Below are 57,671 nucleotides of genomic sequence, written 5' to 3' on the forward strand. Positions count from 1 at the left end.
AATCAGTTGATTAAAGCGCCGCATTTAGTAATTGAAAAACTGGATTTAGAATATATTAATGACCATCAGCTTACAATTGTTCGCTGTCGTGAAGGTGAAAATTTCGTTTACAAAAAGAACGGAAGAAATGTAAAAAGCAAAAATGAAATCAAACGGATAAACAGCTTAGTGTTGCCTCCGGCGTGGGAGAATGTAAGAATCTCAGATGTTACAAACGGACACTTACAAGCAGTTGGAACTGATCTTAAAAACAGAAAACAATACCGTTATCATCCAAAATGGAATCTGATTCGGAACCAAACCAAATTTTACAAAATTGCCGAATTTGGAGCGAAACTTCCAGCGATTAGAAAACAAGTTGATATTGATTTGGAAAAGAAAGAATGGTCAAAAGAAAAAGTAACCGCTTTAGTAATTCGGTTGATGGAAGAAACTCATATTAGAATTGGAAACGAGAAATATGCAAAAGACAATAAATCATACGGACTTTCAACTTTAAGAAAACGACATATCAATATCAATAAAAATTCGCTTCGATTTGAATTTATTGGTAAAAAAGGAAAACAACATACCATAACAACCCGAAACAAACAATTGATCAAATTGGTAAGCCGTTGTGAAGAAATTCCAGGCTGGGAAGTTTTTAAATATTATGATAAAAATGGCGAAAGAAAAGTGCTCGACAGCCATATGGTAAATGAATATCTGCACAATATTTCGGGCGAATATTTTAGCGCAAAAGATTTCAGGACATGGGCGGCATCAATTATTTTTTTTGAAAGTTTAATGGAAATGGGAATTACATCTAATGAAAAAGAAATCAAACAAAACATCCTGACCGCCTTTGATTTAACCGCCGAAGCACTCGGAAATACCAGAAAAGTGTGCAAAGATTATTACGTTCATCCACTTTTGATTTCGACTTATGAAGATGGTTCTATTGAGACCTATTTTGATAAAGTGAAGAAAAGCCGAAGCACAAAAAAATATTTTACAAAAACAGAAACCGCGTTCTCAGAATTGATTCAGAATTATCAAATCGATTTAAAAGCACCGTGTCAATAATATAGAGTTAGGGCATCTCTTAAAAAGCTTATAGTTTGAATTGCAAACAAAATCATTATTAACTAAAAAACTATTATTATGTTACGTTGGACAGTCACATTTATTATTCTAGCCATAGTGGCGGGAATATTTGGTTTCGGTGGTATTGCTGCTGGAGCTGCAAGTATAGCTAAAATTTTATTCTTCATATTTTTAGTCTTATTCGTTATTTCTTTAATCAGCGGAAGAACGAGAGTGTAATAAAAATAGCAGTAAATAAAGAACATACAAAACGACACATTTATTTCGATAATGTGTCGTTTTGTGGTTACAATTAAAAAAATAAGAAATCATGGGAACTAAAAGTGGTGCTTATCAGGATGTTTACATCAAAAGAGAAGATGAGATGGTGAGTTTGAAAAATGATGTTACAGATTTTTGTGAAAAATATTTAAAACCTGTTCATCCTAAAAATTGGGATTGGTCGGTACGTGATTTTGAAAATCCGAAAAACGATCCAACTGTTGCTGAAGCAAGAGCAATAGCAAACGTAGTTTTTAAAGATTTAAACAGTAAAAAGACAGATGTCGATCTTTCGACCATGAATAATGTACACGCCATACGTGCTTATTTAGATCCAAAAAGTAAACATGAAGCCTTTAATATGGAAGAATTTGCTTTTGCCTTAAAAGTAGAATTGGAACACGGAAAGATAAAAGATGTAAACGTTACCAATAATCATCCGTTTTTAACGGCTATGATTGCGCTTGCGCATATGACCGAAAGTTTGACCTATTACAAAAGATTGAAAGTGATGGAAGCGGAAGGGGAAATCTACGAAATTGTCCGAAAAATGGATAGTTCGCCAAATGGAAAAGAAGAATGGTACAAAGAATTGGGTAAAGCCGAACAAGAATTAAACGAAGCCCGGGCAGGATTAGCAGAACGTCTGGAGCGAATGGACGATATTCCAGTACTGAAAATTATTGGAGATTAAGTAGTTGAATTTTAAACTCAAAAAAACCGTTAAGTAATTAACGGTTTTTTCTTTTTAAAAATTAAAATCAACCTAAAAACGACGCGGATCATTTTCCGGATATTCTTCATTGTCATTATCTTCCTGAACATCATCCTCTATATAATCATTGTCGTCTTCATCTTCAATTTCTTCCTCATCATCAATGTCTTCTAAATCTTCTTCTGTTTCATTAAAATCATTTTCGAAGGTATCTGCCGGATTATCAAATTCGTCATTTTCTATTTCTTCGTCAAGATCTTCCTCAATGTATTCGTCTTCCTCTTCATCATCAAAATCGTCTTCCTCTTCATCATCAAAATCGTCTTCCTCTTCCAGAACAATTTCGTAAATATCGTCATTGTTGTCTTCGAGATCTCTGTCCGTATGAAAATCATCATTTAAATCGTCTAAATCTTCTTCGTAACCTAAACCATTTTGATCTGGATTTGGTTTATTAGGATTGTATCCGTCTCGCACCGTATACCCACGTTCTGCATCTTCTGCACGACTGCTTTGTGTTTCTCTTGTATTTAAGTCATAAAGTTCCTCGTTCATTACAGTATTCCTGTCTGAAATCGGACTTCCCGGATCTTTCGGAAATGTTCTGTTTGTTTTATCTGTAGTATTCATGATATTGAATTTTAGTAATTTATATTTTCAAATTTAACTCCGAATACTTTAGAAGACCTTATAGGATTGTTTGATGTAATTGTATAATTAACAGATGTTTAGAATGCAATTTAAATTTAAAATAATATAACCAGTCTGATTTTGCAGGCAGTAATTTTATCATCTTATTAATCATTAAAAATTATTACCATGAAAACTACAGAAAAACAAACCACACCAAGAGGAGTTACAAAGCCAAAATCGAATGCGGCTTCAGGTTTAACTGAATTATTCGAAGACGGATTAAAAGATATTTACTGGGCAGAAAAAGCTTTAACTAAAGCATTACCAACAATGGTTAAAAATGCTTCTTCTGTTGAATTGAAAGATGCTATTGACAACCATTTAACTGAAACCGAAGAACAAATCAATCGTTTGGAAGAAGTTTTTAAAATCATTGGTAAAAAAGCCACAGCCAAAAAATGCGATGCTATGGAAGGCTTGATAGAAGAAGCAAAAGGAATGCTGGAAGAAACTGAAATTGGGGTTGTTCGTGACGCCGCAATTATTGCTGCAAGTCAGAAAATTGAGCATTATGAAATTGCGACTTACGGTACTTTAAGACAGTTTGCAGAAACTCTCGGATTACCAGAAGCCGCTACACTGCTGGAACAAACACTGGATGAAGAAAAAGGTGCCGACAAAATTTTAACGGAAGTTGCCGTAAATGCAGTTAATCTTGAAGCTGCTGAAATTGAATAAAGAATAAAAAATATACTCTAAGTGCAGTTTTCGGACTGCACTTTTTTCTACAAACCTAAAGAATAGTTTATGCCCGAAGGTCCTTCAATAGTAATTTTAAAAGAAGAAGTACAACAATTTGCAGGAAAAAAAGTTATTGCTGTTTCCGGAAATGCGAGTATCGATATTTCTCGTCTAAAGGATAAAACCATTAATGCTTTTAAAACCTGGGGGAAACATTTTTTGATCTGTTTTGATTGCTTTACAGTTAAAATTCACCTGCTAATGTTTGGCACTTACAGAGTGAATGAACATAAAGAGTCTGAAGCACAACTAAGTTTGTTTTTTGAAGATGGTGAACTTCATTTTTATACCTGTTCTGTAAAACTTTTAGAAGGCGATATCAATTCTTACTACGATTGGAGTGTTGATGTGATGAATGAAAACTGGAATCCGAAGAAAGCGCAAATTAGTTTAGAAAAAATATCTGATAAAATGATTTGCGATGCTATTCTCGACCAAAATATTTTTTCGGGAGTAGGGAATATCATAAAAAATGAGGTTCTATATCGTTGTTATATTCATCCCGAATCTATTATTGGAAAAATTCCTCCCGATGAAATTAGTCAGGTCATTGCCGAATGTTCGACTTACAGTTTTGAATTTTTATACTGGAAAAAGAAGTCCGAACTCAAACAACATTGGGAAGCTTACACCAAAACTGTTTGTTTAAGATGTAATCTTCCATTTCATAAAAAACAAACCGGAGAAAGAAAACGCAGAAGTTTTTTCTGTACCAATTGTCAAGAATTATACATATGAAGAATCAAATTTTGATTGGGTGTTCGAGCTTTTATAATAGTTTTTGGAAAAAGATTTTTTATCCGCAAAATCTTCCTTCTAAAGAATGGTTTGATTTTTATTGTCAGCATTTTGATACTTATGAATTTAATGGCAGTTTTTATAAATTTCCAACTCTTAAGGTTTTTCAAAATTGGTATACTAAATCGCCAGAAACATTTACATTTTCAATTAAAGTTCCCAAAGAAATTACACATATTAAAAAACTGCATGACTGCGAAAGTCTTTTACACGATTTTTACAATGTCTGCAAAAGCGGAATGAAAGAAAAGTTGGGTGCAATTTTATTTCAGTTTCCGCCGAGTTATGCCTTTAGCCGAGAAAAATTAGATGTTATTATTGGTATTTTGAATTATAATTTTCAAAATGTAATTGAATTTCGTCATGAAAGTTGGTGGAATGCTGAAGTATGGAATTCATTCAAAGAAAATAACATTACGTTTTGTAGCGTGAGTCATCCCAAACTTCCGCAGAGGATATTTACAGATTTTCCATTATTGTATATTAGATTTCATGGAACTCCCAGAATGTTTCATTCCAGTTATTCTACTGAGGAACTAACAGAGGTTAGTAATACGATTGATTCTAAAAAGAAGGGATTTATTTACTTTAATAATACAGCAAGCGAAGCAGGAATTTTAAATGCTTTAGAATTAAAACGAATGAATGTTTAATTTACTGAGTCAATGTAGCGCAAAAGAGTTACACAATCCCAATAGCTATTGGGAGCTAAGTTTTTTTTGAGAAGTCTTATATAAAAGCAAAGTTCGCAAAGCTTTGAGTATAAAACTTTGCGAACCTTGTAACTTTTCTTTGCGAACTTTGCGGTTAAACCAACCCCAGCTATTAAAGCTTCAAAGTTCCTTCAATTCCGTCATCCATTGTTTTTCCAGTAACAAAAGCGGCGGTCATTTTTGCAATAGCCACCATTTTACCGTTTTTGTTGTTCCAATAATAACCATCTTCCGGAACTACTTTAATTACACTTAAATTTGGATCATCTTCGCCTCCAGGCATCCAGATCTTTACAATTGGATCGTATAATTCTTTGATAGTTTCTTTGTCATACTCGATGCTTGCAGTTCCGTGAAGTGTCAGAAACTTATCGTGTGGTTCTGAAAAAAAGATTTCAACCATCGGATTTAAAGTAATTTCAGCATTCTGACTGCTGTTTCTGTCCGATAAAAACCAGAGCTGTCCCAGATCATCGATTTTTTGAACAGACATTGGTCTTGATTGTAATCGGTATTCATTATAAGTGCAAAACATACATGTTTTTATATTCTCTGCCAGATCTTTTATTTTATCTACAGCAAATTCGTCTTTTAGGTCTTTATGATCTCCCATGATATTGCGTTTTTTAAATTGTATTTGTTTGAAAAACAAATTGTTATTTGTCCTGTAATTAATAAAAGTAAAGTTGGCATTTTTATCTTTTTTGAGCTTATATAATTCAGCTTATAAATTATGAGATTTCAATTTGTTTTTTTGCAAGAATTTGGACTAGTCATTAGTGATGAAGAAAAATATATTATATTTGAAGGATTAAAATTTACACTCGAAAAATACCATGGCAAATTATACTATATTTTATACTGATGACGATGAAGATGACTTGAGCATTTTTGCCGATGCGGTAGAATCTATACCGCAGAAAATCACACTTCAAACCTATACGGGAGGAGACAAGTTGTTGGATGCTATTTTTAATCCGCCTCCAACACCTTATGTGGTATTTTTAGATTTAAATATGCCAGGAAAAAATGGTTTTGATGTGTTGGAAGAATTAAGAAATTCGGACTATCAGAAAGATATACCAGTTGTAATCTATTCTACTTCAAGTGAACCCGGGATTATTGAAAAGTGTCGAAGTCTTGGTGCAAACGGTTTTATTACAAAACCAGTTCTGATGAGTGATATTATAAAATCAATAGAACATGCTATACAGATTGACTGGAATAAATTTATTCCAACCAAATCCAATTTTGTATTCAAGTTCTGATTTTTAGGATAAATCAGGAATGTAGACATTAAAGACAGAACCTTTGTCTTTTTCGCTGGAAACTGTAATGAAACCTTTATGGTTTTCAACGATTTTTTTCACGATTGCAAGACCAATTCCGGTGCCTTTAAATTCACTTTCCGTATTTAAACGCTGAAAAACTTCAAAGATTCGTTCTTTATACACAAGATCAAAACCAATTCCGTTATCAGAAACTTTAATGTGATGGTACAATTTATCTTTAAATTCAGCATTTGGCAATGAACTTCCTTTTACTGCAGATGATGAAATCTCGATATGAGGCGTTACATCCTTGCGTGTAAACTTTAAGGCATTTTCAATTAAATTATGGAGCAGCTGTCTAAATTGAAAATGAATCAGAGTCGCTTCTCCCAAATTATGATATTCAATGACAGCATTTTTTTCTTCAATTCGTTCCGAAAAATCCCCTATAATTTCTTCTACGATTTCATCAATATTTACGGTAGTAAAAACACGGTCGGCAGAATTAGCTCGGGAGTAGGTCAATAAATCCTGGATAAGTGTCTGCATTTTTTTTGCCGAAACTTCAATTCTGGTCAGATAAGTTTTAGCATTTGCCGAAATATTCTGCTCATCCAAATCGGCTAAGCGGCTGGCAAAAGTCTGTATTTTGCGCAAAGGTTCCTGAAGGTCATGACTTGAAATATAAGCAAAGGACTGTAGTTCAATATTCATATTGACCAAATCCCGGTTTTTAAGTTCAAGTTGTGTGGTACGTTCAATAATTTGCTCTTCCAGTTGGTTGGTAAAGTTTTTTTGTTCTTCGATATCTGTACTTGTGCCGACCCACATTTGTATTTTTCCGAGTTTGTCCAGCTGTGCAATAGCGCGACTTAGCTGCCATCGATATTCACCATCATAACGTTTAAAACGATGAACGAAAAGAAAATCATGTCCTGTTTTTACAGATTCCATCCAAAGTTTTACATTTTCCTCACGATCATCCGGATGTACAACCTGGAGCCAGCCGTTTTTCTCAATTTCTTTCTTCGAAAAGCCACAATATTTATAGAAAGTTTCATTAAAATAATTCAAATTTCCGATTGCGTCACTTGTCCAGATCAACTGTGGAATAGAATCGGCAAGGAGACGGAATTTTTTCTCGCTTTTTAGAAGAACTTCCTGACTCTCTTTTTCATCGGTAATATCCATAACAGTGCCTATCATTTTTGCAGGCTCTTTATTTTCATCAAAAAATATTTTGCCGTGTACTTTTATCCAGCTGATTGTATTGTCTAATTTCACAATACGGGCTTCATATCTGTAAATACTTGTTTTGAAAGCTTTGGCTAAAGCTTCTTCTATAATTGGTTCATCTTCAGGAAGAATTCGACTTCTAATATCCTGATGAACTAATTTTTTATCTTTTTCAAAACCAAACATATCCAATAAATTATCACTGTAGATTAGTTTTTTGTTTTGAAGATTTAAATCCCACATGGCAATTTCTCCAATTTCTGCGGCCAGTCGGGCTCTTTGTTCTGCGGTTTCCAGTTTTTTTCTGGCCTTAACTTTTGGTGTAACATCATTAACTGTTACCATGATCCCCGATGATTTGCCGTTTTTCTCATGTAGGGGTGTATATTCGTAATCAAGGTAGAATTTTTTTAGTTTTCCCTTAATATCAACATAAGCAATAGATTCGTTTTCACGGATTGTCTTACCATCAAGAAGTACTTCATTTAATAATTCAGGATATTTCTGATTGACTAATTCTGGAAAAACTTCCAGTAAAGGCTTACCAATAGTTTCTTTTTCTTCTTTCTGCCATATCGAATGCATCATTGTTGTATTGGCCATTTCGATAATATGGTTTTTTCCTCTAAAAATCGCCATTGCAATCGGAGATTCCATTACGATATTTCTAAAGGCTTTTTCGCTTTCCGTCAATAAATGTCTGGCTTTCACCTCTTCAGTTACTTCATAAGAGACCACAATAACTCCTTCGATGACATCACTTTCTTCTTTTAAAGGATAAAAAACAAGATTAAAATAACCTAATTCTTCTTTGTTGTAACGGTTCAAAGTAACAGGAAGTTCGTCTGTATAGTAAGGAACTCCTGTTTCGAAAACTTTTTTAAGTAAAGGAAAAACAGTTTCTTTTGCTTCAGGAACCGAATCAAATATGGGTTTATTGATGACATCTTCTTCTATTTTGTCAATGATATGCAGATAAGTGGTATTGGCCATTTCTAAAATAAGCTCCGGACCTTTTAAAATACCAATTCCAAGGGGGAGTTGTTTTACGGTATTTCTAAAACGTTTCTCGCTTTCTTCAATCGCATTACGGGAAAGTACCTGTACAGTCACATCATCAGCAATAGCCAGAATTCCTGAAACTTTACCATCAGCTTCTTTTAAAGCTTCGTAGGTAACATTGATAAAATGAGTGAGTATTTTACCTTTTCGAAATAATTTTACGGGAAGTTCCTGAGCTGTAAATTTTTCGCCGGTTGTAAAGACATTTTTTAATATTTCTTCTAAGCCTTGATTGGTAACTTCCGGAAGTGCGTCAAAAACAGGTTTATGAAGTACTTCTTCTTCTTTTCGTTCCCAAATTTCGAGCATCAGTTTGTTCGCAATTTCAATAGTATAGTCAGGTCCTCTAAAAATACACATGGCATTGGGAGCCTGCAGAATGTTGTTTAGATGACGTTCATTACTTTCTTCCAGTTTTTTGCGTACAAATACTGCATTAGTTGTTTCATTGCAAATAACAAGAACTCCGGTTAGTTTTCCATCATCATTTTTTACAGGACTATAACTGAAAGTCCAATATACATCTTCCATTTTACCATTTCTGTAAATTGGCAATAACTGGTCTTCGTGCCAGGTAGCTTCTCCTTTGGTAAGAACCTGATCGATTAAAGGTTTTATAAAATCCCATATTTCAGGCCAGAAATCGGCTCCTTTTTCACCAAGAATCGAAGGATGTTTACCGTCATTTCCAAGACTTGGGCGATAAGCATCGTTATAAAAACAAATATGATCTGGACCCCAGAACAAAAACATTGGAAATTTAGAATTTAACAGAATTCCCAAAGTAGTTCTAAGGCTCTGTGGCCAAAATTCTACCGGGCCAACAGGAGTTTTGCCCCAATCTTTGGCACGGGTAAGTTCACCCATTTCTCCTCCATTTGCCAAAAAATCATAATTAGTATTCATGGGTATTATCGTCTTGTAATAATAGTAAAGGTCGTATAAAAATCTTACCTAAAATTAGGCATAGTTAAAATTACTAAAAAAATAAATTTCATTTTAATATGATTTTTGAATGAGATAAGATTAAAATCGTTAGAGTTAATTTTATCCCGTTTCAATGCGGAAATTTGATAAACAGATTAAAATAAAGGCTATGAAACGAGAAGATTCAAAACACGAAACTGACAATATAAAGAGATATCAAAACGAAGGATATACCGTTAATTATATATTCGAAAACAATCGTTTGATCGATTCAGAAACTAAAACTGCTTACAAACCAGAAGATATTTTTATTGTAGCACATCATCGTTATGAAGGAATGAGTGATCCGGATGATATGTCTATTTTATATATAATCGAAACAAAAGATAATGGAAAAGGAACTCATTTATTAGGTTATGGCCCTACAGCGGATTTAGAGGAAGCAGAATTCTTTAAAGATATTCCGAAGACCAATTATTCCAAAAATGCCGATATAAACGAACTCACGTAAAGAGGTAAAAATAGATTGATATTTTTATTTTGCTGATGAGCAGTTGTTTCAAATTTATTTGAGGCAGCTGCTTTTTTTTTGAGGGTCTAAGGTGCTAAGATTCTAAGGTTCTAAGAAGTGCAACGTCAAAACCTTAGAGCCTTAGAATCTTAGCATCTCAGAACCTTTAATAATAATTATGAAATATCTCTCCGAAATTGTATAAGGAATTGATTGACAAGATAAACGAAATTTGAAGTATAGAAATTAAGATAAAAACCAAAGTTAGTTTTTGTACGTAAATAATTACTAACTCAGTTGTTCAACCAAAAACCATATAATGAAAAAACTTTACATAAATACTGGAGGATTTGATGCTGTCTTTAATAATTTTAAGGAGAGTTTTGGCGGTAAATTAATAATTTCTGCTAGCGAATATAAGTTGACTTTTAAATCAAGATGGGCAAAGGGAAGTATTACCGGTGTTCGTTTTGAAAAAGAAATGACGTATCTCAATTTTGATTTTACTTTTAACGAAGATGTTAATTTGAGTATTGAATCTAATCCGTTTACACCAGTGTTTTTTGTGTATTGTGAGAAAGGAAACGTACAGCACAGTTTTGGTGCGAATGGAAATGTAAAAGGTTTGAATAAAAATCAATCGGGAATCATGAGTAATTCTTCGTCTATCAATAGTGTATTGTATTTTGACAGTCACAAACACATCCAGTTTTCATTAATCGGAATGCCTACTGCTGTAAATAATGTAGAGACCGATTTTGTTTCTCAGATTAAAAAAATATTTACAAATGAGTCAGGCAACTATATTTACATTGGAGATGAAAATCATAAAATCGAACAAAAATTTGAGGAGTTAAAAACAATTCCAAAAAAAGGAACTGTTCGTTATTTAGTGATGAGAAATATTTTGAGAGAAGTTTTAGAATTAGAGATAGCACAACACAGTTATAATTATTTAAGCGCCTTTAATCCAATTTTGAATTTCGCTTCTAAGCAATTTAGTGAAATCAGGAAATTATCCGCTCTAAACGTTGCGACTATCCCTACACCACTACAATTTATTAAAAGAAGTTTGCAGACACGAACTTTAAAAACGTATAACCAAAAATTAGCTAGCTAGTAAGCCAGATATATACTTCAAAAAAACAGCTTCAACGAGCTGTTTTTTTATTTATAAACTTATTCTTTCTCATAATGAATAATAAAATAAACCATAATTAGATTCAAGAAAAGCGAAATGCCATTCGTAATAATAATTGGCCAATCTGATTTCAAAATTCCATAGACAATCCATGCCGCAATTCCGAATGTAAGTATAGAAAACATTTTAAGCGAAATTTCTTTTACTTTTTTGGTTTTCCAGACTTTCAAGATCTGCGGAATTGTAGAGATTGTAATACAAGCTCCGGCAAAAAGTCCGATAATATCTATATAGTTCATTTTTTTGAGGTTCTAAGGTTCTGAGGTTTTGAGACGCTGAGTTTTTTTGGTTCTCGCAAAATCGCAGAGATGCAAAGTTTTATCTCACTCAGATTTGGCGGATTCTAGCAGATTTTTATGTTACTTTAATGAAAAAAACTTAGCGTCTTTGCGACTCTGCGAGATTAAAATATAATAAACTTAAAAAAACTCTGACGACCCTTGCGTAAATCTTTGCGCTCTTTGCGGTTAAAAAATACTACGCACCAACCAATTCGCCACCATTTACATGAATAAACTGCCCCGTAATGTAACTGCTGTCTTCGCAAGCAAGAAACACATAGGCAGGCGCAACTTCAGAAGGCTGTCCGGCTCTTTCCATCGGATTGTCTTTTCCGAAATCTGATAATTTGTCGAAACTTGCTACAATAAGCGGTGTCCAGATTGGTCCTGGAGCAACACCATTTACACGAATTTTTCTTTTGGCAAGCATAGTTGAAAGCGATCTGGTAAAACTTACAATCGCACCTTTTGTACTGGCATAATCTGCCAGATGTTCGCTGCCGCGAAAAGCAGTTACAGAAGTCGTATTGATAATCACATCACCTTCTTTTAAAAGGGGAAGTGCGGCTTGTGTAATATAGAAATACGGATAAATATTGGTTTCAAAAGTCTTATGAAGATTGGCAGTGGTAATCTTTTCCAATTCTTTTTCGGGAAATTGCACTGCAGCGTTGTTCACTATAATATTGATGTTCTTAAAAGTAGAATGACATTTTTTAATCGCCGATTTGCAGAACTTCTCATCTTTTAAATCACCACTTATCAAAAGGCATTGCTTGCCTTCTTTTTCTATCATTTCTTTCGTTTTAAGGGCATCTTTGTCTTCCTTTAAGTAAACAATGGCAATATTAGCACCTTCTCTGGCAAAATGTATAGCAACACTTCGCCCAATGCCACTGTCACCACCGGTTATAAAAGCTGTTTTTCCTAATAATTTTCCACTACCAACATAATTCTCTCTTATAATTTCCGGTTCAGGTTTCATCATATGTTCATTGCCAGGGAGAGTTTGTTTTTGTTCAGGAAATGTTTTTGTCTTTGTCATAATCTTTCTCTTTTTGTACATCTTAAATTTAATTCAGAATTAAAAATGGGTTTGTCGTAAAAGATATTTTGTTTACCTCAATAAAAACAAAATCATGTTTTTTGTATGAAAATACGGTTGTTTTGAAAAGATGTTAAAATAACACGAAATTTCTAAAGCTTTATTATAGTACTCTATCACTAAAAAGACAATCAAAAGTGGGAATTTTGTAACTATTTTTGATTTAGATAAAAATGCCCCCGGTTATTTTTTTATACATTTGAGAATTTCCGCATAGTTTTTAAGAGTTACTTCTGTAATTTCATAAAAAAATAAGAAAATTTTTATAATAATTTAAATTCAACAGTTTTGACTTACAACAGATTTAGCTTCAACACGGCATGGTATTAATTGTAGATGATATACGGGCCAATATTATTGCCTTAAAGAAAACCTTAGAGTTGCATAATATCGATGTCGATAGTGCCGAATCTGGAGAAGAAGCTTTAAAGAAAATTTTAAAAACAGATTATTGTCTGATTATAATGGACGTTCAGATGCCGGGACTTGACGGTTTTGAAGTCGTTAAAATCCTTTCTGGTAATCAGCGTACCAAAGATATTCCGGTTATATTTCTTTCGGCACTTAATACCGAGAAGAAATATATCTTTAAAGGTTATGAAACGGGCGCTGTTGAATACATTACAAAACCGGTCGACTCTGATTTACTTATTTTAAAAGTAAAAACCTTCATTAAAATCTACGAACAGCAGCATGAGCTTAAAGTCATGAAAGATCTGCTTTCTAAAGAAATTAAAATTAGAAAAGAAGCACAGGACAATCTCGAAATCAAAATTGCGGAAAGAACTAAAGAATTGGTTCAGAAAAATGAAGAACTGGAACTTCGAAATCATGAATTGCAGCAGTTTTCCTGGGTCGTCTCGCACGATTTGAATGAACCCATACGAAAGATTCAGATTTTCATCAAAATTATAAAAGACCTTTATTTAAAAACCGACGATAAGGCAATCGATTATGTCAACCGAACCATAAAATCGGCTGAGAGAATGCAGACCCTGATTACCGATCTTCTGGCTTATTCCAGACTTTCGGCTCAGGTAAAACCGGAGAAAACAGATTTAAATGAGGTTTTACAAGAGGTATTGTCCGATTTTGATTATTTGATCGAGAACAAAAATGCGACTATCAAAACAAATGAACTTCCAACAGTAGATAGTATTCCAAGTCAGATGCGTCAGGTTTTTCAGAATCTGATTGGAAATGCATTGAAATTTTCCGGTAGCGAAGAAAAGCCGATAATCGAAATCACATCAGAAACAATTCTTGAAAAATCATTTGATAGTCCAACATCTCCTGAAGGCAATTTTTGCAGAATTACCGTAAAGGATAACGGAATTGGTTTTGACGAAATTTATCTCGACAGAATTTTTATTATCTTTCAGAGCTTAAACGATCGTCAAACTTACGAAGGAACCGGAATCGGACTTGCAATTGCAAAAAAAATAATTGAAAAACATAACGGATTAATAACAGCTAAAAGTGAAGTAGGACAAGGCGCAAGCTTTATTATTATACTTCCTTTAAAGTACAAACTAAAATAATTTAGAAATATATGAATGGTAATTTTAAAAGAAATTTACTAATTAGCTCACTCGTTTCGTTACTTGTACTCACTATTAGTTCTGTTGCTTCTTTTATTAGTATTAAAAGTTTACTAAGCAGTAATTTTTGGGTAAACCATACCCAGGATGTAATTTATAATTTAAACGAAGGTTCGGCAATTATCACTGAAGCCCAAACCAGCATGCGAGGGTATCTCCTTACAGGCGATGAACAGTTCGTAGATCGTTTTAACGATTCTGAAGCCAAATCGAATAATTATTTTGATAAACTGGATGAACTTACATCTGACAATCCTTCTCAGAGAAAAATGCTTGATGAACTAAGATCTAAACGATCTGGTTTCTTTAAATACCTGAACAATCAAATCGTAAAAAAGCGTTTAAGCAAAGAAACGTTGATTTTTGATTTGAATGAAGGCCGAAATATGATGAATGAGATAAAGGCAATCATCAAAAAAGTCGAAAATACAGAGCAGAAACTTTTAGAAGAACGTAATGCCAATTCAGAACGTTATGGGACTTACAGTTTAATTCTGATTATTATCGCTTTCTTTATTGCGTTTATTATTTCGATTGTGTTCCTGATTAGAATTCTCAAAGATTACAATGAAAGATCAGCATTACAACGTGAGCTTGAAAGAAAAGACAAAGAAATTGCAGAAAGATTAGAAGTTATCGGTGGAATTGCCATCCAGATTTCAAAAGGCAATTACGATGTTCAGATTGATGACCGAAAAGCCGATACACTGGGAACTTTAGGAGAATCGATTCATGAAATGAGGGATTCTTTAAAAACCTCTTTTGAACTTTTATCTCAAAAAGAGTGGCTCCAAACAGGTGTTGCATCTTTAAATGATAAAATGCTGGGCGAAAAGACAATTCAGAAACTGGCAAAAGATGTCATCGAATTTTTGTGTCAATACACCAACAGCAGTGCTGGGGTTTTATATGTTATAGATGGCGAAGAACTTACTGTTACAGGAGGATATAGTTATATACCGAGCAAAAACAGAGAAAGAATCAAAAAAGGAGAAGGACTTATTGGGCAGGCTATTGTTTCCGGAAAAATGCTGGAATTAAAATCACTTTCTCCAGACGATATACAGATCAATTATGTTTTGGGTGAAATTAAACCAACTCATGTTGTGGCACTTCCGTTAACAGATTTCAAAGTAGAAGGTGCCGTAGAATTAGCCAGTATTTATGGCTTCTCTGTATTGCAACTGGAGTTTTTAAACATTGTTTCCAATAATATTGGAATTGCTTTAAAAGCAACTCAAAATCGTAAACGAGTGATGGAATTGCTGGAAGAAACCAAATCGCAGTCAGAAGAGCTTCAAATTCAGCACAGCGAACTGGAAGCTATCAATGCAGAATTGGAAGCACAAACCGAAAAATTACAGGCATCTGAAGAAGAACTTCGCGTACAGCAGGAAGAATTAGAACAAACCAACGAAGAACTTTCAGAAAGAAGTGTTTTATTAGAAGAAAAAAATACTGAAATTCAGAAAAAATCAGAAGCTCTGGAATTAACAACACGTTACAAATCAGAGTTTTTGGCGAATATGTCGCACGAATTAAGAACACCGTTAAATTCGATTTTATTATTGAGCCGTTTGTTGTCTGAAAACAACAACAAAAACATGAACAATGAAGAAATTGAGTTTGCAAAAGTAATTCAGAGTTCAGGAAACAGTTTATTGGGATTAATTGATGAAATCCTTGATTTGTCTAAGATTGAAGCGGGTAAAATGGATCTGGAATTCCTGGATGTTTCAACTAAAGAAATTACAGACAACCTGCATAATTTATTTTATTTAGTAGCGAAAGAAAAAGGAATCAACTTTGAAATCATTGCTAAAGATGCTCCAATTGTCATTAAAACAGATAAAATGCGTTTGGAGCAAATTCTGAAAAACCTGATTTCAAACGCCATTAAGTTTACAGAAAGTGGAACTGTTTCCCTTGAAATCAAAGTAGATACAGACGATGATAAAATAATCTGTTTTATTGTAAAAGATACGGGAATTGGAATTCCGATTGAAAAACAACCATTAATTTTTGAAGCTTTCCAACAGGCCGATGGTTCAACGAAACGTAAATATGGCGGAACTGGTTTGGGATTGTCAATCAGTCGTGAATTAGCCAAATTATTAAGAGGAGAAATCATCCTGCATAGTAAAGTAAATGAAGGAAGTACTTTTACTTTATGTCTTCCGGTTTTAGGGTTTGCCATCAATAAAGTTTCAGTGAACAAAATTCCGCATGTCGAAGAAATTGAAGTTGAAACTGAAAACGAAGAAGCAAGACCAAAATACATCAGTGAAGTAATTCCTGCAGAAATTGAAGACGACCGTGATTCTATTGTAGAAGGCGATAAAGTGATTCTGATTGTAGAAGACGATATCAATTTCGCAAAATCATTACTGGCTTTTACGCAGAAAAAGGGATACAAAGGAGTAGTAGCCGTAAGAGGAGATTATGCCCTTAATTTTGCCCTGATTTACAGACCAATCGGAATTTTACTGGATATCGAACTTCCGGTTAAAAGTGGCTGGCAGGTTTTAGAAGAATTAAAAAATCATACACATACCAAGCATATTTCGGTTCACATTATGTCTTCGCATAAACTGAAACAGGAAAGTTTGTTAAAAGGAGCTGTAGATTTCTTAGACAAACCAGTTGCATTCGATAAAATTCCGGATGTTTTTAAACGTATCGAACACATTATTAATAAAGAATCTCAAAAGGTTTTAATTATTGAAGATAATCCACAGCATGCCAAAGCGTTGGCTTATTTTCTGGAAACGTATAATATCAATTCAGAAATAAAAAGCGATGTTTCAGAAGGATTATCTGTTCTGACAGACAAGGATGTAGACTGTGTAATTCTTGACATGGGAATTCCGGACAAACAAGCTTACGAAATTCTGGATGGCGTAAAGAAAAGTCCGGGATTAGAAAATCTTCCGGTAATCGTATTTACAGGAAAAAGTTTGTCTATTAAAGAAGAATTGAAGATTAAAAAATATGCCGATTCTATTATTGTAAAAACCGCACATTCGTACCAAAGAATGCTCGATGAGGTTTCGCTTTTCCTTCATTTGGTAGAAAACAAAAAAGAAGGAAACGGTAAAAAAGAGAGTACTAAAAAACTGAATTCTTTAAATAATATTTTGTTTGAGAAAAAAGTATTGATTGTGGATGATGACGTTCGTAATATTTATTCGCTTTCTAAAGCTTTAGAAGCGTTTAAAATGAATGTTATTACTGCATTTGACGGTAAAGAGGCGATTAAAATTCTGGACGAAAATCCTGATACAGATGTTGTATTATTAGATATGATGATGCCAAACATGGACGGTTACGAAACTGCTGAAAAGATAAGAGCTAATCCTAAATTCCTTAACTTAGCAGTAATTGCCGTAACAGCCAAAGCAATGACAGGAGACAGGGAAAAATGTATTAAGGCGGGAGCTTCAGATTACATTACAAAACCGGTAGATGTCGATCAGTTGTTATCATTGCTTCGAGTTTGGTTATACGATAAAATCTAATCTTTAAAAATACTGTAAATGGAAAAGAAAAAGGTATTGATTGTGGATGATGATTCCAGAAATATCTTTGCATTAGTAAACACTTTAAAGGCTAGATCTTTTGAGTGTTTATCTTGTTTAAGTGCAGAAGAGGCTTTAAAAATATTAAAAAATGACAGTTCGATTGATGCTGTTTTAATGGATATGATGATGCCGGAAATGGACGGTTATGAAGCCATTCCGCTTATAAAGGCTATTCCGTCACAAGAGAATACATTTGTCGTTGCCGTAACGGCACAGGCAATGACAGGAGATAGAGAAAAATGTTTAGAGGCTGGAGCAGATGCATACATCTCAAAACCCGTAGATGTTGATAAATTACTTCAAATCCTGGGAGAAATTTAAATGAATTATGATTGAAGATATTGAACTAGAAACGCTTATAAATGAAGTTTACGAATATTATGGTTTTGATTTTGGAAGCTATTCCAGAGCTTCACTTAAAAGGCGCGTAAATAGGGTTTTCTATTTAGAAGGTTTTAAGCATTTTCATGAGTTTTTATCAAAAGTCAGAACAGACGAGGAGTATTGCAAAAGAATGATTGATGAGATTACGGTAAACGTGACAGAAATGTTCCGTGATCCGTCTTTTTATCTCACACTTCGAAAAGAAATTCTGCCCTTGTTAGGAACCAAACCTTTTATCAGAATCTGGCATGCCGGATGTTCTACAGGCGAAGAAGTCTATTCGATGGCCATCATGCTTAAAGAATTAGGATTGCTGCATAAATCGATATTGTATGCAACAGATATCAATGCCACTGTTTTAGAAACGGCAAAAAGTGGTATTTTTCCATTAAGAATGATAAAGGATTACGCCGATAATTACCGTGATTCCGGCGGGCAGGAAGATTTTTCCGATTATTACATTGCCAATTATGGTTTTGCCAAATTCAACGAAAGCCTTTCTGAAAAAATGGTTTTCTCACAGCATAATCTGGTTTCAGATACTTCTTTTAATGAGTTTGATCTTATTATGTGTCGCAATGTCCTAATTTATTTTGATAATAATCTACAGAAAAGAGTTATAAATCTTTTTGATGATAGTCTGGCCATGCTTGGTTTTATAGCACTTGGAACAAAAGAAACAATAAAGTATTCTATCTCTCCAACCAAATACAAACAGTTTGATAAAGAGAAAATATGGAGGAAAATAAAATAATAAAATATTGTAAAGTAGTTATAATCGGCGGTTCGGCGGGGAGTTTACAGGCATTATTAAACATTTTGCCTTTTGTAGAAAATCCTATTTCTTTTGCCATTGTAATTGTGGTGCACAGAAAAAACTCAGACGAACAAACCTTAGAAGACTTAATAGCCTTAAGATCAAAAGTAGATGTAAAAGAAGTTGAAGATAAAGTGGCCTTAAAAACAGGGTTTATTTATATTGCACCTTCCAACTATCATTTGCTGTTTGAAAAAGACGAAACCCTTTCGTTGGACACTTCAGAGAAAATAAATTACAGCAGACCAAGCATAGACGTTTCTTTCGAATCGGCTGCGGAGATATATGGCTCAGAATTAATTGGAATATTATTGTCCGGATCTAACTCTGATGGAACCGTTGGAATAAAAGCTATTAAGCAAGCAGGAGGAACAACTGTGGTTCAAAATCCGCTTTCAGCAGAAATGTCTTTCATGCCGAATAATGCAATTTTACATGCCTCACCAGATTTTATTTTGAAGACAGAAGAAATTCTTGAATTTTTAAAAGGAATAAATCAGGAAACTGCTTAGAGAATTTTATTTTTTAAACACATAGAAACATAGATTTTCTTTGTCTAAAAGGCGTTTCACTTGCATTAATATATATAGAGCTATGTGTTAGAAACTAGTTTCTTTCTTGTTCTCTTTTGTAAAAACAAAAATCTATGTTTCTATGTGTTTACAAATAGATCGAAAGTATATAGCACAAACTATTTTATTTCTCATCTTCAGGCAGAATAACTTTATTTATTTCAGCTTCTTTTTCAGCTCTTTTTTGTGCTGCTTTTCCTTTTCCAATAGGAATTCCGGCAGTCAAGTACAAAGATCTGTTATAGACATTTGGCCCATCTCCTTTCATCACAGGAACTAATCCGTAGTAATATTGAATAGTAATATTTAAACCGTTACCGACATTCATATGATATCCTGTTCCCAGAGCAATTCCGGCATCAATCACACGAATTTCGTCTCTTATCTTTTTCTTGTACGTAACATCATTTTTATTGATTTCATTTGAAAATTCATCAAAGGCAGAAGCCAAAAGTCCTAATTGCGGGCCTGTTTTAACGTAAATTCTGTTTTTAAATTGATATTTAATTAAAATCGGAACATTAAAATATCGAATTTCTCTGTTCACAGTCCCGCCTTCAAAAGTATTATCGAGATTTTCATCTTCTAAAGAATAAACAGGAATATGTCTTGCACCCATTGGAGATTTAACAATAACTCCGGTATTAATCATCCAAGCGGGATTTTTTTTGGATCGGATATCAAAATAAAAGCCAAGATTAAAACCCGGATTCATTCCAGAACTTTCCAGATTCGAAATATCCGAAAGATTAAGTCCGCCTTCCAGACCAAATTCTAAAAAAGGCGAATTGAGTTTGTCTCCAAAAATCAGGGATATCAAAACCTGAGATTTCGCCTGATTCATACAAAAGAAAGCGAGAAGTATGAATAAACCTTTTTTCATAAGAATGGGTTTAAAGTCCAAAGCGATATTGGAGACCTCCTAAAAACTGTGTACGACTGCCCAGGAAACCAGCTTCAAATCGAAACATGATATGTTTATTGTATTGATACTGTGTCCCCATGATAAAGTTCCACATATCTTTTGGCGCTTTTTGTAAAGAATATTGCACAGTCGAATTATCAGCTGTACTTAATGCCCCATCTAAATGTGTTAAAAAAGTTCCGGCTCGGTCTAAGGCACGATTTGCCGTTTCATGTTTTGCTTTATTTACAGGATTTGCCTGTTGTGCAGGAGTCAAACCGTTCCACCAATTGTCAACTTTGGTTTGATTTTCATCTACTTTTGCCAATCCGTTATCTACTTTTTGCTGGGCATTACTGAGGTCAAAAATATCAGATAGGGGAATGTTTCCGTTTGTATCTCCGGAAATATGAACCCTAAAACCGCCAACCCAAACCGCAATATTTTGATCTTTTTTATGAAGTTTAAAAGTTTTACCTAATCTTGGTCCAAAAACATACGAAAAAGCAGGTTTATCCAATGAACTAATATCTGTCCATGCCATATTCATGTCTAGTGCCAGCCAGCCGCCGCCAATTCCAATTGTCGGTGTCATACCCAAACCAAAAGTAGTGGCATTAAAATTAGCTTTTGTGCTAAAAGAAGCGACCTGAGACCAATTATTGTCAGCGTCAGGAACCCAGATTCCGGCGTTAATTTTAGTTGCTGTGTTGGCTTTGCCAAAGATTCCATAAATATTTAAAAAAGGCAGTAACCATATATCAGGTCGAATAGTAAGAGCGCCCGCTTCGACAGAAGATTTATCAAAACGAACGATCTCGTCCAGATTAAACATTGGACTGTTATTAAAACCGACTTCCAAATTACTGATATTGATTTGAGAATCCTGCCAAAAATAATTGATGGATAATCCGGCAGAGTAAGGAAGTTTGTAGCCCTTTTGAGCCACTTTTTCTCCCCAGATAGGCAGTGCATATGGGTATTCTTCTACTTTTAAACTGTCTTTTAATTGCTGATTTTTTTCTCCTACGATTTTGTCGGTGTAGACCTGACCAAAAAAAGGAACACTAAATAATAAGAAAAAGGCTGATATTAGTTTATTACATTTCATTGACTAGAGTGTTTAATTGTTAAATAAAACTGCTTGAAATAATGATGTACTAATGTATTCTGAAGGAATTTCGGCTTGTCTTTTACTTTTTTGGAGTGTAGAATATGTGGTAATTAGTGTTAAAGTTAACTAAAAATTCTTTTGTGGCGTCTAAAATTTTAATAAATGTAGTTAACAATCAGTTGATTATGTTTTTTTTGAAAAGGGAAACAATAAATTATTATTTTTACACTCATGAAATGGATAGCAATTGTAATGTCAATTTATTTGATGGCACTTTCAAATATGCCTTGCGCAGATATGGAAGTGAACAGTGCTATGCATAAAACAGCACAGTTTGCCTCAGAAGACAATCATTCGCATGATAAAGACAATGATTTGTGTTCGCCATTTTGTGCTTGCAATTGTTGTGGTGCTCAGGTTTTAAGTTATCAGACTCCTGTAAACTTTGAGTTTCCTATGTCTTACAATCTTATTTCAATTCCTTTACCAACTTACCAATCTGTTTTTATTTCCGATTTCTACGGAAGTATTTGGCAGCCCCCTCAAATAGTATAATGATTACCCGATTAGTTTCGGGTTAGAGAGTTGTGGACATTCCACATGTTTACAGACAATTTAGTTGTCTCATTTCTCATGTCATTATATATTTCAAATGCTAGATAAAATCATTCAGTTTAGTATACGAAACAAATTCGTTATACTATTATTTACCCTTGTGCTTATTGCCTGGGGAAGCTATTCGCTTAAAAAATTACCACTTGATGCTCTTCCGGATGTAACCAATAATCAGGTTCAGATTATTACTACTGCGCCAACTTTGGCAAGTCAGGAAGTGGAACAGTTAATTACGTATCCACTGGAACGCGCTGTAAAAACAGTCCCGGATATTATTGAACTTCGCAGTATTTCGCGTTTTGGATTATCAGTTGTTACCGTTGTTTTTGAAGACGATGTTGATATTTACTGGGCGCGGGAACAGATTTTCCAGCGTTTAAAACAAGCCGAAGAAAATATTCCCGATTACGTTAATTCTCCCGAATTAGCGCCTATTACAACTGGTTTGGGCGAAATTTATCAATATGATGTTTATGCCAAAAAAGGCTATGAAAACAAATACAGTGCGGTCGAATTAAGAACGATTCAGGATTGGATTATTATTCCGCAATTGCAGGGAATTCGTGGTATTGCTGATGTAAGTACTTGGGGCGGAAAACTAAAACAATACGAAATCGCCGTAAACCCCAATATGCTGAACAGTTTGGGTGTCACCATAACCGAAATTTTTGATGCTTTAGAAAAAAACAATCAAAATACAGGTGGTGCTTATATTGAGAAAGATCAGTACACTTATTTTATCCGCGGTGTCGGAATGGCAAAAGGTGTAAAAGATCTTGAAAATGTCGTAGTAAAAAATCGAAATGGTTCTCCGGTTTTGGTTCGTAATGTGGCGCAGGTTCGTGAGGGCGTGGCATTGCGTTACGGGGCTTCTACCAAAGACGGAAAAGGAGAAATCGTTTCTGGAATGGTTTTAATGTTGAAAGGAGAAAATTCCAGCGCTGTTGTAAAAAGAGTGCACGAAAAAATGGAACAAATAAACAAAAGCCTTCCAGAAGGCGTGGTTGCCGAAGCGTTTATTGATAGAGGAAAACTCGTTGATAATTCGATCAAAACGGTAGCAAAGAACCTTTTAGAAGGAGCTTTAATTGTGATTTTTGTGCTGATTTTATTTTTAGGAAACCTTCGTGCGGGATTAATCGTTGCTTCGGTTATTCCTCTGGCGATGCTGTTTGCTGTTATTTTAATGAATGCCTTTGGCGTAAGTGGCAATCTAATGAGTCTCGGAGCAATAGATTTCGGGATCATAGTCGATGGCGCCGTGATTATTGTAGAAGCCACGATGCATCATCTGCAGAAAATCAAAAATAAAAAAGAGCTTACTCAGGAAGAGATGGACGATGAAGTCTATAACTCGGCTTCAAAAATTAGAAACAGTGCTGCTTTTGGAGAAATTATTATTCTAATTGTCTATCTGCCGATTCTGGCTTTAATTGGAACAGAAGGAAAAATGTTTAAACCGATGGCGATGACAGTTGGATTTGCCATTATTGGCGCTTTTATTCTTTCTCTGACTTATATTCCAATGATGAGTGCTATGTTTCTTTCCAAAAAAACAGAACACAAAGAAAACTTTAGCGATCGAATGATTGCATGGCTTGAAGGCAAATACACGCCTTTGTTGAATAAAGCTTTAGCGTTTAAAAAAGTTGTACTTGCAGCTGCAATCGGATTATTTGCTTTGGCTTTTATTATTTTTCAAAATATGGGAGGCGAATTCATTCCAACCATTGAAGAAGGCGATTTAGCTATCAACGCTACAATTATGACGGGAAGTTCGCTTTCGCAGATGGTCGAAACTACGACGAAATACGAACAGATTTTAAAAGCGAAATTCCCAGAAATTAAAACGATTGTAACCAAAATAGGAAGCGGCGAAATCCCAACCGATCCAATGCCAATTGAAAGCGGGGATTTGATTATTGTTCTCAAAGACAAAAAAGAATGGAAAGGCAAATATCACAATTGGGAAGAATTGGCCAACGCCATGAAAGAAGAAATGGAAGTAATTCCAGGAGCCAATATTGAGATTTCTCAACCTATTCAAATGCGTTTTAACGAATTAATGACAGGAAGCCGGTCTGATATTGCTATTAAAATTTTTGGTGACGATTTGGAAATCCTGGACGCCAAAGCGACAGAATTAATTTCAAAAATAAAAGGAATCGATGGCATCGGAGATTTAAAAGCCGATAAAGTCACAGGTTTACCACAGATTACAGTTAAATACGATTACGACAAAATCGCCCTTTACGGATTGAATATTTCCGATATCAATCAAATTATCCGTTCATCATTTGCCGGAGAAAGTGCCGGAAAAATTTATGACGAAAGCAAAAGGTTTGATGTTGTTGTAAGAATGGATGAAAACAATCGTGCTGATATTACCGATGTAAGCAATTTGTTTATTCCGCTTCCAAATGGTCAGCAGGTACCGCTTTCGCAAGTAGCTTCTGTGGATTACGAACAAGGTCCGGTGCAGGTCATCCGCGAAGACGGAAAACGTAGAATCACTGTTGGTTTAAATGTCCGCGGAAGAGATATTAAAAGTGTGGTGGAAGAAATTCAGCAAAAACTGGATCAAAGTTTTAAACTTCCGGCGGGCTATTATGTGACGTACGGCGGACAGTTTGAAAATTTAATTGAAGCTTCCAAAAGACTTTCGGTTGCTTTGCCAATTGCGTTAGGACTGATTTTGGTCTTATTGTATTTTACTTTCAAAAGCGTCAAACAAGCATTGCTAATTTTTACAGCGATTCCGTTATCGGCGATTGGGGGTGTTTTTGCGCTTTCGCTGAGAGGAATGCCGTTTAGTATTTCGGCAGGAATTGGATTTATCGCGCTGTTCGGAATTGCAGTTCTCAACGGAATTGTATTGATTTCTTATTTCAATCAATTGAAAACGGAAGGAGTTTCAGATCCGTTTCAAAGAATCATTATCGGAACCAAAACGAGATTGCGTCCGGTTTTAATGACAGCTGCTGTTGCTTCATTAGGATTTTTGCCAATGGCATTATCTACAAGCGGCGGGGCAGAAGTACAAAAACCTCTAGCAACCGTAGTAATCGGCGGTTTAGTCTCAGCCACTTTATTAACCTTAATCGTTTTACCGATTTTGTATTTAATGCTGGAGAAGTTTAACCGCAAAGATCTAATTAGAAAATTAGAAAATGAGAACATTAGATAATATTTTACTGCGTGTAGAAAATAAATTTCTCTCGCAGATTTGGCAGATCTGGCAGATGATTTAGAAAGAATCAAAAAAATCTGCTCAATCTGCCAAATCTGCGAGAGATAAAATTTAAAAGAAAATGAAAAAATTATTATATAAATCAAGAAAGTTAACCTTTGCGAACTTCGCGCTTCCTTTGCGAACTTTGCGGTTAAGTGAAATCCTATTGGCAAATAAAGTTTTATGGTTAAGCATATTCCTATTGGCAACCACAACAACATTTGCACAAACCAAAATATCGTTAGAAAAAGCAATAGAATTAGCCAAATCAAACAACATCGACTTAAAAATAGCCGATAAAGAAATCGAGAAACAAACTGTTCTCAAAAAAGCCGCTTTCCAGCCCGATCCACTTCAGGTGCAGTATCAGGGCGGTCAGTTCAATAGTGTCGATTTTGATCATAATGTTTCCGTACAGCAGTTTTTTCCGTTAGGCAATATCACAAAAGCCAACAGACAATTACAAGAAGAATTGGCAAAATTGGCCGAAAAAAGAAAAGCTTTATCATCTTATGAAATAGAAAAAGCGGTAACATTAGCCTATTACCAATATCTGTACGGCGTTTCGATCCAGAAATTAAACTCGGAACTGAATGATATTTACACTAAATTTTTAAAGAATGCCGAGCTCCGATTCAAAACAGGAGAAAGTGGGAATATCGAAGTGATTTCTGCGAAAGCAAAAGTCAAAGAAATTGAAACACAGAAAGAACAATTAAATTATGATTTAGCAATTTATCAAAAACAGCTTCAGTTTTTTATTCAGACCAATGAGAATATTGTTCCAGATCAAAACACAGCATTGCAATATGTTTTGGTCCAAAATCAACAAAACTCGAAAGCAGAGAATTTGATAACTGAGCTTTATCAACAGCAGGTTTCGGTTTATCAGAAAGAGGCAAGAACATTCAAAGCGTTGCGGACACCAAAAGTTGGTTTAGGCTATTTTGCCCAAACAATAAATACCGAATCGTTGTTTCAAGGATTTACGGCAGGATTACAGATTCCGTTGTTTGGAGGAGTGAATACAACGAAAGCCAAAGCGGCAGAAATTGGTATTTCGCAATCGCAGCTGGCTTTAGATAAAAATAAAATGATCTTAAATCTGCAAAAAGAAGAATTGCAAAACAACTTCAAAAAACAGCAGAAAAACCTGGATTATTATCAAAACGAAGGAGTGCAATATGCAAATCAAATTATAGAAACAGCACAGAAAAGCTATGCCAATGGCGATATGAGTTATTGGTCATACATCAGTTTTTTGAATCAGGCAATTGATATTAAAAAACAATATGCAGAAGCTACTCACAACTACAATCAAAGTGCCATCGAACTCCAATTCCCAACCATCAAAAACAATTAATCATGAAAAATATATTTAGTAGTAGAGATTTAACCGCAAAGAACGCTAAGGTAAAGCGCAATCCCGATAGCTATCGGGAGCAAAGTTTGATTTCCTTGCGTGCCCTGCGCTTTATCTTTGCGTGCCTTGCGGTTACTTTAACAAGCTGTAATGAAAAGAAAACTGAAGAACCCAAAGAAGAAGAAAAGTCAAGTACAGAAGTTGCTTTAACAGAATCGCAATACAAAACCGTAGGAATTGAAACAGGATTTGTAGAAGACAGAAATCTCAACAAAGTCATTAAAGCCAATGGTTATACTACAGTTCCTCCTCAAAATTCAGCTGAGGTTTCGACTTTAATTGGAGGTACAGTAAAGGATATATTTGTTTTGGAAGGAACTTATGTAAACAAAGGAAAAGTTTTGGCAACAATTCAAAATCTGGAAGTAATCGAAATGCAGGAAGAATATCAGTCGGCAACGGCTAATGTTGAATATTTGCAATTAGAATACAACCGTCAAAAAACATTAAGCGACGAAAATGTAAATCCAAGAAAGATATTTCAGGAAGTAAAAGCCAAATTGGCGGCGGAAAGAGCCCGTGCTCAGGCAGCAAAAAACAAATTAGATGCACTGCATGTTGGAGCAAAAGGAAGTTCGTCTTTAGTTCCTATTGTTGCACCAATAAACGGTTATGTAGGGAAAATTAATATTGCCAAAGGTGCTTTTGCCAATACAGGAGTTTCTTTGTTTGAAGTGGTAGACAACAGTCAGATGCATTTGGATTTGAATGTATATGAAAAAGATTTAGGTTCTATTTCTGTAGGTCAGGTAATTGATTTTGTTCTTACAAATCAATCCAATAAATCGATTAAAGGAAAGATTTTCGGAATCAATAAATCATTTTCTAATGAAAGTAAAACCGTTGCAGTACACGCCAAAATTGATCCAGCCGATGCCAAAGGTCTGATTCCGGGAATGTATGTTTCTGCAAATATTAATATCACCAATGCAACAGTTCCGGCACTTCCAAAAGATGCCGTGGTCAAAAATGCCGATAAATACTTTGTTTTTGTTCAGGAAGAAAGACATGCCGAGGAAAAACACGAACATGAAGCAGACGAAAAAGAAGAAGCTCACGAAAAAGAAATTCACTTTAAAGCAGTTGAAGTAATGCCTGGAACAACGGATTTAGGTTTTACTGAAATTAAGTTTATAGAGAAGATTGATTCTAATGCTAAAATAGTTACTAAAGGCGCTTTCTATTTATTGTCTGCGATGAAAGGCGGAGGGGAACATACTCATTAAGAAGTGGTTTTGCCACGAAGACGCTGAGACTCTAAGTTTTTTTTATAAATTTTAGTAAAAGAATCTCGCAAAGACACGAAGGCACAAAGTTTTTTACATACAGAATAAACGAAATATTTCTCATTTCTCCGGTGTCAAGATGACATAAAATGAGAAAAAATTTTGCGCCTCTGCGACTTTGCGAGAAACCTTCAATCTAACTTAAAAAAAACTTAGGGTCTTGGTGTCTTTCTGGCAATAAACTTTACCACAAAATGCTTAAATTTAGAGCATATTTAAATAAAGTTTAAACTTGTAACTTGAAACAAACAAAACTTGAAACTTTCCCATGATACATCAAGATAAAGAAGTAAAAAATATAAAAAATAAACCCAAACCATCCTGTTGCTGTTCACATGATGAACCTGTGCATACAGAAAGTGACGGACATGACCACGAAGGACATGATCACGAACACAATACAGAAGGCAGTTTGTTTCAACTGTTTCTGCCGTCTATAATATCCTTTGTTTTACTGTTAATCGGAATTGCTTTTGATAATTATTTTCCTCAAAATTGGTTTACTGGAATTGTTAGAATTGCTTGGTATGCAATTGCGTATCTTCCTGTTGGTTTACCTGTTTTAAAAGAAGCTTATGAAAGTATTGTAAAAGGCGATGTTTTCTCTGAGTTTTTCTTAATGTGTATTGCCACAATCGGTGCATTTGCGATTGGAGAATATCCGGAAGGAGTTGCTGTTATGCTGTTTTATACTATTGGCGAAACCTTTCAGGGAATGGCAGTCAGCAGAGCGAAATCGAGTATCAAAGGATTACTGGATCAACGTCCGGATGAGGTAAATATTCTGGAAAATAATATTGCTGTAAAAGCTAAGGCAAAAGACGTTCAGATTGGAGCAATTGTACAGCTTAAGGCAGGAGAAAAACTAGCTTTGGATGGCGAATTATTATCAGATTCTGCTTCGTTTAATACCGCGGCTTTAACGGGGGAAAGTAAACCTGACACCAAGAAAAAAGGGGAAACCGTTTTGGCCGGAATGATAAATGGAAACACCATCGCAGAAGTAAAAGTTACTACTGCTTATAACGACAGTAAATTGTCTAAAATTTTGGAATTGGTTCAAAATGCCACGACCAAAAAAGCACCTGCAGAATTGTTCATTCGAAAATTTGCTAAAATTTATACACCAATTGTGGTATATCTGGCAATTGCTATTTGTTTGGTACCGATGCTTTTTGTCGATAATTATGTTTTTTCAGACTGGCTCTACAGAGCTTTGGTTTTTCTGGTAATTTCTTGTCCTTGCGCATTGGTTATTAGTATTCCGTTAGGTTATTTTGGTGGAATAGGTGCTGCCAGTAAAAATGGTATTTTGTTTAAGGGTAGTAATTTTTTGGACAGTATTTCTACAATTCAGAATGTTGTGGTCGACAAAACAGGAACTATGACAGAAGGAGTTTTTAAGGTTCAGGAAGTTATTATAAAACCCGAATTTGATAAAGATGAGATTCTAAAATTGGTTAATGCTTTAGAAAGCAGAAGTACACACCCTGTTGCCACTGCAATTCATAATCATGTAGGGGCAATTGATCCTTCTATTGAATTAAAAAATGTAGAAGAAATTTCAGGGCATGGATTAAAAGCTGTTTTTAATGAAAAAGAACTGTTTGTTGGCAACTTCAAATTGCTTGATAAATTCAATATTTCATATGATATTGATCCTTCAACAATAGTTTATACTACAATTGCTATTGCGTACGATGGAAAGTTTGCGGGTTATTTAACCATTGCAGATGAAATTAAAGAAGATGCTAAAGAAACAGTTGCTAAACTAAAATCTTTAGGTGTAAAACTGACCATGTTAAGTGGTGATAAAACAAATGTCGTTCAGTTTGTAGCTGATAAACTCGGAATCACAAAAGCGTTTGGAGATTTACTTCCTGAAGATAAAGTCAATAAAGTAAACGAAATTAAAGCGCAGAACGAAACTATTGCTTTTGTGGGCGATGGTGTAAACGATGCACCGGTAATTGCCTTAAGTACCGTCGGAATTGCAATGGGAGGTTTAGGAAGCGATGCTGCAATCGAAACTGCCGACGTTGTCATTCAGGACGATAAACCAAGCAAAATTGCAATGGCGATTAATATTGGAAAACAAACCAAAAAAATCGTGTGGCAAAATATTACTTTGGCTTTTGTTGTCAAAGCTTTTGTTTTAATTCTTGGCGCTGGAGGACTTGCCACAATGTGGGAAGCTGTTTTTGCGGATGTTGGTGTGGCGTTGTTGGCGATTTTGAATGCGGTTAGAATTCAGAAAATGAAGTTTTAGTTTAAAAAATAAGAAAGCCCAATTCAAATAAATGAATTGCGCTTTACTTTATCCAATTTGATTTACTTTTTCAAATGTTTCTGCTCCTGAATTTCGCCATTTCCAAAAGACCAATTTTCAAGGCCATTATTCTCCAACAGAATAATAATAACATTATTGATTAAAATTGAAGTAGTTGAAGCAATCCTTGTCGCAATTTGATGATATAATCTCTTCTTTTGCTCCAGAGTTCTTCCTTGTCCTGCCGTTATTTGAACATAAATAATCTCATCTGAATGTGAAATTTCCAGATAACTTTCAGGATATTTTATCTGGTGGGCTTCCAGTTCTTCAATCACATGAAAATAATCGGCTGCGGGAATATTAAATTCCTGAATTAAAGACTGATGAATGGATTCTGAAATATTGTTTTTGGTTTCCAGCGAAAGTTTTTTCGGCAGACTAATACGTACAAATGGCATTTTAAGTATTTTTTTAATTATTTATTTAACGAGGATGAGGTTTTTTATAAAAATAAGAAATTTTAAAATTGAAGATAAACAACACTTCCGTTATTTTCTAAGCTAATCTCTGTTTTATTACTCTCAGAAGGTGTTTGGGTCGGATACCAATTTCGATTGGGTCTTACCATAATCAATAAACCTTCATCGTCGCCAATTGCAGCAAAAGCTTCACTATTTGTATTTTTAGAGAAAAAGTTTAAATCATATTTAGAGATCAATTCATTTCCTAATTCCAACGGATTTTCATTTACAATTCCGATTTCGCTTATATTTAAAATAGATTTAGAACTGAATGTTTCTGTTTCCGAATTATGCAAATCATGTCTGGCAATGAACTCTAATAAATTACCGTTGTTATCATAAAAATAGATAGCATGTGCATTCCAGTTCTCAAAATTCGTTATGACATTTTGATTTTCAATTACAATTAAATCGGTTTTGTTACGACACCATTGAATTGCTTCAGCCAGTTTGTTTTCGGGGATATTAAAGGCAAAATGATAAATAGATTTGAAGCCCGGTTCTTCAATGAATTTTAAAATGGAATTTCCTGCCTTTATACTAACAGAATTGGTCGTTTTTTCTATAATAGAAAGTTCCAGGATGTCTTGATAAAAAGCAGTTGTTTTTTGAATATTGCTGGTCTGAATTTGGATTTTTTCTAATTTCATAATGCTTATTTTTTTTAGAAGAATTAATGCTTCTGCTTGTTTTAAACAAATTTAAAAAATGAAGTCTTTCTTGGGATTGTTAGAGTATTCTAAGCTTCAATAAAAGTATAATGAAAAAGTATTGAAGAATTGTTCTTTATAAATAAAAAAGCCCTTTTCAAAAATGAAAAGAGCTTATAAGATTTGCAAAATTGTTGGGGCAAAATACAAATCAGTTTTTTTTAGCTTTTTGTTTATGATAATTATTTTTAAGTTCTATAATCTCTGGATTATTAGTGAAAGCAAATAACAACAATTGTTTTGAAGGCATAGTGTTAAGTTCTTCTTTTTTAAATTTTAAGAACAATTTATTTCTAAGCTCTTGAATTTCAGATGCTACTTTCGGATCATTATTTTGAAAAAGTTCCTGAAGCCTATAAGGCATTTTTACATTCAACTTTTTTGCTAATTCCAAAACCTCATTTTCGCTCATCCAGATATGATGACCAACTCTTTTCCACTGATAATTGATTCTGTTTTCTGAAATTCTCACAGCATCCCAATCTTTAAACTCGGCCATCAAAACGACTCCAAGTGAGTCTTTGTATTTATTTATTCTTTCAGGATAGAATTTGTAATCAATAACCGTTTTTTCGTAAATCTCTTTGGGGATTTTAATCTTAAAATTTTTATCAAGGTATTTGTAATTATAATTTAAAAAATCAATCTTTCTGAGAGAATCAATTTTTGCATCTCTTTTTTCAAGCATTTCTTTGGTTATTTCTTGTGAAAACGAAGTGTTGCAAATTAAAAAAAGAACAATGATAAGGTGTAATGATTTCATAATGAGATATTCAAATTAATAATTCTATAAAATGACTTTCTTTTTTGCTAAAGAAAATACCAGTGGCACCGAAACAATAAAAGGGAATAAAAATGAAAAAACGATTAATAAATAAGGATTTCTAAACTTGTCTTTATTCTTTAAAACATAATAAACAGTTAGGGCTGTCAAGATTATATGCAATAAAAAAGCGATCTGATATAAGTATAAACTGACTGTGAATTTATCTGCTAATTTTTCCATAAATAATTGATTTAATTCGGTTTATATTTTACTTCGGCATTTCTGGATAAATGATTCTTCTTGTCGGAGTGCTTAAAGTTTCAATAAATGCTAATAAATCGCCCATTTCTTCCTTACTTAAATTCAATTTTTTTAGCATCGGATCTGATTTTGGAATTAAAGAATCTCTTGCTGTTCCAAGATATTTTTTCTGAACAGGAGATGGATTTCCTAAATTGTATAATTCCACAACATCCAATAGAGTTGGGAAATGCCCATGATGCATCCAAGGTTTTGTATTTACCACTTCGCGAAGTGTCGGCGTTCTAAATTTCCCAATATCTTTTACGTCTTTAGTAACATTATAACGTCCGAAATCTTCGTTTTTGGTTCCGAATAAAGTCTGTCCGTCATTATGAAACTGATTATCACTGAAATATGGTGTATTATGACAGTTGATGCATTGCGCTTTAGTTCTAAACAAATGAAGACCTTTTACTTGTTGATCGGTATAAATCTCTGATTTTCCGCTTACAAACTGGTCAAATTTACTTTTTGGACTGTTGATCGATCTTTCGAAAGTTGCAATGGCGTATTGTATTCGTTCTAAAGTCACTTTTTTATCGCCAAAAGCAGCTGTAAATAAAGAATTATAACCTTTAATCTTAGCAATTTTATCAACGGCAATCGTCAGCTTTTCATTCATTTCTAAAGGATCTGCAACGGGAAACTGTGCCTGATCTTCAAGACTGGAAGCACGTCCATCCCAAAATAGGGAAGTGGCATACGCCGAATTTAAAATCGTCATCGAATTTCGTTTTCCCGTCTGGCGATCGTGCCCAAACGAACGTGTCAAATTATCTGTCCAGCCCAATTCCGGATTGTGACAGGAAGCGCATGCAATTTGGCCGCTTCGTGATAATCTGGGATCAAAAAACAAGATTTTTCCCAAACTCTCTTTTTCTTTTGAATAGGGATTATAAGCAGGATATGGCACAGCAGGAAGTACACCAATATCCTGAAATTTAGATTTATCAATACTTTCATGTAATTCCGCAGCAGGCCATTTTGAGGAATCTCCGCCGGAATACAATTTTCGTAATTCCTGAATATCATTATAATCAGGACCTTCGGCTGTCTTATAAGCCGAGAATCCTAACAGGAATAGGAGTGGGAAGATTAGTTTTTTCAATTCTTTTTGTTTTTTTGTTTTTGTTTTTTTGATTTGTTTGTTTCAGGTTTCAGGTTTCACGTTCAGTTGCGACTTGAAACCTGAAACTTGAAACCTTTTTACACTCCAAAAGCTTTGTCAAAGTTTAAAACTTTGACAAAGCTTGAAAAGTTAAAGATTACCAGTGTTCTGAAAACTGCGACTGAATACTAAATTCTGATCACTGAACACTAAATTTAAAGCGAAACTTCTTTAGGACACGGAATGCTTAAAGCAGCTGGCTTTGGATAAGTTCTATTGTTATACATTCTATATTGTGTAGAAACTGTTCCTCCAAACAGTTTATCATTGGTTAGTTTTAATTCAAATGAAATTTCATATAAACCGGCACTTATTTCTTTGTATGTTCCATCACCTGAAATCGCAATCTGATACGTGTTTGTGGCGCTAGATCCGATTGTTATGTCTTGTGGAATTACCAAAACAGTTCCCTGAGTTTTACTGTTTCCGTTTGCAGGGAAAAACTCTAGGGCAGATGTAATATTAAATCCTGGAGATACGGCAGCCGAATTACTTTCGTTAGAAAACCATCTTTTTAAACCAAAAGAATTTACTGTATTGGTTCCAGTGGCAACATTGAAACCAATTTTGAAAGCATCATGATACACATCATCATTTGGATTTGTTGTTCCTTTATCGCTGTAAAGAATAGCATTTGGATCATCTTTTGTTACAACAACCGGGAAAGTTAAAGCGTTGAAAGTCATCCATGCACAGTTTGTGTTATTGTTAAACCAATGTTCACCATAAGTCAAATAAAAGGCATTTGTAGGATCCGTAAATTTTGATGCTGGATATGCCTGAATATCTCTTGACGTTTTTATTGGTTTTACAATGGTTAAAGCGATAGTTCCGGTAGCATTATAATTTGGAATATTTACCAATGTAATTTTTGATTCAAAACGGGCATCATCATTCTGGATGTCTTCTAAAAGCGTCAAATGATAAGTTATAGAACTTCTGTTATCTCCATAATCATCGTGAGTTAAGGAATATTCAAATCCATTTTGAAATTTAAAAATAGAAGCTTTTTCAATTTCAGAAGGAAAAAATCCGTTAGGGAAATTTACTTTAAAATCAACTGTTTCACCAACTTCGCCTTTTACAAGAATTTGGTTTGTTGGAAAAGTATAATTGGTTGTAATCGCTGCCAAGTCAATTTTAAAAGTATCGTTTGGATATTGTGTGTTTCGATTTCCAATATGAACTTCAGGATCTGAGACCGTTTCTAATTTTAAAGTAATGCTTTGATTTGCTGTCCATCTTTTATCAAAAGAAACAGCAATAGTATCGGTCAGTTTAGTTCCCTGAAAAGTTAGCTGATTTACAGGATTTACTGTAAAACTTTCTGTATCTCCGGTTGATGAAACTGCACTAAAATTGGCTGTAACTGTATTGTTTAAATTACGGGTTGTTAGAGCGACTGGTATTTTCAACGTTTTTATCGAAGTATTTACATAATTTGACTTAGGAGTCAAACTTCCGTTTACAGCTGGGTATTCTAATGGAACATTATTGCTGTTTGCCAAAAAGTTAAATCGTAAATAAGGATCGATTTCAGAACCAAGTCTATAATCTTCTTTTGAGCATGAAGTTAATAATACTCCAATAAACAATATACTTAATATCTTAATACGAGTCATTTTGTTTTAAATTAGGGTTAGCATTAGTGTTATAGGTTGGGATTGGAAGCACAAATTTTAAAGAAGGATAGGAGATACCGCAGACAGTGGAAATACAGCCTTCATTTCTCGAAACATTCTTATGATTGCGCTTAAGGTCAAAAAATAAATGTCCTTCAAAACAAAGCTCTTTTCTTCTTTCCAAAAGAATATTTTCTTTAAGATTGGCTGTGCTAGTCAATAAAGTTGCATTGGCACGGGCTCTAATTGTATTAATATCTGCCATTGCAATAGCTGCTCTGTTTGTTTCTAAAGCGGCTTCTGCACGAATTAAATACATTTCACTAAGTCTGAAAGCGACATAGCCAGCGTTGTTCTGGAATTTTTTAGTAAAATTATAATTTACAGGAATAGTTAATCCGTTTACAGAAGTTGATAATGATTGTGTAAGAAATAATTGTTTTCTTATATCTGTATTTTCATAAAGATTGATGATGTCATCTGAAGCAACATAGCTACCATAAATAGATGCAGAAGTGTATCCAAAATTATTTGCCATTGATGTTCCAACCGCACCTTCAGAATCTTTTGGAACCGAAAATTCTAATAAAATTTCAGATATAGGAAGATTTGGTTTTTCCCATTCTGCAAGATAATTTTCTTTGGTAACCAATTGAACACCCGAATTTGTAATGACATCATTTGCTGTTTCGTATGCATTTGTCCAGTCATTTTTGTTCAAATAAACTCTGGCAAGTAACGCCTTAGCACTATTAACATTAAAATAAGAATATTCAGGACCACCAAGTACCAAAGTTGAATAATTAGGAATAGCCTCTTTCAAATCATTTATGATTAAATTATATGTATTAGCAACAGTCTCTCTTGCCGGATACTGAATTCCGGCCTTGATTGATTTAGTGTTATACACAATTCCTAAGTGAGAAGCATCTGGAGTGTAGCTGTAATCCTGGCTGTAAACGAGTGCAACAAGAAAATGTGCGTAAGCTCTAATCGTTTGAGCCTCTGCCATCAGTTGCTTTTTTTCCGCTTCGGTAGCATCTTTTAATAAAGGGGTATATTCTAAAATTAAGTTTGCCTGATTAATTATATCATAACTGTCATCATAAAATGACAGGTAATCGCTAGTTTGTGCTAAGTCATCAAAATTGTAAACTTTTGCCACATTTCTAAATGGTACAACCAGTCTTGAACCTGAAACCGAAGGTGTAAATTTTATATTTCCTCCCTGTAAATCAGCATAAACTGCATAACGATCACTTCTTACATTGGCTTCAACTTCTGAATAAAGTCCGGTTAGAGCAGTAATTACTCCTTGTTTATTTTGCAATAACTCATCAATAGAAGTTTTTGTTCCTGGTTCCTGCTCCAAAAAATCACTACAGCTTTGTAATGAAAAAATCAGGAAAAATAATGGGATGTATTTTAAATATTTCATTTCGTTAAAATTTTGCATTAACTCCAAGCGAGATTGTTCTTGCCTGAGGATAGATAAAACTGTATTCTCGTATTCCGTTCATTCCTTTCGGACTTTTTGATTTGTACCAATATGCCACATTAGAAGCATCTGCAAAAACATAAAGAGTATCCAAAAAAGTATTTTTTAACGGTACTTTATAACTTAGGTTGATATTGCTGATTCTCATATAAGTTCCATCATAAACATATTTGCTTAAGTTTGGAATAATAGGAGCAGCCGTAGCAGCAGGCTGAGAAACAATATCTCCGGGATTTCTCCAACGATCTGCAACATTTACAGATAAATTTCTATTGAAAGTATTAGAATATTTGTCAATATATACATCAGAGATAAATACATCACCTCCCAATTGAAAGTCTCCTCTAACAGACAATGTCAGGTTATTATAAAAGGTAAAGTTGTTATAAAAACCTCCGTAAGCATCTGCCTGTGTGTCTCCAATAGGTTCCCAGTCCGCAATGGTATGACTATCATTATAAGATTTAGTATCGTAAATCTGCCCATCTTTTTGTACAAGATCTCTTCCCGTTGCAGGATCAACACCAACCCATTTTACTCCCCATAAAGTAGTTGTGCTGTAACCTACTTTTTGTGCCAAAGCGATATTTCCTAATGCATAATCACTTCCTAAACCTTTTAATTCAGTTACTTTACTATCTACAGTAGAAATATTAAATGTTGTTGTCCATTTAAAAGGTTCGCTCTTTATCCATTTAATTCTGGTAGTAAGCTCAAAACCTTTGTTGTACATGCTTGAAGCATTTAATTGTACAAAGCCATATCCCGTTTCTGTTGGAACATCTCTTGTTGTAATCAAATCACTTTTATTGTCATAATAATACTCCAGAGTTAATTCAATTCTTTTGAAGATATTAAAATCAAATCCGACATTAAATTTGGTGTTTTTCTCCCAGCTTAAATGACCGTTTGGAGCTTCAAGTGTAGTGGCTTCGATATAACCGTTATAACCGTTTTGTCTAACATTGTATATACCTTTAGATCTGTAAGAACCAATTCGGGAGTTTCCGGTCGAACCGTAACTTACTTTAAATTTTAAGAAATCAATCCAGGAACTTGACTGTAAGAAATTTTCATTACTGGTAATCCAGCTTAAACCTGCACCTCCGTTTAAAGCAACATTAGTATCATCTCCAAAAACAGAACTTTCGTCACGTCTTAAATTGGCTAGAATGTAATAACGTTTCTTAAAGTTGTAGTTTACTTGAGATAAGAATGAAACTCTGGAATTGTAACTTATTTCACTTCTAAAAGTTTGATTATTAGCATCTGATATTTTGTTGATTAGATTTGGATTAACAAACCCTACGCCGGATTTATAATTAAAATCTGTTTTATCTTCAGATAATTCAAAACCTGCAATACCATCAATTTCATGGTTTTCATTTAATTGCTTATTAAATAAAACTTGTCCCTGCCAGTTCCATTTGGTAGAATTTCTTTGATTTAGAAGTCTTCGCCCCCATGCAGGATATGCAATCCCGTCCAGGTTAAAAGTGCCACCAAACTGACCGCTTTCGTTAGCTCCGGAAAAGTATCGATCTTGCTCTTTGTCTGTGTAATCTATTCCGAAAAGAGTAGAAAACTTAACCGCTTTACTTAATTGATACGATAAGTTTAAACTTCCAAAAATTCCAAAAGTTTCTGCTTGATTTTTATTTTGTTCGATAGCAGCAAGCGGATTTCCTCTTGTAATACCACTTGCTCCTAAATCGGCATAAGAGCCATCTGCATTGTAAGCAGCGAGAGTGGGTAAATAAGCAAAAGAAGCAAAGATATTTGGATTGTTTTTTTGTACATAACTTGGGTTCAGCATTAAATTTGCGCTCCATTTACCTGAGTTATACCCCAAATTGATTCCTGCGTTTAACTGTTTAGTATCATTACCCAATTGAGGTTCGTCAATTTTTAAATAACTAACATTTGTTCTGTATGAAAATTTAGAAGTGGAACCAGAAACATTAAAATTATATTTATTAAAAATTCCGGCTCTGTTCAAAATCTCAAACCAATCTGTATTAATTCCATTGTAAGCAATAGGTACATAACTTGTTGTGGTATTTTTTTGGTACTCATTTCTAAGCTCGGTAAATTGCTCACCGTTTAGATATTTAATTCTGTTGATTGCAGATGAAATTCCCAGCTGATTGGAGAAACCAAATTGCGTTTTTCCTTTTTTTCCTTTTTTAGTTGTAATTAAGATAACGCCATTTGCTCCGTCAGCACCGTAAATACCTACTGCTGCGGCATCTTTTAAAACAGAAATAGTTTCTATATTTTCCGGAGCAATTTTCATTAACGGATTGCCTAAATTTTCAACAGCATCTCCTCTTCCATCAAAATCGGCGCTATCAATTGCAAATTCTTCACTCATCACAACACCATCAACAATTATTAATGGTTGTGAAGAAGTTCCTGTAATTGCGCCTGTTAAAGATGATAATGTTCCCTGACCACGTACATTAATCTTAACCGGACCTCCAACTCCAGATGTATTTTCAACCATAACCCCTGCAATTTGTCCTGTGATCATTTTATCAAAACTTTCAGAAGCTTGTTCTACCGCAATATCTTTGGCTTGTAAAGTCGAAATACTTCCCACAATTTCTTCTTTTAGTTTTGTTGTACCATAAGAAGATGTAATTACAACAGGATTCAGCTCATCAGTAACTTCCTGAAGATAAAAAACAAAATCTTTTTTGTAACCAGCTATTTGTGTTTGGGTTTCCATTCCTAAGAAACCAACTTCAAGAATCTGATCTTTGATGTTATTTCCTTTTAGTTCATAAGCAAACTTTCCGTTATAGTCAGTTATAGCGCCCATTCCGGTTCCTTTAATGCGGATTGTTGCTCCGGGAAGAGGCTGTCTGTCGTTTGCGCTGTAAACGGTTCCTTTTATAATTCGTTCCGTTTCCTGAACATCCGAAGTGGATTTTTCGACAGGTGTAGCATCGGTTAATAAAACTTGCTTTTTCTGAATGTAATAGGAGATGTTTGTGCCTTTTAGTAACTTTTTTAAAGTCATTTCTAAAGTTGCATTCTCTACATCAATATCCGCTAACTGTTCTGCATCTATTTTTTTAGCGTTATAAATGATTCTAAAATCAGTCTGCGCTTCAATCGATTTGATAATTTGGCTTATAGGTTTGTTTTTGACATGTAAAGTAATGGTTTTGTTTTGCGCAAAACCTTTAAAACTGGATATAAGGAGGGCTAAGAAAAACAGAATTTTTCTTAAGTTATTGGGTATCATTAAAGTCATGTTTTATTTAGTTATGGAAAATAGGTGTAATGGTAATTGTTTTTTGTTCAATAGAATAATTAAAAGGCGTGTCACGTTTTAGAAGATCTAAAATGTTCTCGACACTAGACTCACTGATTTTAATTGAGCCGGTAAAATTCTGTTTGGCCAAAACAGCATTTTCGTTGATGATTTCAACGTCGTAGGTGCGCTCAATTATTTTTGTAATCGTAGAAAATGGGGTATTGTTGAAGGCAAGTTCACCTTGTGTCCAGGCTTCGTAAAAAGAAGTATCAACGCTTTTCGTTGTAATTTTCTTAGACTGATTCTGCCATATAGCCATTTGGGAAGGCTTTAGCAAAACGGTATTTAAAGGATTTTCTTTTTCAGACATTTTAATGCTTCCTTCAACCAAAACACTGCTCACGGTTTTGTCTTCAGGATAAGCACTTACATTGAAGCGAGTTCCAAGAACTTCAATTTCAACCTGATCTGAATGTACAATAAACGGATGCTGCTTGTCTTTAGCAACTTCAAAAAATGCTTCACCGGCTAAATAAACATTTCTATTTCCGTTTATACCAAATTGCTCCGGATATCGTAAAGTAGTTCCTGAATTTAAACTTACAAGGGTACCGTCTGAAAGTTTAAGTTTAAAAGTTTTTCCGTACGGAATTTTTAAGGTATTGTATAAAACGTCTTTATCCTGAACTTTTCCGAAATAAACAATCTGATCAGGGAATTTTCTGGCAACCAGTTCGCCTTTATCATTCACCAATGTATTCAGATTCTTTTCGGTAAAAAATTCCAAACGGCCATCGCCTAATTCCAGAACAATTTCTTTTGAAACAGCTGTTCTTTCATTAAAATAAAAAGCTAGTTTTCCTAAACCAAATAAAACAACAAGAATGGCCGCGTATTTAAAATACGTTCTTATTTTATTTTTTGGTTGTAATGCAACAACCGGAACTTCACGTGAAATAGTTCCGGAAAGCGCTGTTAAGGTCCATGTCTTTTTTAAAGATATAAATTGCTTTTTGTTTTCTTCTGAGGCGTCAATCCAATCAAAAAGTTGCTGTACTTCTTGTTCTGAAGCTTCATTAGATAAGTATTTATAAATGAGTTCCGATGTCATAAATGCGTTTTTAAACTTCTCGCTATTGTTAGTACACTTCAGAATTAAAATACCCTACCTTTTATTCTTAATTATTATAAATAAGGATAAAAATTAAAAATAAATAATCGGATAATTTGGTCTTTAAAATCTTCAAAGCCTTTGTCATATGGGCTTCTACGGCTTTTATAGTCACTTCCATTTCTTCGGCGATTTCGGCATTTTTTTTATTCTCGAAGCGTTTTTTAATAAAGACTTCGCGGGTTTTTGGAGGCAGTTCGCTGATGGATTCCTGAATAATGCGTTCTAATTCTGTTAATTCCAGAGTGTCAAATTGAAGAGAATTTAAAACTTCAATATCCAATTCTCTTTCTTTGTGGTTAAGGAGGTCATTCTTGAATTTATCTTTCACTTTATTGTGACGAATTAAATTCAGGCATTTCGATTTGGCGTAGGTAAACAAGAAAGCCTGAACTCCACCTAGAGATTCAACATTTTCTTTGTTTTGCCATAAGTGTAGTAGGGCTTCCTGAGCGAGATTTTCAGCTTCGTCCTGATCATAAATAAACTGAACGCTGAAAGATTGGATTCTCTTAAAGTATTTGTCGTAAAAAAAAGTATAAGCAGTCTCGTCGCCTTCCTTAAAGGAATGGAAAAGATCTAATTCGAAACTGTTATTTTGGTTCATTAAACGAAATTTACTTTGAAAAGCAATATTAAGTAAATTTTAAAAACTACTTGTACCTGCTAAGAAAGCGGCAAATATAAAAGTTTATTTATATTAATTCTAAATAAAATAAAATTAATGAATGTTTGAAGAAATTTTATTCAGAATAGGTTTAGTTTCGACTGTAGGTGTACTGTATTGGAGCGATTTTAACGCAAAGAACGCAAGGTTTTTTTGACATGCTGGGTTTTATAGGAATGCAAAAGTTCGCAAAGCTTTGTGTGAAAAACTTTGTGAAATTTTTTTGCTACAGATTAAAGTATTAAAATGATTTAAATCTGTGAAATCTGTGGCTAAATAAATTTAAAATGCAGATTGAAATTCATTGTGTTGATTTTACCGCAAAGAGCGCAAGGTTTTTTGATATGCTGGGTTTTATAGGAATGCAAAAGTTCGCAAAGCTTTGTGTGGAAAACTTTGCGAACTTTCATAAAAAGTTTAGTCTTAAAGCTTTAAAAACCTTTGCGAACTTTGCGTAAAACTTTGTGTCTTTGCGGTAAAAAAAACTTTGCAGTAAAAATTATACAGCCAGACGATTAAAATTCCGCCATCCAAAACCAATCAATACTAAAATGAAAAGCAATAAAGGTAAGAACGCTTTTAAGAAACTGATTTCAGTCGAATCTTTAAATGTTTCAACTTTATAATTCTCCCAATTTTGTTGATTAACGGCTTCATTTTTAAATATTTTCGGATAAAAATGCAGACGAAGTTTTTCATGAAATTTGGTAGTTTCTTTCAAAAACAAAAGCTGGTTACGTAAATCAGATTTCGCAATATCGTTTAACTGAATCTGAGTGTGAAGTGTTGGAATAAACTGTGCAATCAATTCGCTGGCACGGTTTCGCTGTTCCAATTTGGCGTACAATTCCTTAGACTGCACTGCCGATTCGTCGTCACCCATTTGCTGCATGGCAAAATACCAAAGCCAGCTGAATTCTTTATCTTCCGGAATCTTATATTCACGAAACTGCGGATAATGTTTATAAAATTTTTCCATCGTTTCATTTTTATCGGTGTCCCATTTTTCGTGATAGGCATTTCGCTGTTGTATAGTGAGCTCCAGCGCTTCAGGAATTTTATATTTATTTACAATAAAAGCATTAATTCCGGCAGGAACGATAATGATTAAAAACAGCCAGATTGTTAGTAATGAAACAGCATTAACATTAGAATGCATTTGCAGGGAAACGATGAAAAAACAAACCGCAAACCAAAATAATATATAGAGAATTCCTATTCCGAAGAAAATAAAAAAGGATTGATCTAACGGGATATTTAAGAACAAAACAGCAGTAAATAGCAAAACCGTAAACAAAGCGATCAAACTCAAAATCCTTACATAAAATAACTGCAAAATGTATTTGAAAGTATTCTGACTCTGCGTTGCCACAATTTTCCAGGTACCGCTTTCTTTTTCTTCTGAAATTACATTATAAGAAAAAGCAATGATCAGAAGCGGAAATAAATAAATCAGCACAAAACTAAAATCGATATTTCCGGACAAAAGATTGTTTGGATTATTGAGTTCTGCGTCGTATTTCTGACCTTCTAAACCGCGAATGGTAACGTTTTGAATAGAAGGATTAACATCGCGCTGTCCAATCGCTAAACTGTTTATAGGCAAAGTAGTATTGACCAAAGAAAATTTGATGTAATACAATAAAAGACCGATTTCGTCTTTATGAAAAGCGGCATTTCTGGCAATATGTTCTTTTTGATAAATCGTTGCTTCCTGAATGCTTTTTTCTTGTTTATCCTGAAACTGTTTTCCAATTAAAAGACTAATAAAACCGATGCATAACAGGAAAAGCAATCCAATTTTGGTTCCTTTTGACCGAATGAAATTTTTGAATAATAATGACAGCATAATTATATAGCTTTAAGTTGATGAGACGCGATTCTGATTAAGATAAAAAGTACCGCAATCCAGAGCAAAATTGAAATAATGGAGACAATTTCGTTTTTGAGAACCGTTCCGATTTTTTCAGGTTCATAATGAAATTCTTCCACATCGGCCCAATGTTCTTTGCCTATTGTCAAAGGTTTATCGTTCGGACCAGGTTTTTTATTGCTGATGTATTTAATCTGCAAAGCATTCATTTTCTGAGCCATTGCATAACGGTAATCTTCCGCTTGTTTCTGAAAATCGATGTACGATTCGTAATCGGTATTCGACAATCCCATTGATAAATTTTTGATGGCGATATACGGATTTAGAAAAGAAACCGTCTTAGAAAAGCTGTTTTGTTTTTTGTAGATCTTTAAAAGTTCAGCTAAATGTTCGTTGTAAATTCTGGAACTTATTTTTTCGCCTTCGGTCATAATGAATCCTGAATAATTGAACGGAAGTTTCTGTACCGAATCGACTTTGTATGCCGTAAGCAAAGAATCTTTAATCGCTTTATAATGCGGATCGTTCGGATTATGACTGTCTCCTTGCTTTAAAATATCTTTTTCGATATCGCTGGTAAACTGAATTTTAGAAGGCGCTTCGTAAATATAAGCACCAATTGCCTGCGTAGTTCTTGGCAGAATAATGGTAAATAACAGCCAAATACCAATAAGCGTAATCAATGCTTTTTTGGAAGTTTTGCTTATGGCCGAAATTAAAACAGCAATCACACAGAAGAATAGGAGATAAGCCAGATGAAAAAGGATAAACAAAAGCATTTTTATTGTTTCGTCTGCTGTTATAGAAAAATTTTGCAAAAACAGCCAGACTAAAACTAAAACAATAATGGTTGGGATAAAAAGAAGCATTATTACGCTTGCAATTCCTAAAGTTTTTCCAACCAAAAGCTGTTTCCAATTGATTCCCTGAGTTAATAGAATTTTTAAAGTTCCGTTTTCGCGTTCGTAAGCAACGGCATTAAAACCTAAAAAGAAAATTAAAAGTGGTAATAAAACCTGCAAAACCATAGCAATACTGATTTCTCCAAAACGAAGCATGCTGTTTGAAAAACCAGCTTCAGAGAAATTGGCAGTATTTTGTTTGTGCGCTTCAAGGAAAATAGCATTTCCAAAGAAAGGTTCCATTCCAAATTCAAAAACACTCAAAGGCGTACTTTTTCTAAAAGCAAAATTGCCGTAATGCGCCATTCGATGCGGATTCTTATCGGGATTTTTTAACCAGTCTTCCCGGGATTCATGCTGATATTTTTCGCTGGTTTCATTTTGACTTTTGTAATTGTCCCAGCCTGTAAATGCGGCGTACAAAAGCAAAATACCAATAAAAATGGTAATAATATATACAGCAGGATTTTTAAAAACAGATTTTTTAAAATGCCTGGCTATAAGAATTTCGGATTGTAATATTTTCATATCAATTAAAATCTATAAGTTACAGTGAGATTTACGTTTCGCGGACTTCCCGGAAACAATCTCAAATAATTTTGTGCGCCCAGCCAGTAGGTTTTATTTAGAAGATTTCCGGCGTTTAAAGCAATCTGCATATTACCTCCGTTAGGTTTGTAATAAATAGCAGCGTCAAAAATGGTAAAATCGGGAAGCGTAAAATCTCTGGAGAACCAAGGCACTTTACTGCTTTGGTACTGCATTCCCAATCCAATTCCGAAATCGTCAAAAGCAGAATCAGAAGCAAAATTGTAGCGTGTCCATAGGTTCGCGCTGTTTTTTGGCGTATTCTGTTTTCTCTGACCAATTAATGCAGGATTAGCATCGTTTGTAATTTTAGCATCAATATAACTGTACGAAGCATTAATCTGCCAATCTGGAGTAATGTATCCTACTAGATCGCATTCGAAACCACGGCTTCTTTCAGAACCTCTGGTTACTAACAAATCAGGGTTGACAGGATCATTGGCATTCATTAAAATATTACGCTGATTGATTTCGTAAACGGCCGCGTTAAAACTTACTTTGTTATTGAAGAAAACTGCTTTCATACCAAACTCTTTCAAATCACTTTCCAAAGGTTTAAAAAGACTTCCTGCGGGTAAACTTCCTGTTTGAGGCATTAAAGTGACTGTATTAGATTGAGGCTGATAACCTTCAAGATAAGTAGTGTAAACATTAATGGCATCGTTTACGGCATACGTAATTCCAATTCTAGGAAGCAAAGCCGATTTTTTAACCGTTAACTCATTATTGGTTTCGTAATTCGTAATGTCTTCAAACCATTCATTTCGCAGTCCCAATAAAAAAGTAAATTTCTCCCACTGAATCTGATCCTGAATATAAATAGCATTTGTAGTTGTCAATGCCGATGGAAGCGCCGTACGAACATTTAAAACATAATCCTGAGTATTTCGTAAAGCATACGACGGATTGTTTAAATCAAAGAAATTGACATTTGGTTTTGGTAAAACAACACCATTTACAGTTACAGTTTGATAATTGGAAGCGTTGGCAGGAACAAAAGTATTGGCAACCGTTCCGTCTTTTAATAAATAACCTCTTGCTGCATTTTGTCCGCCGCCTTTGTTTTTATTCCAGCTGCTTAAATCATATCCTGTTAATAGTTTATGATTGAGTTTTCCTGTTTTGAAATCAAAATTAAAGTAGGCACTCAAATTATCAATATCCCAATATTGCTGGCGCTGTACGTATTGCATCATAGCAAGACTTGTAACAGGCTGATTGTTCATGTCTACGGCAAAAGCATTGTTAGTGCGGTGTTCCTGAAGATTTTCTGTCCATGTTTGTTTCATGTACGAAGCATTGAAACCCACTTTTGAAGAAAATTTATGTGCAAAATTGGTCATCAAAATCATTTCTTTTGACTTGAAAAAATCGCCCGAAGCTCCTAAATTTAAACTGATTGGCGTTTTGTTTAAATCGGTTTTGCCTGCGACGGCACCAAAAATGGGTTGTCCGCGGTCTAAAACTCCATTCATGTCGCTTAAAATCAGTTCCGTATTAATGGCCGTTTTTTCATTTGGAATATAACTGAAAGACGGAGAAATTAGGAATGATTTATTGTTTACCAAATCACGATACGATTTTGCTTGCTGATACGCTCCGTTTACACGATATAAAAGTGTTTTAGAATCATTTAAAGGACCAGTAAAGTCTAAAGTTCCACGTAAAGTACTGAAACTTCCAACAGAAAGACTGATTTCTTTTCGGTCAACAGCCAAAGGTTTTTTGGTCACCATATTGATGCTTCCGCCCGGATCGACAGATGAAAATGTGGCACTAGATGGGCCTTTGATTACTTCAACACGTTCAATATTACTCGTTAAGGGCTGTAGAAAATAATATTGTCTGGTTCGCATTCCGTTGATAATCTGGCCTTCTTCGTTCTGGCTGATGCCTCGAATGGTATATTGATTGTAATAACTCGCCGGAATTACACCACTTGCCATTTTTACAACATCTGCGAGGTAAATAGCTCCTTTATCGGCAATTAATTCTTTGGTAATGCTGGAAATAGACTGCGGAATATCTTTGTTTAAAGCAGCGGTTTTGGTTGCCGAAAAAGAGTAATCGCTGTTGTACTTTCGCGTTGAGCGGCCAATAATTTCAACAGTCTGTAATTCATTTCGTTTAGATTCCAAAGAATCTTTAGAAATGCTATCCCTGACTTTTCCGTCGTTTTGTGCTTTTACAACAGAAATTGTACTTACTATGAACAGTAAAGAAAGTGTATGTTTCATTTGATTTTAAACTGTTTGTAAATACAAATCTTCCAGTTCGTTGGCCGAAATTTTATCTGCTTCGATTACTGTTACAAGATTTCCCTGTTTCATAATTCCGATATGCGAAGCCACTTCACGCGCTCTGAAAATATCGTGAGTTGCCATTAAAATTGCCGTTCCGTCTGCCGAAAGTTCTTTTAAAATCTGAGAAAATTCGTTGGAAGCTTTTGGATCTAAACCGCTTGTGGGTTCGTCTAACAAAAGCACTTTTGCTTTTTTAGCAATAGCAATGGCAATTCCCACTTTTTGACGCATTCCTTTAGAATATCCACCTAAATTTTGATCGTGCGCTTTAACTTGCAAACCCGCTTTGTTCAGGAAATAAGTCAGTTCTCCTTTAGAATATTTGAAGCCGGCAAGTGAGGAGAAAAATTTAAGGTTTTCTAAACCTGTTAAATTTGGGTAAAGCATTACAGTTTCCGGAATGTAAGCCACAAATTCTTTGGTGGTTTTTGCGTTTAAAGTAACGGGAATATTATTGATGGTTAAAGTTCCTTCTGAAGGTTCTATAAAACCTAGAAATAGATTGATTGTAGTGGTTTTTCCGGCACCATTTTGTCCTAAAAGAGCAAATATTTCGCCTTCTTTGATAGTTAAATTTAGGGCATTTAAAGCAGTATAATCACCATATTTTTTGGTGAGATTTTCAGCTGTCAGCATATTTTTGTATTTGGATTTAGTTTTAAATAAAAAAGTTTCTTGACGCATTTTTAAACTGCATCAAAAGAATTTGAGATTTGAATGGAGGTTTACTTCGATATATTCGCGAAAGCGTAAATAAATTACTTTCCCTTTCTATAGAATAGAATGAAGAGAATATAGTAAATGTTATAAAAAAAGTAAACTAGAATAAAGCAGGAGGTGCCCTTAATGCAAATAAACTGCCTTTGAAGAATGCAGAAACAGTTTGTGTGAAAGCAAATATAGATTTGGTTTCAATTTCTATTTTCTGAAAGATTACAGCCTCAAATGTGTTTGGAATGTAAGTGTTGAATGCAAAATGACAAATGTGACATTTCTCATCTACATCATGACTGTGAGTTATTTCTTTTTGATTGGCACTTGTATGATGCTCGCAGTGTTTTTCTGAAAGCTGTTTAAAAACATGTTCGTAGGAATGAATAGTCTGAAATAGCATTGCAGACAATACTATAAGAGACATCAAGAAATTTACAATTAGAATCCTCTTTTTCATTCCAAATAAACAGCTGGTTTTTTAGTGGTATTAAAAACGCAACAGTGTTGCAAAGATAGAAATCTCATTTTGAAATACTGTAAACCCAACTTTATTTTTTTGAAAAGATTATTTGTGAATCCTTATTTCATGCCCGTTTTACAGGTTACTGTACAATAATTGCAGCGTGTGAAAATCAGAAGATCCATCGAAATATTTGTGCAAAACTTCCTGAAAAATAGGTTCACCGTTCTGAACGCTGGCAAATAAAGTCATCGAAGATTTTAGGTTTTCAATATCATCATTTACAAATATTTCGTCGACCGTTTCTTCTTTTTTAATTAATTCGGAAGTGATTTCAACCAGATGTTTTCCTAAAATTGGATGTTCAAGAAAAGCAATTGCTTCGTCTGCATTCTTGATTTCATAAAATTTGGAAGTATCGCTGGAACCCATTCCTTTGATCTGAGGAAATACAAACCACATCCAGGGAGATTCCTTTTTACCATTTTTAATTTCGTCCAGAGCAGTCAGATACAATTTATTCTGCGCATCTAAAAAACGAAGCAGTTCATTGTTGTTGTAGGTCATTACTTATTGATATTTTTGGGGGCTATCAGGTGATAAATCTACTGAAAATATATTTACTTGTATGTTATGTAATTCTTTTTTTTAACAGTGTTTTCAACCAAAAAGTTAAAAAAGAATTATTACAAATTTGAGGCTAAATTCTAACAAAATGAATTAGATTTTAGAAGTGCAGTTTTTCGATAATATTTATGCTTTAATAGAAAAAATCGTACTAAGAATTGACTTTTTTGTTATAAAAGAGAGTTTTAATTCGCAATTCTGTTATGATTTTCCTATTTTTACTAGAATGACAGTTTGAAAACTGCTGTCATGAATTAAAATTTCAAATGATATTTACCACTTAGATATCAATTTTCTAACGAGCAAAATTCGCTCACTTTAAAAACAAATGCTTATGAAAATAGGATTAATCGGATTCGGAAAAACTGGAAAATCAGTAGCTTCAATATTATTAGAAAATAAGAAATTCTGCTTAGAATGGGTTTTAAGACAAAGTACCGTTTTAGAACACAGATCGGTGCCGGAATTTTTTGGAGTGCAGTCAGACGAACCCGGCTTAATCTATTCCAGTTCCAAAACTTCTATTGATGAATTATTAGAAAAACATCCTGTAGATGTGATAATTGATTTCTCTTCTGGCGAAGGAATTTACACTTATGGTGAAGCGGCAGCAAAAAATAATATTAAAATTATATCAGCAATTTCACATTATAAAGACAAAGAACTGCAGTTCTTAAAAAAACTCGGACAGAAAACAACTGTTTTTTGGTCGCCTAACATTACATTAGGGGTTAACTATTTATTATTTGCTGCTAAATTTCTAAAGAAAATTGCGCCTTGGGTTGACATTGAAGTAAATGAAGAACACTTTAAAGCTAAAGAAGGAACTTCCGGAACAGCGATAAAAATTGCAGAAGCTTTAGATGTTGATAAAGAAAATATCAATTCGGTTAGAGCAGGAGGTATTGTTGGAAAACATGAAGTAATTTTTGGTTTTCCTTTTCAAACCGTTCGAATTATACACGAATCGATCTCAAGAGAAGCATTTGGAAACGGGGTTATTTTTGTAGCCGAAAATATAAAAGAGAAAGAAAAAGGGTTATATAATTTTGAAGATATCCTGACACCTTATTTTACGGTTTAGTTTTTTAGTTTGCCACGAAGGCGCTAAGGCACAAAGTTTATTCTCATTTTTTGTCATTTCGACGAAGGAGAAATCACACTAGAAACTCTACAAAGATTGGCGATTCTCTTTGTGTAAATACGATTGTGATTTCTCCTTCGTCGAAATGACAAATAATTACTTCCTAAAAGCCAAAGCTTTCATATATTCTAAATTCATTTTAGCAATCGAAAGTACAGAAATTCCCTGCGGACATTCAATTTCACAGGCTCTTGTATCTGAGCAGTTTCCAAAACCCTGAAGATCCATTTGTTTGACCATGTTAATAGCACGTTTCGGTGCTTCTACTTTTCCTTGCGGTAGTATGGCTAAATGTGTTATTTTGGCTCCTACAAACAAAGCTGCGCTGGCATTTTTACAGGATGCTACACAGGCTCCGCATCCAATGCAGGCTGCGGCGTCAAAGGCTTCTTCTGCGGTTTCATATGAAATCGGAATGCTATTGGCTTCAGGCGCTTGTCCGGTCGAAGCTCCGATAAAACCTCCGGATGCAATAATCGAATCAAAAGCTTTTCTGTCTATTTTTAAATCACGTAAAACGGGAAAAGCTTTAGCGCGAAAGGGTTCAATATAAATGGTGTCTCCATCTTTAAAACTTCTCATATGAAGCTGGCAGGTCGTTGTGTTTCTTAAAGGTCCGTGAGCCCTTCCGTTAATCATAACACCACATTGTCCGCAGATTCCTTCCCGGCAGTCATGATCAAATTCTATAACTCGTTCGCCTTGCTGAATTAGATTTTCATTTAAAAGATCCAACATCTCAAGAAAAGACATATGTTCTGTAACTTCATTAATTTCATAATCTGTCATTTCTCCTTTTGATGTAGAATTAAATTGTCGCCATATTTTGAGATAAAGTTTCATAGGTAATTGTTATTATGAATCATGAATCATGAATTGAATTAATAATTTATTTATAACTTCTAACGGCAAGCTGTACAACTTCAAAGACTAAAGGTTCTTTGTGTAATTCAGGTTCTTTATTTTCTCCTTTCCATTCCCAGGCCGAAACATAGCAGAAATCTTCATCGTTTCGAACGGCTTCTCCGTCTGCCGTTTGGTATTCTTCCCTAAAATGAGCACCGCAGGATTCTTCGCGCTGTAAGGCATCGTAACACATTAATTCGGCTAATTCTATGTAATCAGCAATTCGACCTGCTTTTTCGAGTTCGCTGTTAATGGTATTATCACCTGTAATTCTCAGGTCTTTTTCGAATGAAGCTTTCAATTCTCTAATTTCAATTATGGCCTCTTCGAGCTTTTTTCTACTTCTGGAAAGACCGCATTTTTCATAAAGAAGACGACCAATTTTTTTATGAAAGTAATCAGCAGAAAGCGTTCCGTTGGTATGTAAAAAACGATCTAACTGCCTTCTCACAGCATTTTCGGCTTCTTCAAAAGCAGGATGCGAGATATCGAATTTTGGAGCATTTAATTCTCCTGATAAATAATTCGGAATGGTATAAGGTGCTATAAAATAGCCATCAACACAAGCCTGAAGCAATGAATTGGCACCTAAACGATTGGCACCATGATCTGCAAAATTGGCTTCGCCTAAAGCAAATAAACCCGGAATTGTAGTCATTAATTCATAATCAACCCAAAGTCCACCCATTGTAAAATGTGCTGATGGTGAAATAAGCATGGGTTCTTTGTACGCATTTATTCCGGTAATCTTTTCGTACATGGTAAAAAGATTGCTGTATTTGGCTTCAATTTTATCTTTTCCCTGCGCTTTTATGGCATCTGAAAAATCTAAATAAATGGCATTTTTCATTGGCCCAACTCCGTGTCCGGCATCAATTCTTTCTTTAGCGGCACGTGAGGAAATATCTCTTGGTGCGAGATTTCCAAAAGACGGATAACGGCGTTCCAGATAATAATCTCGTTCTTCTTCGGGAATTGCATTGGCGTTTCTAGCATCATTCGCTGTTTTCGGAACCCAGATGCGCCCGTCATTTCGAAGCGATTCTGACATTAAAGTCAATTTAGACTGATTTTCACCATGTTGCGGCAATGAAGTAGGATGAAACTGAATCCAGCTTACACCAGCCATAAAAGCGCCTTTTTTATGTGCTCTCCATACCGCAGAACTATTACAGCCCATTGCAAGAGTAGATAAATAATATACTTTTCCGTAACCACCGGAAGCCAGTACAACAGCGTCAGCCACATGACGTTCTAGTTTTCCTGTTTCGAGATTTCGCGCGATTATACCTTTGGCTTTGCCCTCAATAACAACCAACTCCAGCATTTCGTGACGGGTGTGCAATGCTACTTTTCCTAATGCATTTTGACGCTCTAAAGCTTGGTAAGCACCTAGTAAAAGCTGCTGTCCGGTTTGTCCTCTGGCATAAAAAGTTCTCGAAACCTGAACACCTCCAAAAGATCTGTTGTTTAGATAACCTGCATATTCTCTTGCAAATGGAACGCCTTGAGCTACAGCATGATCAATGAGATGTGAAGAACATTCTGCTAAGCGATAAACATTGGCTTCGCGAGATCTGAAATCTCCACCTTTGATCGTATCGTAAAACATCCTGAATGTGCTGTCTCCATCATTTTTGTAGTTTTTGGCAGCATTTACACCACCTTGTGCAGCGACTGAGTGCGCTCGTCTTGGAGAATCCTGAAAACAAAATGATTGAATATTGTAGCCTTGTTCTGCAAGTGAAGCAGCGCAGGATGCGCCTGCAAGTCCGGTACCTACAACAATAATATTAAGCTTTTTTCGATTGGCAGGATTTACAAGTTTGGCTTTCGCTTTATATGTATTCCATTTTTCTGAAAGTGGTCCTTCGGGTATTTTTGATTCCATCATTTTTAGTGTTTTAAAATGAATTCATACAAAAGCTTTAAAAGAAATCTAAATTTAATATAAAATATTGATATCTAATCGTTTTTGTATGAATTTATAGAAATAAAAAAATAAACTTTTAGTATATATAAAGACAGAATTTTTATTTGCCTTTACTTTCTTTTGATGTAAAGTTCTCCATTCTTTCAAGGCTATAATAACATTTATTAAAGACCTGATGTGTCCTGTTCGGGAGATTCTACATTTTAAGATTAGATATTGTTTAAAAAAAAATCTGCTAAATCTGCGGGAGTAATTTTTTAGCTCGCAGATTTAGCAGATTCAGTATATTTTTTATAAAAGAAAATAGTTTAGGAATAAAACAACTTAAGATTATTTCTCAATTATCATAGTTACTCCCTGGCCACCAGCAGCACAAATAGATATTAAACCTTTTCCGGAACCTTTTTGGTTAAGCAGTTTTGCCATTACACCGATAATTCTTCCTCCGGTGGCAGCAAAAGGATGCGCAGCTGCTAAACTGCTTCCTTTTACGTTGAGTTTTTCCCTGTCAATAGCGCCTAAAGATTTCTTTAAACCAATCGATGCACTAAGTTCCGGGCTTTCCCAGATTTTTAAAGTAGCTAAAACCTGTGCAGCAAAAGCTTCGTGAATTTCATAATAATCAAAATCCTGGAGATCTAATCCGGCTTTTTCCAACATTCTGGAAACAGCAAACAAAGGAGCCAGTAAAAGATTCTGCTGATTTTTAACATATTCTATCGCTGCGATTTCAGCAAATGTAATATAAGCCAAAATGGGAAGTCCTTGTTCTTTTGCCCACTCTTCACTAGCTAAAAGAATACAAGAAGCACCATCTGTAAGAGGAGTAGAGTTTCCTGCTGTTAAAGTTCCATTTGTCTTGTCAAAAGCAGGATTTAGTTTAGCTAATTTTTCAATTGTACTGTCTTTTCTTAGATTGTTGTCTTTTTCCAATCCGTTAAAAGGAGTAATCATATCATTAAAAAAGCCTTCATCATATGCTTTTGCCATATTCAAATGACTTTTTAAAGCAAATTGATCCTGTTCTTCTCTGGATATTTTATAATATTTTGCAGTAATTTCTGTATGACCTCCCATTGAAAGTCCTGTCTGGGATTCTTCATTTTTAGGAACAAGAGGGCTTAAATCTTTTGGACGAAGTTTTAAAAAGGTTTTAATTTTACCACCTAACGATTTTGCCTGTCTGGCTTCTAATAAAATTTTTCTAAGTTTTTCACTAACGGCAATCGGCATATCACTTATAGAATCGACTCCACCCGCAATTCCGGATTCAATTTGTCCGAGAGCAATTTTATTGGCAATGTAAATGGCACTTTCGATTCCAGTGTCGCATGCTTGTTGTAAGTCACAGGCAGGAGTAGCAGGATCGAGAGTAGTTTTCATCACACATTCTCTAATTAAGTTGTTGTCATAGGTATGTTTTATAACAGCACCGCCAGCAACTTCACCTAATAATTTTCCTGTTAGATTATATTTATCAATAAGCCCATTTAGGGCAGCTGTCATCATTTGTTGGTTTCCAACGTTTGCATAGGCTGTATTGGCACGTGCAAACGGAATTCTATTATAGCCTACAATCGCTACTTTTCTTATTGTATCAGGTTTCATATAAGGAGTTTAAAAGTTAAATCTGTTTTTGTTTTTTTAATACATAAAGATAAAAATAGAATTCGGTATTAAGACTTAATGTAAATTAATATTATCAAGAAATCACTTCAGAAATAGTCCAAATGGTATTGTTTTCTTGTAAATTAATTATAAAATGTTATATTTATTTAGAATGATTAAAAATAATTTGGATAAGTTAAGATTTGAATATACTTTTGGGCTTTAATTTTAATCAAACCAAAATGAAAATAGTTTTTAATAAAAAAGTGTATTTTTTTGCATTGCTTTTGACTTCACTAAATATGATGGCACAAGAGTTTGGAAAAGTGGCAGGAAAAGTTACTTTGATTGGTAATAAGCCCGCAGAAAATATTGCTGTTGCTTTAAAAGGAACAAAATATTCAGATGTTACAACGGTTTCCGGACAATATGAAATTACGAGAGTAAAACCAGGTACTTATACAATTGTGATTAGTGGTGTTGGTATTCAAACAATGGAAGATAAAATTATTGTTACTTCACAAAAAACAACAACAAAAAACTTTTCACTTTCTGAAAGTCAGGAAGACCTTAATGAAGTAGTTATTACAAAAAACAAATACAAACAAGACAAACCTTCAATGTCATTACGTCTTCAGACTCCGGTTTTGGAGATCCCTCAAAACGTTCAGATTGTGAGTGGTCAGACGTTAAAAGATCAGCAGATTACAAGCATGAGTGACGGAGTAATTCGTAATGTGAGTGGTGCAGTACGTCTGGAGCATTGGGGAGATTTGTATACTAATATTACAATGAGAGGTTCTCAAATTCAGGCTTTTAGAAATGGTTTTAACGTGGTCTCTTCTTTTTGGGGACCATTAACTGAGGATATGAGTTTTGTTGATCATATTGAATTTGTAAAAGGACCGGCAGGTTTCATGCTTTCGAGCGGTGATCCAAGCGGATTGTATAATGTGGTTACTAAAAAACCAACCGGAATTACAAAAGGCGAGGTGAGTGCTATAGTAGGGAGTTATGATTTCTACAGAGTTAGCTTAGATCTTGATGGTAAATTAGACAAAAAAGGAAAACTATTATATCGTTTTAACGGAGCTGCACAAAAGAAAGGTTCATTTCGTCCATATGAACATAATGACCGCTATGTACTTGCACCGGTAATTTCGTATCAATTTGATGACAAAACAAAATTGACATTTGAGTATAACTTTCAATATGCAAATATGACAGAGGTAGGTTCTTACTACGTTTTCGGACCTAAATCTGACGGATATGCAACTTTACCTCGTAATTTTACGATGACACAACCAGGATTGCCTGATACTAATATTCAGGATCATAGTGGTTATTTACAATTTGAGCACAAGTTTGATGATAACTGGAAATTGACAGCTCAGACTTCTTATTTTAAATACATTCAGCAAGGATACAGTTCATGGCCAAGTTTAGTTGGACCAGCTGAAATAGATACGGATGGTGACAAAACTCCGGATGTTTTTCTTGATAAAGGAGATATTATTAGAAACGTTGGTATCTGGGATGCAGATAGTAATATGTTTTTAGGCCAGATTTTTGTGAACGGAAAATTCAATACAGGTGCTGTTTCTCACAAAGTTTTAGGAGGAATAGATTTAGGAAGTAAAGATTATATGGCAGATTGGGGACAATCTCATAATTTAGATACTTATGCAAATCCGTTTAATGTTTACAATCCAAATTATGGAACTCCATCAAATGGTTTCCCGGAATTTGATCATGATACTCCTTTAAGCCAAAGAGCAGGAGGACTTTATGGTTCAAAATATGCAGCTGGATATATTCAGGATGAGCTTGGATTTTTTCAAAACAGATTAAGAGTAACACTTGCAGCACGATATACCTGGATTAAAATGACCAGCAGCTATCAAGATCCTCAAGAAGATAGTCATATTACTCCTCGTGCAGGTGTTAGTTATTCTATTACTAAAGACTTCGCAGTTTATGGATTATATGATCAGGCTTTTTTACCTCAATCTGCAGTTGTTACAAATGGTAAGTTGAGACCGCTAACTGGTAATAATTTAGAGTTTGGTGTCAAAAAAGATTGGTTTGATGGTTCATGGAATACGAGTTTATCAGCTTATAGAATTATAAAGAAAAATGAAATAACATCAGATCCAAATAGTACTCCTCAAAAACCATTATCTATGATTTTGGGAGAAAAAAGAGCTCAGGGTATTGAATTTGACTTAAGAGGAAAAATATTTGACGGACTTAATCTTATAGCAAATTATGCCTTTACTGAATCTATTGTAACCGAATCGAATGTAAGTGGAATTAATGTAGGTGATGTTGTTCCTGGATATTCAAAACATACAGCAAATGCCTGGTTAAATTACACTGTTCAATCTGGTAAAATGAAAGGATTAGGTGCTTCTATTGGAGGAACTTTTCTTGACGGACGTGAGACAGATACTTGGGGAGAAGGTCTTCAAAGATTACCTTCTTACTTTAAGTTAGATGGAGGTCTATCTTACGAAATCG

General features: G+C 34.5%; 48 protein-coding genes (2 of these 48 only partly in view). 22 read left to right on the top strand and 26 right to left on the bottom strand.

Annotated elements, in window-relative coordinates:
* The 3 genes from ACFS3A_RS04885 to ACFS3A_RS04895 all read left to right on the top strand — a co-directional run.
* A protein-coding gene (locus ACFS3A_RS04885; protein WP_379824260.1) for a DNA topoisomerase IB crosses the window boundary here: on the top strand, nt 1-1,065 show its 3' portion. Its footprint begins 33 nt before the window's first position; 1,065 of the gene's 1,098 nt are visible here — the last part of the coding sequence; its start codon lies off the left edge, out of view; it ends in the stop codon at nt 1,063-1,065.
* A 78-nt stretch (nt 1,066-1,143) separates the two neighbouring features.
* The gene (locus tag ACFS3A_RS04890; RefSeq protein WP_082586828.1) at nt 1,144-1,305 is read left to right on the top strand and encodes a DUF1328 domain-containing protein; all 162 of its coding nucleotides are present in this window, start codon (nt 1,144-1,146) and stop codon (nt 1,303-1,305) included.
* 91 nt (nt 1,306-1,396) lie between these two features.
* Nucleotides 1,397-2,041: a DUF5661 family protein gene (locus ACFS3A_RS04895; RefSeq protein ID WP_379824261.1), complete on the top strand. Its 645-nt coding sequence runs from the start codon at nt 1,397-1,399 to the stop codon at nt 2,039-2,041.
* A 72-nt stretch (nt 2,042-2,113) separates the two neighbouring features.
* Here the strand turns inward: ACFS3A_RS04895 and ACFS3A_RS04900 are convergent, their stop codons facing one another.
* A complete protein-coding gene (locus ACFS3A_RS04900) occupies nt 2,114-2,692 on the bottom strand; it encodes a hypothetical protein (protein WP_379824262.1) in 579 nt (192 codons plus the stop codon).
* A 189-nt stretch (nt 2,693-2,881) separates the two neighbouring features.
* Here ACFS3A_RS04900 and ACFS3A_RS04905 point away from each other — a divergent pair, with 189 nt between their 5' ends.
* From ACFS3A_RS04905 to ACFS3A_RS04915, 3 genes are all read left to right on the top strand, one after another.
* Complete coding sequence (locus tag ACFS3A_RS04905) at nt 2,882-3,433, top strand: YciE/YciF ferroxidase family protein (protein WP_379824263.1); 552 nt, start codon at nt 2,882-2,884, stop codon at nt 3,431-3,433.
* 69 nt (nt 3,434-3,502) lie between these two features.
* The gene (locus ACFS3A_RS04910) at nt 3,503-4,234 is read left to right on the top strand and encodes a DNA-formamidopyrimidine glycosylase family protein (RefSeq protein WP_379824264.1); all 732 of its coding nucleotides are present in this window, start codon (nt 3,503-3,505) and stop codon (nt 4,232-4,234) included.
* A complete protein-coding gene (locus ACFS3A_RS04915) occupies nt 4,231-4,947 on the top strand; it encodes a DUF72 domain-containing protein (protein ID WP_379824265.1) in 717 nt (238 codons plus the stop codon). Before ACFS3A_RS04910 ends, ACFS3A_RS04915 begins: the two co-directional genes overlap by 4 nt.
* Nucleotides 4,948-5,119: 172 nt before the next feature.
* On the opposite strand, the gene ACFS3A_RS04920 is transcribed toward ACFS3A_RS04915, so the two are convergent.
* Nucleotides 5,120-5,620, bottom strand: coding sequence for a pyridoxamine 5'-phosphate oxidase family protein (locus ACFS3A_RS04920; protein WP_379824266.1), 501 nt, complete (start codon nt 5,618-5,620; stop codon nt 5,120-5,122).
* Nucleotides 5,621-5,843: 223 nt separating this feature from the next.
* On the opposite strand from ACFS3A_RS04920, the gene ACFS3A_RS04925 reads away from it, so the two are divergent.
* Nucleotides 5,844-6,275: a response regulator gene (locus ACFS3A_RS04925; protein ID WP_379824268.1), complete on the top strand. Its 432-nt coding sequence runs from the start codon at nt 5,844-5,846 to the stop codon at nt 6,273-6,275.
* Nucleotides 6,276-6,278: 3 nt separating this feature from the next.
* Here the strand turns inward: ACFS3A_RS04925 and ACFS3A_RS04930 are convergent, their stop codons facing one another.
* Complete coding sequence (locus tag ACFS3A_RS04930) at nt 6,279-9,482, bottom strand: PAS domain-containing protein (protein WP_379824269.1); 3,204 nt, start codon at nt 9,480-9,482, stop codon at nt 6,279-6,281.
* A 190-nt stretch (nt 9,483-9,672) separates the two neighbouring features.
* Between ACFS3A_RS04930 and ACFS3A_RS04935 the strand changes: the two genes are divergently transcribed.
* Nucleotides 9,673-10,014 (top strand): hypothetical protein, encoded by a 342-nt coding sequence (locus ACFS3A_RS04935; protein ID WP_379824271.1) that lies wholly within the window; start codon nt 9,673-9,675, stop codon nt 10,012-10,014.
* 319 nt (nt 10,015-10,333) lie between these two features.
* The gene (locus tag ACFS3A_RS04940) at nt 10,334-11,134 is read left to right on the top strand and encodes a hypothetical protein (RefSeq protein ID WP_379824273.1); all 801 of its coding nucleotides are present in this window, start codon (nt 10,334-10,336) and stop codon (nt 11,132-11,134) included.
* 59 nt (nt 11,135-11,193) lie between these two features.
* Here ACFS3A_RS04940 and ACFS3A_RS04945 read toward each other — a convergent pair whose 3' ends face one another.
* Together ACFS3A_RS04945 and ACFS3A_RS04950 are read right to left on the bottom strand one after the other, a co-directional pair.
* Nucleotides 11,194-11,454: a SemiSWEET family sugar transporter gene (locus ACFS3A_RS04945; RefSeq protein ID WP_379824275.1), complete on the bottom strand. Its 261-nt coding sequence runs from the start codon at nt 11,452-11,454 to the stop codon at nt 11,194-11,196.
* A gap of 238 nt (nt 11,455-11,692) precedes the next feature.
* On the bottom strand, nt 11,693-12,541 hold the full coding sequence (locus ACFS3A_RS04950) for an SDR family oxidoreductase (protein WP_379824276.1): 849 nt from the start codon (nt 12,539-12,541) through the stop codon (nt 11,693-11,695).
* A gap of 380 nt (nt 12,542-12,921) precedes the next feature.
* On the opposite strand from ACFS3A_RS04950, the gene ACFS3A_RS04955 reads away from it, so the two are divergent.
* Genes ACFS3A_RS04955 through ACFS3A_RS04975 form a run of 5 tightly spaced genes read left to right on the top strand, consistent with a single transcriptional unit; the run spans nt 12,922 to nt 19,496 of the window.
* The gene (locus ACFS3A_RS04955) at nt 12,922-14,142 is read left to right on the top strand and encodes a hybrid sensor histidine kinase/response regulator (RefSeq protein ID WP_379824277.1); all 1,221 of its coding nucleotides are present in this window, start codon (nt 12,922-12,924) and stop codon (nt 14,140-14,142) included.
* An 11-nt stretch (nt 14,143-14,153) separates the two neighbouring features.
* Entirely contained in the window at nt 14,154-17,720 is a 3,567-nt protein-coding gene (locus ACFS3A_RS04960) for a response regulator (protein WP_379824279.1), read from the top strand.
* 18 nt (nt 17,721-17,738) lie between these two features.
* Nucleotides 17,739-18,104: a response regulator gene (locus ACFS3A_RS04965; RefSeq protein ID WP_109192962.1), complete on the top strand. Its 366-nt coding sequence runs from the start codon at nt 17,739-17,741 to the stop codon at nt 18,102-18,104.
* 7 nt (nt 18,105-18,111) lie between these two features.
* Entirely contained in the window at nt 18,112-18,921 is an 810-nt protein-coding gene (locus ACFS3A_RS04970) for a CheR family methyltransferase (RefSeq protein ID WP_379824281.1), read from the top strand.
* Nucleotides 18,903-19,496, top strand: a complete 594-nt coding sequence (locus ACFS3A_RS04975) for a chemotaxis protein CheB (protein WP_379824283.1) — start codon at nt 18,903-18,905, stop codon at nt 19,494-19,496. Before ACFS3A_RS04970 ends, ACFS3A_RS04975 begins: the two co-directional genes overlap by 19 nt.
* Nucleotides 19,497-19,680: 184 nt before the next feature.
* Here the strand turns inward: ACFS3A_RS04975 and ACFS3A_RS04980 are convergent, their stop codons facing one another.
* On the bottom strand, nt 19,681-20,439 hold the full coding sequence (locus ACFS3A_RS04980) for a porin family protein (RefSeq protein ID WP_379824284.1): 759 nt from the start codon (nt 20,437-20,439) through the stop codon (nt 19,681-19,683).
* Nucleotides 20,440-20,449: 10 nt separating this feature from the next.
* A complete protein-coding gene (locus ACFS3A_RS04985) occupies nt 20,450-21,571 on the bottom strand; it encodes a hypothetical protein (RefSeq protein WP_379824286.1) in 1,122 nt (373 codons plus the stop codon).
* A 234-nt stretch (nt 21,572-21,805) separates the two neighbouring features.
* Here ACFS3A_RS04985 and ACFS3A_RS04990 point away from each other — a divergent pair, with 234 nt between their 5' ends.
* The 5 genes from ACFS3A_RS04990 (at nt 21,806) to ACFS3A_RS05010 (ending at nt 30,399) form a co-directional block, all read left to right on the top strand.
* Entirely contained in the window at nt 21,806-22,129 is a 324-nt protein-coding gene (locus ACFS3A_RS04990) for a DUF6660 family protein (RefSeq protein WP_379824288.1), read from the top strand.
* 97 nt (nt 22,130-22,226) lie between these two features.
* Entirely contained in the window at nt 22,227-25,376 is a 3,150-nt protein-coding gene (locus tag ACFS3A_RS04995) for an efflux RND transporter permease subunit (protein WP_379824290.1), read from the top strand.
* Nucleotides 25,377-25,500: 124 nt separating this feature from the next.
* Nucleotides 25,501-26,784 (top strand): TolC family protein, encoded by a 1,284-nt coding sequence (locus ACFS3A_RS05000; RefSeq protein WP_379824292.1) that lies wholly within the window; start codon nt 25,501-25,503, stop codon nt 26,782-26,784.
* A 2-nt stretch (nt 26,785-26,786) separates the two neighbouring features.
* The gene (locus ACFS3A_RS05005) at nt 26,787-28,070 is read left to right on the top strand and encodes an efflux RND transporter periplasmic adaptor subunit (protein WP_379824294.1); all 1,284 of its coding nucleotides are present in this window, start codon (nt 26,787-26,789) and stop codon (nt 28,068-28,070) included.
* Nucleotides 28,071-28,398: 328 nt separating this feature from the next.
* Nucleotides 28,399-30,399, top strand: a complete 2,001-nt coding sequence (locus tag ACFS3A_RS05010; protein ID WP_379824296.1) for a heavy metal translocating P-type ATPase — start codon at nt 28,399-28,401, stop codon at nt 30,397-30,399.
* Between the two features lie 62 nt (nt 30,400-30,461).
* Here ACFS3A_RS05010 and ACFS3A_RS05015 read toward each other — a convergent pair whose 3' ends face one another.
* The 10 genes from ACFS3A_RS05015 to ACFS3A_RS05060 form a co-directional block, all read right to left on the bottom strand.
* Entirely contained in the window at nt 30,462-30,860 is a 399-nt protein-coding gene (locus tag ACFS3A_RS05015) for a tautomerase family protein (protein WP_379824298.1), read from the bottom strand.
* A 62-nt stretch (nt 30,861-30,922) separates the two neighbouring features.
* The gene (locus ACFS3A_RS05020; protein WP_379824299.1) at nt 30,923-31,573 is read right to left on the bottom strand and encodes a VOC family protein; all 651 of its coding nucleotides are present in this window, start codon (nt 31,571-31,573) and stop codon (nt 30,923-30,925) included.
* A gap of 211 nt (nt 31,574-31,784) precedes the next feature.
* Nucleotides 31,785-32,396, bottom strand: coding sequence for a hypothetical protein (locus tag ACFS3A_RS05025; RefSeq protein WP_379824301.1), 612 nt, complete (start codon nt 32,394-32,396; stop codon nt 31,785-31,787).
* A gap of 24 nt (nt 32,397-32,420) precedes the next feature.
* Entirely contained in the window at nt 32,421-32,639 is a 219-nt protein-coding gene (locus ACFS3A_RS05030; RefSeq protein ID WP_379824303.1) for a hypothetical protein, read from the bottom strand.
* A gap of 28 nt (nt 32,640-32,667) precedes the next feature.
* Nucleotides 32,668-33,810, bottom strand: a complete 1,143-nt coding sequence (locus ACFS3A_RS05035; RefSeq protein WP_379824304.1) for a cytochrome-c peroxidase — start codon at nt 33,808-33,810, stop codon at nt 32,668-32,670.
* Between the two features lie 215 nt (nt 33,811-34,025).
* Nucleotides 34,026-35,492, bottom strand: coding sequence for a hypothetical protein (locus tag ACFS3A_RS05040; RefSeq protein ID WP_379824306.1), 1,467 nt, complete (start codon nt 35,490-35,492; stop codon nt 34,026-34,028).
* The gene (locus ACFS3A_RS05045; RefSeq protein WP_379824308.1) at nt 35,479-36,930 is read right to left on the bottom strand and encodes a RagB/SusD family nutrient uptake outer membrane protein; all 1,452 of its coding nucleotides are present in this window, start codon (nt 36,928-36,930) and stop codon (nt 35,479-35,481) included. Before ACFS3A_RS05045 ends, ACFS3A_RS05040 begins: the two co-directional genes overlap by 14 nt.
* Before the next feature lie 4 nt (nt 36,931-36,934).
* A complete protein-coding gene (locus ACFS3A_RS05050) occupies nt 36,935-40,243 on the bottom strand; it encodes a SusC/RagA family TonB-linked outer membrane protein (RefSeq protein ID WP_379824309.1) in 3,309 nt (1,102 codons plus the stop codon).
* A gap of 16 nt (nt 40,244-40,259) precedes the next feature.
* Nucleotides 40,260-41,366: a FecR family protein gene (locus tag ACFS3A_RS05055; RefSeq protein ID WP_379824311.1), complete on the bottom strand. Its 1,107-nt coding sequence runs from the start codon at nt 41,364-41,366 to the stop codon at nt 40,260-40,262.
* A 67-nt stretch (nt 41,367-41,433) separates the two neighbouring features.
* Nucleotides 41,434-42,033: an RNA polymerase sigma-70 factor gene (locus tag ACFS3A_RS05060; RefSeq protein WP_379824313.1), complete on the bottom strand. Its 600-nt coding sequence runs from the start codon at nt 42,031-42,033 to the stop codon at nt 41,434-41,436.
* Nucleotides 42,034-42,380: 347 nt separating this feature from the next.
* On the opposite strand from ACFS3A_RS05060, the gene ACFS3A_RS05065 reads away from it, so the two are divergent.
* On the top strand, nt 42,381-42,551 hold the full coding sequence (locus ACFS3A_RS05065) for a hypothetical protein (protein WP_379824314.1): 171 nt from the start codon (nt 42,381-42,383) through the stop codon (nt 42,549-42,551).
* A 41-nt stretch (nt 42,552-42,592) separates the two neighbouring features.
* On the opposite strand, the gene ACFS3A_RS05070 is transcribed toward ACFS3A_RS05065, so the two are convergent.
* The 6 genes from ACFS3A_RS05070 to ACFS3A_RS05095 form a co-directional block, all read right to left on the bottom strand.
* On the bottom strand, nt 42,593-43,942 hold the full coding sequence (locus ACFS3A_RS05070; RefSeq protein ID WP_379824316.1) for a DUF3526 domain-containing protein: 1,350 nt from the start codon (nt 43,940-43,942) through the stop codon (nt 42,593-42,595).
* A 2-nt stretch (nt 43,943-43,944) separates the two neighbouring features.
* Entirely contained in the window at nt 43,945-45,396 is a 1,452-nt protein-coding gene (locus tag ACFS3A_RS05075) for an ABC transporter permease (RefSeq protein WP_379824317.1), read from the bottom strand.
* A gap of 5 nt (nt 45,397-45,401) precedes the next feature.
* Nucleotides 45,402-47,693: a TonB-dependent siderophore receptor gene (locus ACFS3A_RS05080; protein ID WP_379824319.1), complete on the bottom strand. Its 2,292-nt coding sequence runs from the start codon at nt 47,691-47,693 to the stop codon at nt 45,402-45,404.
* Nucleotides 47,694-47,699: 6 nt separating this feature from the next.
* Nucleotides 47,700-48,395, bottom strand: coding sequence for an ABC transporter ATP-binding protein (locus tag ACFS3A_RS05085; protein WP_109192983.1), 696 nt, complete (start codon nt 48,393-48,395; stop codon nt 47,700-47,702).
* Nucleotides 48,396-48,579: 184 nt separating this feature from the next.
* A complete protein-coding gene (locus ACFS3A_RS05090) occupies nt 48,580-48,897 on the bottom strand; it encodes a hypothetical protein (protein ID WP_379824320.1) in 318 nt (105 codons plus the stop codon).
* Between the two features lie 171 nt (nt 48,898-49,068).
* Complete coding sequence (locus ACFS3A_RS05095) at nt 49,069-49,500, bottom strand: DUF1810 domain-containing protein (RefSeq protein WP_379824322.1); 432 nt, start codon at nt 49,498-49,500, stop codon at nt 49,069-49,071.
* 394 nt (nt 49,501-49,894) lie between these two features.
* Here ACFS3A_RS05095 and ACFS3A_RS05100 point away from each other — a divergent pair, with 394 nt between their 5' ends.
* Nucleotides 49,895-50,644 (top strand): 4-hydroxy-tetrahydrodipicolinate reductase, encoded by a 750-nt coding sequence (locus tag ACFS3A_RS05100; protein ID WP_379824323.1) that lies wholly within the window; start codon nt 49,895-49,897, stop codon nt 50,642-50,644.
* A gap of 156 nt (nt 50,645-50,800) precedes the next feature.
* Here the strand turns inward: ACFS3A_RS05100 and ACFS3A_RS05105 are convergent, their stop codons facing one another.
* From ACFS3A_RS05105 to ACFS3A_RS05115, 3 genes are all read right to left on the bottom strand, one after another.
* Nucleotides 50,801-51,547, bottom strand: a complete 747-nt coding sequence (locus ACFS3A_RS05105) for a succinate dehydrogenase/fumarate reductase iron-sulfur subunit (RefSeq protein ID WP_379824324.1) — start codon at nt 51,545-51,547, stop codon at nt 50,801-50,803.
* A gap of 46 nt (nt 51,548-51,593) precedes the next feature.
* Nucleotides 51,594-53,504 (bottom strand): fumarate reductase/succinate dehydrogenase flavoprotein subunit, encoded by a 1,911-nt coding sequence (locus ACFS3A_RS05110; protein ID WP_379824325.1) that lies wholly within the window; start codon nt 53,502-53,504, stop codon nt 51,594-51,596.
* A gap of 369 nt (nt 53,505-53,873) precedes the next feature.
* Nucleotides 53,874-55,151 (bottom strand): acetyl-CoA C-acetyltransferase, encoded by a 1,278-nt coding sequence (locus tag ACFS3A_RS05115; RefSeq protein ID WP_379824327.1) that lies wholly within the window; start codon nt 55,149-55,151, stop codon nt 53,874-53,876.
* A gap of 242 nt (nt 55,152-55,393) precedes the next feature.
* On the opposite strand from ACFS3A_RS05115, the gene ACFS3A_RS05120 reads away from it, so the two are divergent.
* Nucleotides 55,394-57,671 carry the 5' portion of a TonB-dependent siderophore receptor gene (locus ACFS3A_RS05120; RefSeq protein ID WP_379824329.1) on the top strand. 143 nt of this gene lie beyond the right edge of the window, so 2,278 of the gene's 2,421 nt are visible here — the first part of the coding sequence; its start codon is at nt 55,394-55,396; the stop codon falls past the right edge of the window.

This window comes from Flavobacterium notoginsengisoli (assembly GCF_042686225.1).
Taxonomy (GTDB): domain Bacteria; phylum Bacteroidota; class Bacteroidia; order Flavobacteriales; family Flavobacteriaceae; genus Flavobacterium; species Flavobacterium notoginsengisoli.

Coding starts and splice junctions, on each gene's coding strand:
- ACFS3A_RS04900 (WP_379824262.1), bottom strand. CDS start 2,692: ATGAATACTACAGATAAAACAAACAGAACATTTCCGAAAGATCCGGGA.
- ACFS3A_RS04970 (WP_379824281.1), top strand. CDS start 18,112: ATGATTGAAGATATTGAACTAGAAACGCTTATAAATGAAGTTTACGAA.
- ACFS3A_RS04965 (WP_109192962.1), top strand. CDS start 17,739: ATGGAAAAGAAAAAGGTATTGATTGTGGATGATGATTCCAGAAATATC.
- ACFS3A_RS04910 (WP_379824264.1), top strand. CDS start 3,503: ATGCCCGAAGGTCCTTCAATAGTAATTTTAAAAGAAGAAGTACAACAA.
- ACFS3A_RS05010 (WP_379824296.1), top strand. CDS start 28,399: ATGATACATCAAGATAAAGAAGTAAAAAATATAAAAAATAAACCCAAA.
- ACFS3A_RS04995 (WP_379824290.1), top strand. CDS start 22,227: ATGCTAGATAAAATCATTCAGTTTAGTATACGAAACAAATTCGTTATA.
- ACFS3A_RS05115 (WP_379824327.1), bottom strand. CDS start 55,151: ATGAAACCTGATACAATAAGAAAAGTAGCGATTGTAGGCTATAATAGA.
- ACFS3A_RS05040 (WP_379824306.1), bottom strand. CDS start 35,492: ATGACTCGTATTAAGATATTAAGTATATTGTTTATTGGAGTATTATTA.
- ACFS3A_RS05030 (WP_379824303.1), bottom strand. CDS start 32,639: ATGGAAAAATTAGCAGATAAATTCACAGTCAGTTTATACTTATATCAG.
- ACFS3A_RS05045 (WP_379824308.1), bottom strand. CDS start 36,930: ATGAAATATTTAAAATACATCCCATTATTTTTCCTGATTTTTTCATTA.
- ACFS3A_RS05060 (WP_379824313.1), bottom strand. CDS start 42,033: ATGAACCAAAATAACAGTTTCGAATTAGATCTTTTCCATTCCTTTAAG.
- ACFS3A_RS05025 (WP_379824301.1), bottom strand. CDS start 32,396: ATGAAATCATTACACCTTATCATTGTTCTTTTTTTAATTTGCAACACT.
- ACFS3A_RS04955 (WP_379824277.1), top strand. CDS start 12,922: ATGGTATTAATTGTAGATGATATACGGGCCAATATTATTGCCTTAAAG.
- ACFS3A_RS05000 (WP_379824292.1), top strand. CDS start 25,501: ATGAAAAAATTATTATATAAATCAAGAAAGTTAACCTTTGCGAACTTC.
- ACFS3A_RS05110 (WP_379824325.1), bottom strand. CDS start 53,504: ATGATGGAATCAAAAATACCCGAAGGACCACTTTCAGAAAAATGGAAT.
- ACFS3A_RS04930 (WP_379824269.1), bottom strand. CDS start 9,482: ATGAATACTAATTATGATTTTTTGGCAAATGGAGGAGAAATGGGTGAA.
- ACFS3A_RS04980 (WP_379824284.1), bottom strand. CDS start 20,439: ATGAAAAAAGGTTTATTCATACTTCTCGCTTTCTTTTGTATGAATCAG.
- ACFS3A_RS05100 (WP_379824323.1), top strand. CDS start 49,895: ATGAAAATAGGATTAATCGGATTCGGAAAAACTGGAAAATCAGTAGCT.
- ACFS3A_RS05085 (WP_109192983.1), bottom strand. CDS start 48,395: ATGCTGACAGCTGAAAATCTCACCAAAAAATATGGTGATTATACTGCT.
- ACFS3A_RS04895 (WP_379824261.1), top strand. CDS start 1,397: ATGGGAACTAAAAGTGGTGCTTATCAGGATGTTTACATCAAAAGAGAA.
- ACFS3A_RS05005 (WP_379824294.1), top strand. CDS start 26,787: ATGAAAAATATATTTAGTAGTAGAGATTTAACCGCAAAGAACGCTAAG.
- ACFS3A_RS04890 (WP_082586828.1), top strand. CDS start 1,144: ATGTTACGTTGGACAGTCACATTTATTATTCTAGCCATAGTGGCGGGA.
- ACFS3A_RS04985 (WP_379824286.1), bottom strand. CDS start 21,571: ATGAAATGTAATAAACTAATATCAGCCTTTTTCTTATTATTTAGTGTT.
- ACFS3A_RS04990 (WP_379824288.1), top strand. CDS start 21,806: ATGAAATGGATAGCAATTGTAATGTCAATTTATTTGATGGCACTTTCA.
- ACFS3A_RS05065 (WP_379824314.1), top strand. CDS start 42,381: ATGCAGATTGAAATTCATTGTGTTGATTTTACCGCAAAGAGCGCAAGG.
- ACFS3A_RS05090 (WP_379824320.1), bottom strand. CDS start 48,897: ATGTCTCTTATAGTATTGTCTGCAATGCTATTTCAGACTATTCATTCC.
- ACFS3A_RS05105 (WP_379824324.1), bottom strand. CDS start 51,547: ATGAAACTTTATCTCAAAATATGGCGACAATTTAATTCTACATCAAAA.
- ACFS3A_RS05055 (WP_379824311.1), bottom strand. CDS start 41,366: ATGACATCGGAACTCATTTATAAATACTTATCTAATGAAGCTTCAGAA.
- ACFS3A_RS04915 (WP_379824265.1), top strand. CDS start 4,231: ATGAAGAATCAAATTTTGATTGGGTGTTCGAGCTTTTATAATAGTTTT.
- ACFS3A_RS04950 (WP_379824276.1), bottom strand. CDS start 12,541: ATGACAAAGACAAAAACATTTCCTGAACAAAAACAAACTCTCCCTGGC.
- ACFS3A_RS04975 (WP_379824283.1), top strand. CDS start 18,903: ATGGAGGAAAATAAAATAATAAAATATTGTAAAGTAGTTATAATCGGC.
- ACFS3A_RS05075 (WP_379824317.1), bottom strand. CDS start 45,396: ATGAAAATATTACAATCCGAAATTCTTATAGCCAGGCATTTTAAAAAA.
- ACFS3A_RS04935 (WP_379824271.1), top strand. CDS start 9,673: ATGAAACGAGAAGATTCAAAACACGAAACTGACAATATAAAGAGATAT.
- ACFS3A_RS04960 (WP_379824279.1), top strand. CDS start 14,154: ATGAATGGTAATTTTAAAAGAAATTTACTAATTAGCTCACTCGTTTCG.
- ACFS3A_RS05070 (WP_379824316.1), bottom strand. CDS start 43,942: ATGCTGTCATTATTATTCAAAAATTTCATTCGGTCAAAAGGAACCAAA.
- ACFS3A_RS05020 (WP_379824299.1), bottom strand. CDS start 31,573: ATGAAATTAGAAAAAATCCAAATTCAGACCAGCAATATTCAAAAAACA.
- ACFS3A_RS04925 (WP_379824268.1), top strand. CDS start 5,844: ATGGCAAATTATACTATATTTTATACTGATGACGATGAAGATGACTTG.
- ACFS3A_RS04920 (WP_379824266.1), bottom strand. CDS start 5,620: ATGGGAGATCATAAAGACCTAAAAGACGAATTTGCTGTAGATAAAATA.
- ACFS3A_RS05095 (WP_379824322.1), bottom strand. CDS start 49,500: ATGACCTACAACAACAATGAACTGCTTCGTTTTTTAGATGCGCAGAAT.
- ACFS3A_RS05080 (WP_379824319.1), bottom strand. CDS start 47,693: ATGAAACATACACTTTCTTTACTGTTCATAGTAAGTACAATTTCTGTT.
- ACFS3A_RS04940 (WP_379824273.1), top strand. CDS start 10,334: ATGAAAAAACTTTACATAAATACTGGAGGATTTGATGCTGTCTTTAAT.
- ACFS3A_RS05015 (WP_379824298.1), bottom strand. CDS start 30,860: ATGCCATTTGTACGTATTAGTCTGCCGAAAAAACTTTCGCTGGAAACC.
- ACFS3A_RS05050 (WP_379824309.1), bottom strand. CDS start 40,243: ATGATACCCAATAACTTAAGAAAAATTCTGTTTTTCTTAGCCCTCCTT.
- ACFS3A_RS04945 (WP_379824275.1), bottom strand. CDS start 11,454: ATGAACTATATAGATATTATCGGACTTTTTGCCGGAGCTTGTATTACA.
- ACFS3A_RS04905 (WP_379824263.1), top strand. CDS start 2,882: ATGAAAACTACAGAAAAACAAACCACACCAAGAGGAGTTACAAAGCCA.